This window comes from Streptomyces sp. NPDC059534 (assembly GCF_042743475.1).
Classification (GTDB): domain Bacteria; phylum Actinomycetota; class Actinomycetes; order Streptomycetales; family Streptomycetaceae; genus Streptomyces.
This window is the reverse complement of the sequence record NZ_JBHWAQ010000012.1, coordinates 106,002-160,794: the sequence shown is the minus strand read 5'-3', so window position 1 is coordinate 160,794 and position 54,793 is coordinate 106,002. Positions and strand designations below refer to the sequence as shown.

Annotated in this window: 57 protein-coding genes and 1 pseudogene (2 of these 58 only partly in view); 19 read left to right on the top strand and 39 right to left on the bottom strand. The window is 72.3% G+C overall.

Features of this window, described 5'->3' with window-relative positions; genetic code table 11:
* Positions 1–23, top strand: the end of a protein-coding gene (locus tag ACFVZH_RS17165) for an NACHT domain-containing protein (RefSeq protein ID WP_384898017.1). 2,998 nt of this gene lie to the left of the window's left edge; 23 of the gene's 3,021 nt are visible here — the last part of the coding sequence; the start codon falls outside the window, past its left edge; its stop codon occupies positions 21–23.
* Positions 24–116: 93 nt separating this feature from the next.
* On the opposite strand, the gene ACFVZH_RS17160 is transcribed toward ACFVZH_RS17165, so the two are convergent.
* Positions 117–2,639, bottom strand: coding sequence for an ATP-dependent Clp protease ATP-binding subunit (locus ACFVZH_RS17160; RefSeq protein WP_384898015.1), 2,523 nt, complete (start codon positions 2,637–2,639; stop codon positions 117–119).
* Between the two features lie 461 nt (positions 2,640–3,100).
* On the opposite strand from ACFVZH_RS17160, the gene ACFVZH_RS17155 reads away from it, so the two are divergent.
* Positions 3,101–3,691 (top strand): SCO3374 family protein, encoded by a 591-nt coding sequence (locus ACFVZH_RS17155; protein ID WP_384898013.1) that lies wholly within the window; start codon positions 3,101–3,103, stop codon positions 3,689–3,691.
* Here the strand turns inward: ACFVZH_RS17155 and ACFVZH_RS17150 are convergent.
* From ACFVZH_RS17150 to ACFVZH_RS17100, 11 genes are all read right to left on the bottom strand, one after another.
* Positions 3,670–4,002 carry an Lsr2 family protein gene (locus ACFVZH_RS17150; protein WP_017240029.1) on the bottom strand — a complete coding sequence of 111 codons (333 nt, stop codon included), beginning with the start codon at positions 4,000–4,002 and terminating at the stop codon, positions 3,670–3,672. The genes ACFVZH_RS17155 and ACFVZH_RS17150 overlap by 22 nt on opposite strands.
* A 125-nt stretch (positions 4,003–4,127) precedes the next feature.
* Positions 4,128–4,673 carry an amino-acid N-acetyltransferase gene (locus ACFVZH_RS17145; protein ID WP_384898011.1) on the bottom strand — a complete coding sequence of 182 codons (546 nt, stop codon included), beginning with the start codon at positions 4,671–4,673 and terminating at the stop codon, positions 4,128–4,130.
* A 9-nt stretch (positions 4,674–4,682) separates the two neighbouring features.
* Positions 4,683–5,102, bottom strand: coding sequence for a BlaI/MecI/CopY family transcriptional regulator (locus ACFVZH_RS17140; RefSeq protein ID WP_384898008.1), 420 nt, complete (start codon positions 5,100–5,102; stop codon positions 4,683–4,685).
* A gap of 130 nt (positions 5,103–5,232) precedes the next feature.
* Positions 5,233–5,412 carry a hypothetical protein gene (locus tag ACFVZH_RS17135; protein ID WP_384898006.1) on the bottom strand — a complete coding sequence of 60 codons (180 nt, stop codon included), beginning with the start codon at positions 5,410–5,412 and terminating at the stop codon, positions 5,233–5,235.
* A gap of 14 nt (positions 5,413–5,426) precedes the next feature.
* Entirely contained in the window at positions 5,427–5,999 is a 573-nt protein-coding gene (locus tag ACFVZH_RS17130) for a hypothetical protein (protein ID WP_384898084.1), read from the bottom strand.
* A gap of 120 nt (positions 6,000–6,119) precedes the next feature.
* Positions 6,120–6,239, bottom strand: a complete 120-nt coding sequence (locus tag ACFVZH_RS17125) for an MYXO-CTERM sorting domain-containing protein (protein WP_384898004.1) — start codon at positions 6,237–6,239, stop codon at positions 6,120–6,122.
* A gap of 194 nt (positions 6,240–6,433) precedes the next feature.
* Entirely contained in the window at positions 6,434–7,240 is an 807-nt protein-coding gene (locus tag ACFVZH_RS17120; protein WP_384898002.1) for a type III pantothenate kinase, read from the bottom strand.
* Complete coding sequence (nadC, locus tag ACFVZH_RS17115) at positions 7,240–8,259, bottom strand: carboxylating nicotinate-nucleotide diphosphorylase (protein WP_384898000.1); 1,020 nt, start codon at positions 8,257–8,259, stop codon at positions 7,240–7,242. Before nadC ends, ACFVZH_RS17120 begins: the two co-directional genes overlap by 1 nt.
* Positions 8,260–9,954: an L-aspartate oxidase gene (locus ACFVZH_RS17110; RefSeq protein ID WP_384897998.1), complete on the bottom strand. Its 1,695-nt coding sequence runs from the start codon at positions 9,952–9,954 to the stop codon at positions 8,260–8,262.
* On the bottom strand, positions 9,951–11,024 hold the full coding sequence (panC, locus tag ACFVZH_RS17105) for a pantoate--beta-alanine ligase (RefSeq protein ID WP_384897997.1): 1,074 nt from the start codon (positions 11,022–11,024) through the stop codon (positions 9,951–9,953). The genes ACFVZH_RS17110 and panC overlap by 4 nt, the downstream gene beginning before the upstream one ends.
* Entirely contained in the window at positions 11,021–11,938 is a 918-nt protein-coding gene (locus ACFVZH_RS17100; protein ID WP_384897995.1) for a Rossmann-like and DUF2520 domain-containing protein, read from the bottom strand. Before ACFVZH_RS17100 ends, panC begins: the two co-directional genes overlap by 4 nt.
* A 125-nt stretch (positions 11,939–12,063) precedes the next feature.
* Between ACFVZH_RS17100 and ACFVZH_RS17095 the strand changes: the two genes are divergently transcribed.
* Positions 12,064–13,233: a threonine aldolase family protein gene (locus tag ACFVZH_RS17095; protein ID WP_384897993.1), complete on the top strand. Its 1,170-nt coding sequence runs from the start codon at positions 12,064–12,066 to the stop codon at positions 13,231–13,233.
* A gap of 135 nt (positions 13,234–13,368) precedes the next feature.
* Here ACFVZH_RS17095 and ACFVZH_RS17090 read toward each other — a convergent pair whose 3' ends face one another.
* Positions 13,369–13,587, bottom strand: a complete 219-nt coding sequence (locus ACFVZH_RS17090) for a hypothetical protein (protein WP_384897991.1) — start codon at positions 13,585–13,587, stop codon at positions 13,369–13,371.
* A gap of 100 nt (positions 13,588–13,687) precedes the next feature.
* Between ACFVZH_RS17090 and ACFVZH_RS17085 the strand changes: the two genes are divergently transcribed.
* Positions 13,688–14,776, top strand: a complete 1,089-nt coding sequence (locus ACFVZH_RS17085) for a DUF5937 family protein (protein ID WP_384897989.1) — start codon at positions 13,688–13,690, stop codon at positions 14,774–14,776.
* Between the two features lie 39 nt (positions 14,777–14,815).
* Here ACFVZH_RS17085 and ACFVZH_RS17080 read toward each other — a convergent pair whose 3' ends face one another.
* Both ACFVZH_RS17080 and ACFVZH_RS17075 read right to left on the bottom strand, forming a co-directional pair.
* The gene (locus tag ACFVZH_RS17080) at positions 14,816–15,496 is read right to left on the bottom strand and encodes a response regulator (RefSeq protein ID WP_384897987.1); all 681 of its coding nucleotides are present in this window, start codon (positions 15,494–15,496) and stop codon (positions 14,816–14,818) included.
* Positions 15,497–15,532: 36 nt separating this feature from the next.
* Positions 15,533–16,735 carry a histidine kinase gene (locus tag ACFVZH_RS17075; protein ID WP_384897985.1) on the bottom strand — a complete coding sequence of 401 codons (1,203 nt, stop codon included), beginning with the start codon at positions 16,733–16,735 and terminating at the stop codon, positions 15,533–15,535.
* A gap of 100 nt (positions 16,736–16,835) precedes the next feature.
* Between ACFVZH_RS17075 and ACFVZH_RS17070 the strand changes: the two genes are divergently transcribed.
* Both ACFVZH_RS17070 and ACFVZH_RS17065 read left to right on the top strand, forming a co-directional pair.
* Positions 16,836–17,816 (top strand): SAM-dependent methyltransferase, encoded by a 981-nt coding sequence (locus ACFVZH_RS17070; RefSeq protein ID WP_384898082.1) that lies wholly within the window; start codon positions 16,836–16,838, stop codon positions 17,814–17,816.
* 44 nt (positions 17,817–17,860) lie between these two features.
* Positions 17,861–19,003, top strand: coding sequence for an NADH-quinone oxidoreductase subunit D (locus ACFVZH_RS17065; protein ID WP_384897983.1), 1,143 nt, complete (start codon positions 17,861–17,863; stop codon positions 19,001–19,003).
* Positions 19,004–19,136: 133 nt separating this feature from the next.
* Here the strand turns inward: ACFVZH_RS17065 and ACFVZH_RS17060 are convergent, their stop codons facing one another.
* The 4 genes from ACFVZH_RS17060 to ACFVZH_RS17045 all read right to left on the bottom strand — a co-directional run bounded on the left by ACFVZH_RS17060 (position 19,137) and on the right by ACFVZH_RS17045 (position 22,774).
* Positions 19,137–20,225, bottom strand: coding sequence for a hypothetical protein (locus tag ACFVZH_RS17060; RefSeq protein WP_384897981.1), 1,089 nt, complete (start codon positions 20,223–20,225; stop codon positions 19,137–19,139).
* Positions 20,226–20,355: 130 nt separating this feature from the next.
* Positions 20,356–21,342, bottom strand: a complete 987-nt coding sequence (locus tag ACFVZH_RS17055) for an ABC transporter substrate-binding protein (protein ID WP_384897979.1) — start codon at positions 21,340–21,342, stop codon at positions 20,356–20,358.
* A gap of 6 nt (positions 21,343–21,348) precedes the next feature.
* Positions 21,349–22,086, bottom strand: a complete 738-nt coding sequence (locus ACFVZH_RS17050; protein ID WP_384897977.1) for an ABC transporter permease — start codon at positions 22,084–22,086, stop codon at positions 21,349–21,351.
* Position 22,087: 1 nt separating this feature from the next.
* Positions 22,088–22,774, bottom strand: coding sequence for an ABC transporter permease (locus tag ACFVZH_RS17045; RefSeq protein ID WP_384897975.1), 687 nt, complete (start codon positions 22,772–22,774; stop codon positions 22,088–22,090).
* 142 nt (positions 22,775–22,916) lie between these two features.
* On the opposite strand from ACFVZH_RS17045, the gene ACFVZH_RS17040 reads away from it, so the two are divergent.
* Positions 22,917–23,888 carry an ABC transporter ATP-binding protein gene (locus ACFVZH_RS17040; protein ID WP_384897973.1) on the top strand — a complete coding sequence of 324 codons (972 nt, stop codon included), beginning with the start codon at positions 22,917–22,919 and terminating at the stop codon, positions 23,886–23,888.
* 57 nt (positions 23,889–23,945) lie between these two features.
* Here the strand turns inward: ACFVZH_RS17040 and ACFVZH_RS17035 are convergent, their stop codons facing one another.
* Positions 23,946–25,058, bottom strand: coding sequence for an alpha/beta hydrolase (locus ACFVZH_RS17035; protein WP_384897971.1), 1,113 nt, complete (start codon positions 25,056–25,058; stop codon positions 23,946–23,948).
* 185 nt (positions 25,059–25,243) lie between these two features.
* On the opposite strand from ACFVZH_RS17035, the gene ACFVZH_RS17030 reads away from it, so the two are divergent.
* From ACFVZH_RS17030 to ACFVZH_RS17005, 6 genes are all read left to right on the top strand, one after another.
* Complete coding sequence (locus tag ACFVZH_RS17030) at positions 25,244–27,085, top strand: phosphatidylglycerol lysyltransferase domain-containing protein (protein WP_384897969.1); 1,842 nt, start codon at positions 25,244–25,246, stop codon at positions 27,083–27,085.
* A gap of 28 nt (positions 27,086–27,113) precedes the next feature.
* A complete protein-coding gene (folP, locus tag ACFVZH_RS17025; protein WP_384897967.1) occupies positions 27,114–27,974 on the top strand; it encodes a dihydropteroate synthase in 861 nt (286 codons plus the stop codon).
* Positions 27,975–28,039: 65 nt separating this feature from the next.
* Positions 28,040–28,459 carry a nuclear transport factor 2 family protein gene (locus tag ACFVZH_RS17020; RefSeq protein WP_384898080.1) on the top strand — a complete coding sequence of 140 codons (420 nt, stop codon included), beginning with the start codon at positions 28,040–28,042 and terminating at the stop codon, positions 28,457–28,459.
* A gap of 121 nt (positions 28,460–28,580) precedes the next feature.
* Positions 28,581–28,940, top strand: a complete 360-nt coding sequence (gene folB / locus ACFVZH_RS17015; RefSeq protein WP_017240053.1) for a dihydroneopterin aldolase — start codon at positions 28,581–28,583, stop codon at positions 28,938–28,940.
* Positions 28,937–29,536, top strand: coding sequence for a 2-amino-4-hydroxy-6-hydroxymethyldihydropteridine diphosphokinase (folK, locus tag ACFVZH_RS17010; RefSeq protein ID WP_384897965.1), 600 nt, complete (start codon positions 28,937–28,939; stop codon positions 29,534–29,536). The genes folB and folK overlap by 4 nt, the downstream gene beginning before the upstream one ends.
* Positions 29,537–29,582: 46 nt before the next feature.
* Complete coding sequence (locus tag ACFVZH_RS17005) at positions 29,583–30,068, top strand: DUF3180 domain-containing protein (protein ID WP_384897963.1); 486 nt, start codon at positions 29,583–29,585, stop codon at positions 30,066–30,068.
* A 68-nt stretch (positions 30,069–30,136) separates the two neighbouring features.
* On the opposite strand, the gene ACFVZH_RS17000 is transcribed toward ACFVZH_RS17005, so the two are convergent.
* The 7 genes from ACFVZH_RS17000 to dacB form a co-directional block, all read right to left on the bottom strand.
* Positions 30,137–30,700, bottom strand: a complete 564-nt coding sequence (locus tag ACFVZH_RS17000; RefSeq protein ID WP_384897961.1) for a hypothetical protein — start codon at positions 30,698–30,700, stop codon at positions 30,137–30,139.
* Between the two features lie 72 nt (positions 30,701–30,772).
* Positions 30,773–31,378: a GTP cyclohydrolase I FolE gene (folE, locus tag ACFVZH_RS16995; RefSeq protein ID WP_384897959.1), complete on the bottom strand. Its 606-nt coding sequence runs from the start codon at positions 31,376–31,378 to the stop codon at positions 30,773–30,775.
* Between the two features lie 97 nt (positions 31,379–31,475).
* On the bottom strand, positions 31,476–33,494 hold the full coding sequence (gene ftsH / locus ACFVZH_RS16990) for an ATP-dependent zinc metalloprotease FtsH (RefSeq protein ID WP_384897957.1): 2,019 nt from the start codon (positions 33,492–33,494) through the stop codon (positions 31,476–31,478).
* 171 nt (positions 33,495–33,665) lie between these two features.
* Positions 33,666–34,205, bottom strand: a complete 540-nt coding sequence (hpt, locus tag ACFVZH_RS16985; protein ID WP_043226634.1) for a hypoxanthine phosphoribosyltransferase — start codon at positions 34,203–34,205, stop codon at positions 33,666–33,668.
* Positions 34,206–34,246: 41 nt separating this feature from the next.
* Positions 34,247–35,266 carry a tRNA lysidine(34) synthetase TilS gene (gene tilS, locus ACFVZH_RS16980; protein ID WP_384897955.1) on the bottom strand — a complete coding sequence of 340 codons (1,020 nt, stop codon included), beginning with the start codon at positions 35,264–35,266 and terminating at the stop codon, positions 34,247–34,249.
* A gap of 207 nt (positions 35,267–35,473) precedes the next feature.
* Positions 35,474–36,613 carry a zinc-dependent metalloprotease gene (locus ACFVZH_RS16975; protein ID WP_384897953.1) on the bottom strand — a complete coding sequence of 380 codons (1,140 nt, stop codon included), beginning with the start codon at positions 36,611–36,613 and terminating at the stop codon, positions 35,474–35,476.
* A gap of 83 nt (positions 36,614–36,696) precedes the next feature.
* Positions 36,697–38,094: a D-alanyl-D-alanine carboxypeptidase/D-alanyl-D-alanine-endopeptidase gene (gene dacB / locus ACFVZH_RS16970; RefSeq protein WP_384897951.1), complete on the bottom strand. Its 1,398-nt coding sequence runs from the start codon at positions 38,092–38,094 to the stop codon at positions 36,697–36,699.
* 103 nt (positions 38,095–38,197) lie between these two features.
* Between dacB and ACFVZH_RS16965 the strand changes: the two genes are divergently transcribed.
* The gene (locus ACFVZH_RS16965) at positions 38,198–38,689 is read left to right on the top strand and encodes an inorganic diphosphatase (RefSeq protein WP_015034462.1); all 492 of its coding nucleotides are present in this window, start codon (positions 38,198–38,200) and stop codon (positions 38,687–38,689) included.
* A 116-nt stretch (positions 38,690–38,805) separates the two neighbouring features.
* Positions 38,806–40,464 (top strand): threonine/serine exporter family protein, encoded by a 1,659-nt coding sequence (locus ACFVZH_RS16960; protein WP_384897949.1) that lies wholly within the window; start codon positions 38,806–38,808, stop codon positions 40,462–40,464.
* A gap of 34 nt (positions 40,465–40,498) precedes the next feature.
* Here ACFVZH_RS16960 and ACFVZH_RS16955 read toward each other — a convergent pair whose 3' ends face one another.
* Positions 40,499–41,200: a DedA family protein gene (locus ACFVZH_RS16955; protein ID WP_384897947.1), complete on the bottom strand. Its 702-nt coding sequence runs from the start codon at positions 41,198–41,200 to the stop codon at positions 40,499–40,501.
* A 150-nt stretch (positions 41,201–41,350) separates the two neighbouring features.
* Here ACFVZH_RS16955 and ACFVZH_RS16950 point away from each other — a divergent pair, with 150 nt between their 5' ends.
* Complete coding sequence (locus ACFVZH_RS16950) at positions 41,351–41,719, top strand: YbjQ family protein (protein WP_384898078.1); 369 nt, start codon at positions 41,351–41,353, stop codon at positions 41,717–41,719.
* A 35-nt stretch (positions 41,720–41,754) separates the two neighbouring features.
* Here the strand turns inward: ACFVZH_RS16950 and ACFVZH_RS16945 are convergent, their stop codons facing one another.
* On the bottom strand, positions 41,755–42,516 hold the full coding sequence (locus ACFVZH_RS16945; protein ID WP_384897945.1) for a MerR family transcriptional regulator: 762 nt from the start codon (positions 42,514–42,516) through the stop codon (positions 41,755–41,757).
* A 127-nt stretch (positions 42,517–42,643) separates the two neighbouring features.
* Between ACFVZH_RS16945 and ACFVZH_RS16940 the strand changes: the two genes are divergently transcribed.
* Both ACFVZH_RS16940 and ACFVZH_RS16935 read left to right on the top strand, forming a co-directional pair.
* Positions 42,644–43,933: an ion channel protein gene (locus tag ACFVZH_RS16940; protein ID WP_384897943.1), complete on the top strand. Its 1,290-nt coding sequence runs from the start codon at positions 42,644–42,646 to the stop codon at positions 43,931–43,933.
* A gap of 72 nt (positions 43,934–44,005) precedes the next feature.
* Entirely contained in the window at positions 44,006–45,418 is a 1,413-nt protein-coding gene (locus ACFVZH_RS16935) for a glutamate decarboxylase (RefSeq protein ID WP_384897941.1), read from the top strand.
* Between the two features lie 48 nt (positions 45,419–45,466).
* Here ACFVZH_RS16935 and ACFVZH_RS16930 read toward each other — a convergent pair whose 3' ends face one another.
* The 5 genes from ACFVZH_RS16930 to ACFVZH_RS16910 all read right to left on the bottom strand — a co-directional run bounded on the left by ACFVZH_RS16930 (position 45,467) and on the right by ACFVZH_RS16910 (position 50,561).
* Complete coding sequence (locus ACFVZH_RS16930; RefSeq protein ID WP_384897938.1) at positions 45,467–46,441, bottom strand: WD40/YVTN/BNR-like repeat-containing protein; 975 nt, start codon at positions 46,439–46,441, stop codon at positions 45,467–45,469.
* Between the two features lie 401 nt (positions 46,442–46,842).
* Positions 46,843–47,457: a PadR family transcriptional regulator gene (locus tag ACFVZH_RS16925; RefSeq protein ID WP_384898076.1), complete on the bottom strand. Its 615-nt coding sequence runs from the start codon at positions 47,455–47,457 to the stop codon at positions 46,843–46,845.
* Between the two features lie 45 nt (positions 47,458–47,502).
* On the bottom strand, positions 47,503–48,042 hold the full coding sequence (locus ACFVZH_RS16920) for a DinB family protein (protein ID WP_384897936.1): 540 nt from the start codon (positions 48,040–48,042) through the stop codon (positions 47,503–47,505).
* A gap of 126 nt (positions 48,043–48,168) precedes the next feature.
* Entirely contained in the window at positions 48,169–49,626 is a 1,458-nt protein-coding gene (locus ACFVZH_RS16915) for an aldehyde dehydrogenase family protein (protein WP_384897934.1), read from the bottom strand.
* Between the two features lie 62 nt (positions 49,627–49,688).
* Positions 49,689–50,561: a helix-turn-helix domain-containing protein gene (locus ACFVZH_RS16910; protein WP_384897932.1), complete on the bottom strand. Its 873-nt coding sequence runs from the start codon at positions 50,559–50,561 to the stop codon at positions 49,689–49,691.
* Between the two features lie 329 nt (positions 50,562–50,890).
* Between ACFVZH_RS16910 and ACFVZH_RS16905 the strand changes: the two genes are divergently transcribed.
* On the top strand, positions 50,891–51,388 hold the full coding sequence (locus tag ACFVZH_RS16905; RefSeq protein WP_384897930.1) for an ATP-binding protein: 498 nt from the start codon (positions 50,891–50,893) through the stop codon (positions 51,386–51,388).
* Positions 51,389–51,551: 163 nt separating this feature from the next.
* On the opposite strand, the gene ACFVZH_RS16900 is transcribed toward ACFVZH_RS16905, so the two are convergent.
* The 5 genes and pseudogenes from ACFVZH_RS16900 to ACFVZH_RS16880 form a co-directional block, all read right to left on the bottom strand.
* On the bottom strand, positions 51,552–51,764 hold the full coding sequence (locus ACFVZH_RS16900) for a DUF397 domain-containing protein (RefSeq protein ID WP_173861569.1): 213 nt from the start codon (positions 51,762–51,764) through the stop codon (positions 51,552–51,554).
* Between the two features lie 376 nt (positions 51,765–52,140).
* Positions 52,141–52,218, bottom strand: a pseudogene (locus tag ACFVZH_RS16895) (50S ribosomal protein L31); the annotation flags it as partial.
* A gap of 7 nt (positions 52,219–52,225) precedes the next feature.
* On the bottom strand, positions 52,226–52,390 hold the full coding sequence (gene rpmG, locus ACFVZH_RS16890) for a 50S ribosomal protein L33 (RefSeq protein ID WP_384897928.1): 165 nt from the start codon (positions 52,388–52,390) through the stop codon (positions 52,226–52,228).
* A gap of 78 nt (positions 52,391–52,468) precedes the next feature.
* Positions 52,469–54,598, bottom strand: a complete 2,130-nt coding sequence (locus ACFVZH_RS16885; RefSeq protein WP_384897926.1) for an FUSC family protein — start codon at positions 54,596–54,598, stop codon at positions 52,469–52,471.
* Between the two features lie 75 nt (positions 54,599–54,673).
* A protein-coding gene (locus ACFVZH_RS16880) for a DUF2786 domain-containing protein (protein ID WP_384897924.1) crosses the window boundary here: on the bottom strand, positions 54,674–54,793 show its 3' end. 1,011 nt of this gene lie beyond the right edge of the window; the window shows 120 of its 1,131 coding nt (coding positions 1,012–1,131); its start codon lies off the right edge, out of view; it ends in the stop codon at positions 54,674–54,676.

Genomic DNA, 54,793 nt, shown 5'->3' with positions numbered 1-54,793 from the left:
AGGTACGCGTCACCACCTCGTGAACCGGGCCGTGCCGGCCGTCGCACGGCGAAGGGGCGGCCCCGGAACCCGCTGGTTCCGGGGCCGCCCCTTCAGCGCTACGGGCTAGTGCGCTGTCACGCGTCCTTCGAGAGGTTCGGGCCCGCGCCGCCCGAGGTCTCGATCGGCGGGGCGTCCGGCAGAGCCGTCTTCTCCTCGCCGCGGAAGGTGAACTTGCGCTCCTCGCCGTCGCCCTCCGTGTCCACGACCACGATGTGACCGGGGCGCAGCTCGCCGAAGAGGATCTTCTCCGACAGCGTGTCCTCGATCTCGCGCTGGATCGTCCGGCGCAGCGGCCGGGCGCCCATCACCGGGTCGTAACCCTTCTTGGCGAGCAGCTCCTTCGCGGACTGGGAGAGCTCGATGCCCATGTCCCGGTCCTTGAGGCGCTCGTCGACGCGGCCGACCATCAGGTCGACGATCTGGAGGATGTCCTCCTGCGTCAGCTGCGGGAAGACGATGATGTCGTCCACACGGTTGAGGAACTCCGGGCGGAAGTGCTGCTTCAGCTCGTCGCTGACCTTGGCCTTCATCCGCTCGTAGTTGGACTTCGTGTCGCCCTGGGCGGCGAAGCCCAGGTTGAAGCCCTTCGAGATGTCCCGGGTCCCGAGGTTGGTCGTCATGATGATGACCGTGTTCTTGAAGTCCACGACCCGGCCCTGGGAGTCGGTCAGGCGACCGTCCTCCAGGATCTGGAGAAGGGAATTGAAGATATCGGGGTGGGCCTTCTCGACCTCGTCGAAGAGGACGACGGAGAACGGCTTGCGGCGCACCTTCTCGGTGAGCTGGCCGCCCTCTTCGTAGCCGACGTATCCGGGCGGCGAACCGAAGAGACGGGAAACCGTGTGCTTCTCGCTGAACTCCGACATGTCGAGGGAGATCATCGCGTCCTCGTCGCCGAAGAGGAATTCGGCGAGGGCCTTCGAAAGCTCGGTCTTACCGACACCGGACGGACCGGCGAAGATGAACGAGCCGCCGGGGCGCTTCGGGTCCTTCAGACCGGCCCGGGTGCGGCGGATGGCCCGCGAGAGACCCTTGACCGCGTCCTTCTGGCCGATGACGCGCTTGTGGAGCTCGTCCTCCATGCGGAGCAGGCGGCTGGACTCCTCCTCGGTCAGCTTGAAGACCGGGATGCCCGTGGCGGTCGCGAGGACCTCGGCGATCAGCTCGCCGTCGACCTCGGCGACGACGTCCATGTCGCCGGCCTTCCACTCCTTCTCGCGCTTGGCCTTCGCGGCGAGGAGCTGCTTCTCCTTGTCGCGGAGCGAGGCGGCCTTCTCGAAGTCCTGCGAGTCGATCGCGGACTCCTTGTCGCGGCGGACGCCGGCGATCTTCTCGTCGAACTCGCGGAGGTCCGGCGGCGCGGTCATCCGGCGGATGCGCATCCGGGAGCCGGCCTCGTCGATCAGGTCGATCGCCTTGTCCGGGAGGAAGCGGTCCGAGATGTACCGGTCGGCCAGGGTCGCGGCCTGGACGAGCGCCTCGTCGGTGATGGAGACCCGGTGGTGGGCCTCGTACCGGTCGCGCAGACCCTTGAGGATCTCGATGGTGTGCGGCAGGGACGGCTCGGCGACCTGGATGGGCTGGAAGCGGCGCTCGAGGGCGGCGTCCTTCTCCAGGTACTTGCGGTACTCGTCCAGCGTGGTCGCACCGATGGTCTGGAGCTCACCGCGGGCCAGCATCGGCTTGAGGATGCTGGCGGCGTCGATCGCGCCCTCGGCGGCACCCGCACCCACGAGGGTGTGGAGCTCGTCGATGAACAGGATGATGTCGCCGCGGGTGCGGATCTCCTTGAGGACCTTCTTCAGGCGCTCCTCGAAGTCACCGCGGTAGCGGGAGCCGGCGACCAGCGCGCCGAGGTCCAGGGTGTAGAGGTGCTTGTCCTTGAGGGTCTCGGGCACCTCGCCCTTGACGATGGCCTGCGCCAGGCCCTCGACGACGGCGGTCTTGCCGACGCCGGGCTCGCCGATGAGGACCGGGTTGTTCTTGGTGCGGCGGGACAGCACCTGCATGACCCGCTCGATCTCCTTCTCGCGCCCGATGACCGGGTCGAGCTTGGATTCGCGGGCCGCCTGGGTGAGGTTGCGGCCGAACTGGTCGAGGACCAGGGACGTCGAGGGCGTGCCCTCGGCAGGGCCGCCGGCCGTGGCGGCTTCCTTGCCCTGGTAGCCGGAGAGCAGCTGGATGACCTGCTGTCGCACCCGGTTGAGGTCGGCGCCCAGCTTCACGAGGACCTGGGCGGCGACGCCCTCGCCCTCGCGGATCAGGCCGAGCAGGATGTGCTCGGTGCCGATGTAGTTGTGGCCGAGCTGGAGGGCCTCGCGGAGCGAGAGCTCCAGGACCTTCTTGGCACGAGGAGTGAAGGGGATGTGCCCGGACGGGGCCTGCTGCCCCTGCCCGATGATCTCCTCCACCTGCTGGCGGACCGCCTCGAGCGAAATCCCGAGGCTCTCCAGGGCCTTAGCGGCGACACCCTCACCCTCATGGATAAGGCCCAGAAGGATGTGCTCGGTGCCGATGTAGTTGTGGTTGAGCATCCGGGCTTCTTCCTGAGCCAGGACGACAACCCGCCGCGCGCGGTCGGTGAACCTCTCGAACATCGTTAATCGCTCCTCAGAGCGGTCAGTCAGTTAGGGGTCGATCCCCTCCCTGTCCTTCCGCAGCTTAGTCCCGCAAGCGGGGACCGCTCATTCCAACTGCCGACATCCGTCCGGATCACCCCCTCTTCCGCGGGGAGACCTGCTGCCGAACAGCCGACAAATGCTCCAACCCGATGGTGCGAGACGATGTTCCCGCAGGCCAAGTAGTTACCCGCGCCATCAGTACGCCGATGGCGAACGTGAGACGCCGAAGCCTGCGAGTCGCCCCTCTCCACTAGGAATGTCTTACCCGTAAGGACGGACACTCCATGCGGCGCACCCCGGTTCCCTCCGCTACCAGCGAACACCCTTGCGCGGTCGAATGCACTCGTACGCCCCATCCCGGACACCTTGCGCGACCGGAGAGGGACGCTGTGTCACGTCGGGCGTAACCAACAGACCCCCGCGGGAGTTCCCCGGGCATGGCCCTCACCGTCCCGCCGCCCCGCTCGCCGATCGACGGCGGCACCGCGCGGTGGTACGAGGACGAGCTCGGCTGGGCGACGGTGGCGGGTCCGCCGGTGCAGCTGGTCACGGGGCTGCGGTTCGACGTCCTGGAGCTGCCCGCCCCGGCCGGCCGGGAGGTCCTGCGCCGGTCGGGCGCGGCGACGGGTCCGGTGGCCGTGATGGGGCGCCGGATGCGGCTGCTCGTGGCCGCGGGGAGCGCCGAGGAGCTCCCGGGACTGCTCGACTGGCTGGAGTGGGGCGGGATCTCACTGGATCTCGCCGCACTGGGCGCCGACGGCCGGATGACCGCGCCCCTCCCCCCGGGGCGGGGCGGTTCCGGCACGCCGGGCGCCGCGGTGTGGCTGCGACCCCCCGTACCGGGGCGCGAGGTGGAGTCCTCGCTGCCGGCCCTGCGCTCCGCGCCGTGGGGCGGTGCGGATGCCCCCTGCCTGGTGCGCCTCGTGGCCTGCGCGGCCGCGGAGTGCCACCGGGTGCGGCTGCTGAGTGCCCGGGCCCGTGGGCCGGCGGCTCAGCAGCTGTCGCCTCAGCGGTTCGCGTCCTCGTAGGCCGCCTTGACGGTGGCCGGCACGCGGCCGCGGTCGTTCACGTCGTAGCCGTTCTCCTTGGCCCACGCGCGGATCTTGGCGGTGTCGGGGCTGCCGGCCGCGACACGACCCTTGCCACGCCCGCCGGTGGTGCGGCCACCGGTACGGCGGCCACCCGCGGTGTACGGCTCCAGCAGGCCACGGAGCTTTTCGGCGTTGGCGGTGGTGAGGTCGATCTCGTAGGTCTTCCCGTCCAGCGCGAACGTCACCGTCTCGTCCGCTTCGACGCCGTCGAGGTCGTCGACAAGAAGGACCTGAACCTTCTGTGCCACCGGATTTCCTTTCATCGAAAATGCAGTACGCGGAAAGGAAACCGCTTTTCCCGGAAAAACACAAACCCCTGGCAGAGGTTCAGAACCCCGGGAACGCGGGAAACGTGCGCGATTCGGACATAGGGTTACAGGTGCAGAAGCATCCGGCTGTTGCCCAAGGTGTTCGGCTTCACTCGTTCGAGACCGAGGAACTCGGCGACTCCCTCGTCATAGGAACGCAGGAGCTCGCTGTAGACATCTCCGTCGACGGGGGTCTCGCCGATCTCGACGAAGCCGCGCTTCGCGAAGAAGTCGACTTCGAAGGTCAGGCAGAATACCCGCCGCACCCCGAGCCATCGGGCGGTGTGCAACAACTTGTCCAGCACCTGATGTCCGATGCCGGCTCCCTTGAACTCGGGATCGACGGCGAGAGTGCGGACTTCGGCGAGGTCTTCCCACATGACGTGGAGGGCGCCGCAGCCGACGACGGTGGCGTCCTCGTCGCGTTCCGCCACCCAGAACTCCTGGATGGACTCGTAAAGGGTCACGGTCGCCTTGTCGAGCAGGATGCCGCGCTGCACGAAAGGATCGACGAGACGGCGGACCGCGGCGACATCACTGGTGCGGGCCCTGCGAACGGTGACGGCTTTGGCGGAGGCCGCGGAAGCGGCCGGGGAAGCAGACGGCGACATGGGGGGACGCTATCGCTCCTGGCCCCCGGTTCCGTCGGCGCCCTCCTCGGGCGTCGCGGGCAGCGGGTTGTCCCGCTGGACGATTCGGATGGCGTCGTTCAGGGCTTCGCGCTGGTCCTGCGACATCATCCCGAAGAAGGCGACGAGGGCGGCGGCCGGGTTGTCGCTCTGGGCCCATGCCTCGTTCATCAGCGCGGCGGAGTAGGCGGCCCGGGTGGAGACCGCGGTATATCGATAGGCGCGGCCTTCGACTTCCCGGCGCACCCAGCCCTTCTGATGGAGATTGTCCATGACGGTCATGACGGTCGTGTAGGCGATGGACCGTTCCTGCTGGAGGTCCTCCAGAACTTCCCGGACGGTCACCGGGCGGTTCCATTGCCAGACGCGCGTCATGACGGCGTCTTCGAGCTCTCCCAAAGGACGGGGCACACCGTCACCTTAGTGCGCAAAAGACCAATGAGCGGTCATTGACGGAAGGAGCGCGACAAAAAGGACGCACGACCTCGAAAGGTCGCACGTCCCGGTGGTGCGGTGACCGCCGCGCGGGGCGGCGGGGGCCTCAGGAGGCGGTGCCGCCGTCCGCCTGACGGGCGGCCTCGGCGCGGGCGAGGGCGGCGTCCACGACCGCGTCCTCCTTGGCCTTGTTCGGGCCGCCCTGGCTCTTCACGATCACGACGACGAGGGCGGTGAAGAACGCGGCCATCACGACGGGGGGCAGGAGCGCGGAAACGTAGTCCATGGCGTCCAGAGTAGCTATCCGGCCACCCGTTCCTCGGGTGGGGGCGGCGGTACGGGCCGGCGGCGCGGCGGGAACGCCTCGGACGGCTTGGGCACCGGGCGCTCGGTCGGCACCGGCGGGGTCGGCTTCGGCTCGTCGGCCGCCGCGCGTCCGCCGGGCAGGGCGAGCAGGCGGGCCCGGGGGGCGCCCGCCGCGGTGGCGGCGGTGGCCTGGGAGACCCGGGCCAGGCGCGCGCGCACGGAACGCTCGGCGAGGATCCGGCAGCGGGCGAGCAGCTCGGCGGCGGCCGCGTTGCTCCGCAGCGCGCGCAGGGCGGCGAGGTCGTCCGCCCCCGGGTCGTATCCGGCGACCAGCGCGTCCCGGAGGAGCTCCAGGTAGCCGCCGAGCGAGCCCGGCAGCGCCTCGCGGTAACGGGCCAGGTCGTCCAGGAGGAAGGCGCGCAGCCGGCCGGCTTCGCGCACGGCCTCGTCCACGGATGCGGCCAGGCACAGGCAGTCCTGGACGTCCTCGTCCTGGAGGGGGGCAGGGTGGAGGGCGGTGGCAAGGGCGCGACGGAGGACACGCAGCTCGTCCGCGCTGAACGCCATGCCGCCGCGGGATCCGTATGGCGTGGGCATGGGCCGACACTACGCGCTAATCGGACAATTTTCCCTTAGCGATCATTCCGGCGCGCCGAAGGGGCCCCGGAGGGCCCCCTCCGTCCGAGGTCAGGCAGTACGTCGCCGCCGGACCACCAGCAGCGCCCCGGCCGAGGCGAGCAGCGCCGCTCCGCCGGTGATCTCCAGCTTGACCGGAGCGGTGTCGTTCGACGGGTCGGCGTCGGTCACCCCGGCGTCGTGGAGAAGGGTGACGGTGCCCTCGGCCCCCTCGGCCTTCCTGTCGATGCCGCGCCCAGGCCCAGCAGAGCCGTGGCCGCGGTCAGGGCGGACAGCAGAGCCGCTCCGCGTCTCATGGACGTACCTCGTCTCCGTAGCGGAAGTCCTACGGCACCAGGACCTCCGGGGCGGGGCGAGGGTTGTGCCTACATCCGGGAGACGTTCCGCTCGTACACCAGACGCAGGCCGATCAGGGTCAGCCAGGGCTCGTGCTCGTCGATCTCGGCCGACTCGCCCAGGACCATCGGGGCGAGACCGCCCGTGGCGATGACGGTCACGTCGGACGGGTCGCCGGTCGGGCCGACGAGCTCGCGCTTCATCCGGGCGACGACACCGTCGACCTGGCCCGCGTAGCCGTAGATGATGCCGGACTGCATCGCCTCGACGGTGTTCTTGCCGATGACGTTGCGCGGGCGGGCCAGCTCGATCTTGCGGAGCATGGCGCCCTTCACGCCCAGCGCCTCGACGGAGATCTCGATGCCGGGCGCGATCGCCCCGCCCGCGTACTCCCCGCGCGCGGTGACCGCGTCGTACGTCGTCGCCGTGCCGAAGTCCACGACGATCGCGGGACCGCCGTACAGCTCGACCGCCGCGGCCGCGTTGACGATGCGGTCCGCGCCGACCTCCTTCGGGTTGTCGGTGATGACCGGGACGCCCGTCTTCACGCCCGGTTCCACCAGCACGGCCGGGACGTCGCCGTAGTAGCGGCGGGTCACCTCGCGCAGCTCGTGCAGCACCGAGGGGACCGTCGCGCAGATGGCGATCCCCTCGATGCCGTCGCCCAGCTCGACGCCGAGCAGCGGGTGCATGCCCATGAGGCCCTGGAGCAGGACCGCCATCTCGTCGGCGGTCCGGCGCGGGTCCGTGGAGATCCGCCAGTGCTCGACGATCTCCTCGCCGTCGAAGAGGCCGAGGACCGTGTGCGTGTTGCCGACGTCGATGGTGAGCAGCATCAGGCCCGCACCTCGCGCAGGTCCAGGCCGATGTCGAGGATCGGGGAGGAGTGGGTGAGCCCGCCGACCGCCAGGTAGTCCACGCCGGTCGCCGCGTACGCCGCCGCGTTCTCCAGGGTCAGCCGGCCCGAGGACTCCAGGACGGCGCGGCCCGCGACCAGGGCGACGGCCTCCTCGGTCTCGCCCGGGGTGAAGTTGTCGAGCAGGATCAGGTCGGCGCCCGCGTCCAGGACCTCGCGGACCTGGTGCATCGTGTCGACCTCGACCTCGATCGGCAGCTCGGGGAACAGCTCGCGGACGGCCTTGAACGCCTGGGCGACGCCGCCGGCGGCCACCACGTGGTTGTCCTTCACCAGGGCCGCGTCGGAGAGCGACATGCGGTGGTTGACGCCGCCGCCGCAGCGGACCGCGTACTTCTCCAGGGCGCGCAGCCCCGGAGTGGTCTTGCGGGTGTCGCGGACCTTGGCCTTCGTGCCCTCCAGGGCGTCCGCCCACGCGCGCGTGGCGGTGGCGATGCCGGAGAGGCGGCACAGGATGTTGAGCGCGCTGCGCTCGCCGGTGAGCAGGTCGCGGGTGCGGGCGGTGACGCTGAGGAGGGTCTCCCCGGCGTCGACGCGCGCGCCGTCCTCGACGTGCCGCTCCACCTCGAACTCGTCGGCGCAGACGATCGACAGGACGGCCTCGGCCACCCGCAGACCGGCCACCACGCCGGCCTCGCGGGCGGTGAAGTCGGCGGTGGCGACGGCGTCCTCGGGGACGGTCGCCACGGTCGTCACGTCGACGCCGCCGTCGAGGTCCTCGGCGATCGCCAGGTGGGCGATGTCCTCGACCTGGACGGGGTCGAGACCGGCCTCGGCGAGCAGCTCGGCCAGCGCGGGGTCGAGCCCGCACTCGAACTCCTCGCCACCGCAGGCGCAGTCGTCGCCGCAGCCGCCGGCCTCCTCGGAGGCGGGGACCGAGGTGATCTGGATGAGAGGGACGTCCACGGGCTCGGGACGGGCTTCCTCGGGCGTGCTCACTTACGGCTCCCTGGGGGCGTCGAGGGTGGGGGGAAAGTCGAAGCTGTCGGTGGTGCGGACGTCGAGGGTCCGCTCCGGGGTGAGGCGTACGACGAGGTGCCGGCGCCAGTCCGTGTCCTCGCGGTCGGGACGGTCCTCGCGCCAGTGGCAGCCGCGGGTCTCCTCGCGGCGGCGGGCCGCGGCGACCAGGACCCGGGCGACGCACAGCAGGTTGGTGGTCTCCCACGACTCCACGCCCGGCTCGGCGGCCTTGGTGTCGTCGGTGCCGCCCGCCACGGCGTCGCTGTGCAGGGCGTCGAGGGCCTCCGCGGCCGTGCGCAGGCTGGCCTCCGAGCGGAGCACGCCCGCGCCGGCCGTCATCACCCGCTGGAGGCGGGTCCGGGCGCCCGCCACGGGCAGCGGCAGCGTCACCGGCGCCGGGTGCGGCACCGGGGCGCCGGGCACGCGCGGCGCGGCGGCCGTGATCTCCTCGGCGATCCGCTCGGCGAAGACCAGGCCCTCCAGGAGCGAGTTCGAGGCGAGCCGGTTGGCGCCGTGGACGCCCGTACAGGCCACCTCCCCGCACGCGTACAGGCCGGGGACCGTGGTCCGGCCGCGCAGGTCGGTGCGCACGCCGCCGGAGGCGTAGTGGGCGGCGGGGGCGACGGGGATCGGCTCGGTCACCGGGTCGATGTCGTGCGAGCGGCAGGCGGCCAGGATCGTCGGGAAGCGCTGCTCCCACATCTCGGCGCCGAAGTGCCGGGCGTCGAGGTACATCTGCTCGGTGCCCTGCTCCAGCATCCGGCGCGTGATCGCCTTGGCGACGATGTCCCGGGGCGCGAGCTCGGCCAGCTCGTGCTGCCCGACCATGAAGCGGACCCCGTCGGCGTCGACGAGGTGGGCGCCCTCGCCCCGTACCGCCTCGGAGACCAGCGGCTGCTGCCCCTCGGAGCCGGCGCCGAGGAACAGCACCGTGGGGTGGAACTGGACGAACTCCAGGTCGGAGACCTCGGCGCCGGCCCGCAGGGCGAGCGCGACGCCGTCACCGGTGGAGACGGCGGGGTTGGTGGTGGCGGAGAAGACCTGGCCCATGCCGCCGGTGGCCAGGACCACCGCGGGGGCGTGGACGGCGCCGACGCCGTCGTGCTGCCCCTCGCCCATGACGTGCAGGGTGACGCCCGCGGTGCGCCCCTCTGCGTCCGTCAGGAGGTCCAGGACGAGGGCGTGCTCGATGGTGCGCACGCCCCGGTCCCGTATCGCCTCGACCAGGGCGCGGGAGATCTCGGCGCCGGTCGCGTCGCCGCCGGCGTGCGCGATGCGGCGGCGGTGGTGGCCGCCCTCGCGGGTCAGCGCGATCTCGCCGTCGGCGGTCTTGTCGAAGTCGGCGCCGGTCGCGATCAGCCGGCGGACGGCGTCGGGGCCCTCGGTGACCAGCGCGCGCACGGCCCGCTCGTCGCAGAGGCCGGCGCCGGCGACGAGCGTGTCGTCGAGGTGCTGTTCGGGGGTGTCGCCCTCGCCGAGCGCGGCGGCGATGCCGCCCTGGGCCCAGCGGGTGGAGCCGTCGTCGAGCCGGGCCTTGGTGACGACGACCGTACGGAGTCCGGCGGCGGTGCACCGCAGGGCGGCGGTGAGACCGGCGACACCGGAGCCGACCACGACGACGTCGGCGTCGATGGCCCAGCCGGGCGCGGGGGCGTGCAGCCGTATTCCGGTCACTTGGCGGCTCCGAGCGAGGTGGTTCCGGACACGGGGGTTCCGGACAGGGTGGTTCCGAACAGGAGAGGGACGTTGTCGATCAGCCGTGTGGCGCCCACGCGCGCGGCGACCGCGAGGATCGCCTCCCCGTCGTGGTCGTCGGCGACCTCGGTGAAGTCGGCCGGGTCGACGAGGGCCAGGTAGTCGAGGGTGAGCGGCGGCTCGGCACCGGCCGCCTCGTCGAGTACGGAGCGGGCCGCGGCCCGGACGGCTTCGGCGCCCCCGCGCTCGGCGGCCTGCGCGACCGCGTGGGCGTCGGCGGCGGCCCGGGCCTCGCCGAGCCGGGACAGCGCCTCGGCGCGGTTCTCGGCGCGGCCGTGGGCACCGGGCAGGGAGGCGGCACGCGCGCGCAGCGCCTCCTGGGCGGCGAGCCGGTCGCCGGCGGCGAACAGGGCGCGGGACAGCGCGAGCGCGGTACGGCGCTCCTCGGCCGACAGGTAACGGTTGCGGCTGGACAGGGCGAGGCCGTCGGTCTCCCGGACGGTCGCCACGCCGACGATCTCGACGGGGAAGTTCAGGTCCCGGACCATCCGGCGGATCAGGGCCAGCTGCTGCGCGTCCTTCTGGCCGAAGAAGGCCAGGTCGGGGGTGGTGAGGTGGAGCAGCTTGGCGACGACGGTCAGCATGCCGTCGAAGTGGCCGGGCCGGGAGGCGCCTTCGAGGCGCTCGCCCATGGGGCCCGCGGTGATCCGGACCTGGGGCTCCCCGCCGGGGTAGACCTCGTCGACGGTGGGCGCGAAGACGGCGCTCGCGCCCGCCTCCACGGCCAGGGCCAGGTCGGCGTCGAGGGTGCGCGGATAGCGGTCGAGGTCCTCGCCCGCGCCGAACTGGAGCGGGTTGACGAAGACCGTGACGACGACGAAGCCCCGCTCCCCCACGCGCTCGCGTGCGGCGCGGATCAGGGTGGCGTGGCCCTCGTGGAGGGCGCCCATGGTCATGACCACGGCCCGGGGGGCGCCGCCGCTGCCCAGGGCGTGCAGCTCCCGCGCCGTGCGGACGGGCGCGAGGGGGGTGGCGGGCGTGGTGTTCATCGGGGCTCCCCCTCGGCGAGTACGCCCAGCAGGTCCTCGGCCAGCTCGGGCTTGAGCAGACCGTGCGCGAGCGCCCGGTCCGCGGTGGTGCGGGCCATCGCCAGGTAGCCGGCGACGGTGCCGGGCGCGTGCTTGCGCAGCTCGGCGACGTGGGCGGCGACGGTGCCGGCGTCACCGCGCGCGACGGGGCCGGTGAGGGCCGCGTCGCCGGACCGCAGGGCGTTGTCGAGGGCGGCGCCGAGGAGCGGGCCGAGCATGCGGTCGGGGGCGGCGACACCCGCCTTGTGGAGCAGTTCCATCGACTGGGCCACCAAGGTGACCAGGTGGTTCGCGCCGAGGGCCAGGGCTGCGTGGTAGAGCGGGCGGGCCTCCTCGGCGATCCACTCGGGCTCGCCGCCCATCTCGATCACCAGGGCCTCGGCGGCCAGCCGCAGCTCCTCGGGCGCGGTCACCCCGAAGGAGCAGCCGGCGAGCCGCTGGACGTCGACCGGGGTGCCGGTGAAGGTCATGGCGGGGTGCAGGGCGAGCGGCAGGGCGCCGGCCCGGCGGGCGGGGTCGAGGACCCGTGCCCCGTACCGCCCGGAGGTGTGGACGATCAGCTGGCCGGGCCGGACGGCTCCGGTGTCGGCGAGGCCCTCGACCAGGCCCGGCAGCGCGTCGTCCGGGACGGTCAGCAGGACCAGGTCGGCGAGGGCGAGGACGCGGGCGGGCTCGACGACCGGGACGTCGGGCAGGAGCTCCGCGGCGCGGCGCCGGGAGGTGTCGGAGACCGCCGAGACGGCGACGGGGCGGTGCCCGGCGAGCCGGAGCGAGGCGGCGAGGGCGGGGCCCACGCGGCCGGCACCGACGACTCCGACAGTGAGCCGGGCGGGTCGGTCCTCGGCTCGGGGCTCTGGCGCTGCTGGTGCGTTCACGGTGGGGACGGCCTTCCGTTCCAGTCCTCGGCGGGTACCGGACGATTTCTGGTCATGCTACGCCAGCGGTCGGGACTGCTCCGTGGCTGTCCACAGGGTGTGGGCGGTGGTGTGATGATCGGCCCATGAATCCTGTGAGTGGTGGGAGTCCTGTGGACGAGGAAGCGGCCCGGCTGCACCGGGCGAAGGTCTGGGGCGGCGCCGAGCGCAAGCTGTGGGACACCTCGGTGGACGGCACCGTCGGGGCCCGGCTGCGCGAACTGGCCGACTGGACGGAGGCCGCCGGTCACGGCGAGGCCCCGCTCGACACGTACGGCAACGGGCTCGTGGAGGAGCTGGAGCGGCGCGTCGCCGAGGAGCTCGGCATGCCCGCCGCCGTGTTCTTCCCGACCGGCACCATGGCCCAGCAGGTGGCGCTGCGCTGCTGGGCCGGGCGCACGGGCAACCCGGTCGTCGCGCTCCACCCGCTCGCCCACCCCGAGGTCCACGAGGGCGGCGCGCTCGGGGCCGTGTCCGGGCTCCGTACCGTCCACCCGACCGACGCCCCTCGGCTGCCCACCGCCGAGGAGGTGCGGGACCACCCGGAGCCCTTCGGGACGCTGATGCTGGAGCTGCCGCTGCGGGACGCGGGCTTCGTGCTGCCGTCCTGGGACGAGCTGACCGACGTGGTGGAGGCGGCCCGGGAGCGGGACGCGGTGGTCCACTTCGACGGGGCCCGCCTGTGGGAGTGCCCGACGCCTTTCGGCCGTCCGCTCGCGGAGATCGCGGGGCTCGCCGACAGCGTGTACGTGTCGTTCTACAAGTCCCTCGGCGGCCTGTCCGGGGCCGCGCTCGCCGGCCCCGAGGACGTCATGGAGGAGGCCCGGGTCTGGCGGCACCGCTACGGCGGCCTCCTCTTCCAGCAGTACCCGGCGGCGCTCGCCGCGCTCCGCGGCCTCGACGTCGAGCTGCCCCGGCTGCCCTCGTACGTGGCACACGCGCGCGTGGTGGCCGAGGCGCTCCGGGAGGAGCTGGCGGAGGCGGGCGTGGGCTGGTTCCGGGTCCACCCGGAGACCCCGCACACCCACCAGTTCCAGGTCTGGCTGCCGTACGCCGCCGACGTCCTCACGGCGGCGGCCCTCGCCCAGACGGAGGCCACCGGCACCGCCCTCTTCCGCCGCTGGTTCGCCCCGGGCGCGGGCGGCCCGCCGGGGGTGGCCCTGACCGAGCTGACGGTGACCGGGCCCGGCCTCGCGTGGACGGCGGCGGACGTGAAGGAGGCGGTACGGGACTTCCTGTCCCGGATCGACGCCTGACCGGGCTGTCCCGGATCGGCGTTTGACCGCGCTGTCCCGGATCGGCGCCCGAGCGCGGCCGTCGGCGGGGCGGCGCCTGACCGCGATCGTCGGCGGGCGGCGCAGGGCCGCGGCCGTTCAGCGGGGCGGCGGCTGTCAGCGGGGCGGCGGGAAGCCGAGGCGGCGCAGGGCCGCGCGGAGGCGGAGGCGCGCTCCGCCGCCGGCCCTGCGGCCCGCCAGGACCCGTTCGAGGCGGCGGCGGTCGCGCACGGCCCTCAGCAGGGCGAGGTCGCCGGTGCCGGGCGCCGGCGGAGCCGGCTCCCCGAGCCGTTCGGCGCGGTAGCTGTCGAAGAGGTACTGGTGCAGCGCGTTCATGCCCTCACCGTGCGCCGCACCGGTGCGGCCCCGCCCGTCGATTGACGGCCCCCGTCAAACGGGACGACAGGACCCCCGCCCCACCCCGCACCATGGACGGGTGAGCGTGACCATCGACATCACCGGACTGCCGCACGAGCGGATCACCTTCTGCCCCTCGCCGCTGGCCGAGCTGGGCGCCGCCCTGCACGCGCTGGCCGAGCCGGGGCACCACGCACGGCTCCATGCCTGGACCACCACGACGACGGCGGCGCTGAAGCCGGAGCTCGCCGACCGGCTCCACGAGGCCGACTTCATGTGGAACGCCACCCGCTCGGACATCCTGCTGCCGGCGCGGCCCCGGGAGACCCTCGCGGAGGAGCTGGACGACCTCGACCGCATGGACGACGAGAAGTTCGTGGGTTCCGCCCTGGAGATCTCCTGCAACAGCTCGTACACCCACAAGTCCCGCTCGCCGCTCGTCGACGGGCGGACGCGCCGCCGGGCCCTCGACCTGGCGGCCGCGCGCGGGCCCCGGCAGGCCGCCTTCGTGGAGCGGATGCTGGCCGATCCGCCCGGCACGCGCGCGTGGATACGGCGGCTCCTGGAGGACTGCGACGAGGCGTTCTTCGCCGACACCTGGCGGCGCGTGCGGGTCCAGCTGGCCGCCGACGCCCGCCACAAGACCGAGCTGATGCGCCGCAAGGGGCTGGCCGAGGCCGTCGCCGACGCCTCCCCCGCGATGATCCTGGAGGAGGACGCGCAGGGCTCCCGGATCGTCGTCGACAAGCTGGTCCAGGGCCGGACGAGCGCCGAGGGCTCCGCGGTGACGTTCCTGCCGACGGCCTTCGGCTGGCCGCACCTCTTCGCCCTCTACGCGCCCGGCTGGCAGCCCGTCGTCCAGTACCCGATCCCCGCCCGCGACCTGGGCGGCGGGGTCTCCGTCGAGGAGGTCAAGCTCCGTGTGGAGGCCGTCGCGCACCCCATGCGGATGCGGCTCTGCCGCAGTCTGGCCCGCGGCGCGCTGACGACGAGCGAGCTGGCCGACGCGTACGGCATCACCGCGCCCGAGGTCTCCCGGCACCTCGCGGTCATGAAGAAGGCCGGTCTGCTCACGACCCAGCGGCGCGGCCGGTACGTCCTGCACCAGCTGGACGTCTCGGTCATCGCCCGGCTCGGCAGCGACTTCCTGGAGTCGGTGCTGCGGTAGGCGGTGTCCTGTCGGCCGGGCTCCTGGGCCGCCGGTGCGTCAGGCCGTGCCGCCGCCCGCCCGGACCAGGCCCGACTCGTAGGCGAGGACGACGACCTGGACCCGGTCGCGCAGGCCCAGCTTGGTGAGGATGCGGCCCACGTGGGTCTTCACCGTGGCCTCGGAGAGGACCAGGCGGGCGGCGATCTCGCCGTTCGACAGGCCCTGCGCGACCAGCATCATCACCTCGCGCTCCCGGTCCGTCAGCCGCGCCAGGGCGCCGTCGACGGCGCGCGTCTCCTTGCCCGTCGACGGGAGCATCGGCGAGAAGCGGTCCAGGAGCCGGCGGGTGGTGGAGGGCGCGACCACCGCGTCCCCGCTGTGCACCGAGCGGATCGCGCCGAGCAGCTCGGCCGGCGGCACGTCCTTCAGCATGAAGCCGCTGGCGCCCGCCTTGAGCCCGGAGAACGCGTACTCGTCGAGGTCGAAGGTGGTCAGGATCAGCACCTTCGGCGCGTCCGGCTGGGAGCAGATCCGCCGGGTCGTCTCCACGCCGTCCAGCTTGGGCATCCGCACGTCCATCAGCACGACGTCGACCGCCGTGGACCGCAGCACCTCAAGGGCCTCGACCCCGTCGCCCGCCTCCGCCACGACCTCCATGTCCGGCTGGGCGGCGAGCACCATGCGGAAACCGGTGCGCAGCAGCACCTGGTCGTCGACGAGCATCACACGGATGGACATGTCAGGAAGTCCTCTTCTGGTGGGCGGGGCGATGTCCTAGTGGGCGGGCTTGAGGGGGAGGAGGGCGCTGATCCGGAAACCGCCGCCCGGGCGCGGTCCCGCGTCCAGCGTGCCGCCGACCATGCCGACCCGTTCCCGCATGCCGATCAGACCATGCCCACGGCCGTCGGCACCCCCGTCCTCGTACATCTCCTGCGGCGCTCCGCGGCCGTCGTCCTCGACGAGCAGCCCGAGGCCGTCGTCGAAGTAGACCAGCCGGACGCTGGCGCCGACGTCCGGCCCGCCGTGCTTGCGGGTGTTGGTCAGGGCTTCCTGCACGATCCGGTACGCGGTCAGCTCGACGCCGCTCGGCAGCGGGCGGGGGCTGCCCTCGATCGCGAAGTCGACGGTGAGACCGGCGCTGCGGACCTGCTCGACGAGGTCCTCGATCTGCCGCACGTCGGGCTGGGGCACGTACTCCCCGGCCTCCTGGTGCTCCCCGGTCCGCAGGATGCCGAGCAGCCGGCGCATCTCGGCGAGGGCCTGCCGGCCGGTGGTGGAGATCGTGTCCAGGGCCTGCCGGGCGGTCTCCGGGGAGGACTCCATGACGTAGGCGGCGCCGTCGGCCTGGACCACCATCACCGACACGTTGTGCGCGACGACGTCGTGCAGCTCGCGGGCGATCCGGGCCCGCTCGGCGGCGACCGCGACCTTGGCCTGGGCCTCGCGCTCCTTCTCCAGGCGGGAGGCCCTCTCCTCCAGCTGCGCGAAGTAGGCGCGGCGGGTGCGGAGCGAGTCGCCGAGGACCCAGGCGAGCGCGAACGGCACGGTCATGATCACGGTGAAGAAGATCTTGGCGGCGCCGGATTCGGTGCCCTCTATCGGCCATCTCAGCTGGGAGAGCGTGGAGGCGCAGAGGCCGCCGGCGAGCGCGAGCCGGGACGCCCAGCGGGGTCCGTCGTGCGCCGCGACGGTGAAGATGATCACGAGCATGGCGAAGTCGGCCAGGAACGGCCGCAGGCCGAAGACGAGCTGGGCGACGCCCAGGGCGACCGCGAGCAGCAGCATCTTCTCGGGCGCGCGCCGGCGCAGGGCCACGGCCAGGGAGAAGAGCGCGGCGACGGCGCCGTACGCGACGGGGTGGCCGACCGCCGGGTAGGTCGTCCCCACCCACAGCAGGGAGAACCCGAGGAGGACGACGGCCCAGAAGGTGTCGACGCCCGTCGGGTGTCTGCGGATGAAGTCGTAGAGGCGCTGCACGTCACCCAGAGTAGGGACAGAGAGATGGTGCAGGGATCAACCGTGGGGTCGATCCTTGGCGGGGGGCCCGTACTCCCCGAGGTGGAGACTGGGGCCCGTGATGGATGAGACGTGTCAGTGGCAGGGGTGGCGGGCGGCCGCGGAGCGGGCGCTGTACGGCCCCGGGGGCTTCTATCTGCGACCCGAGGGTCCTGCGGGGCACTTCCGCACCTCGGTGCACGCCTCCCCCCTCTTCGCGGCGGCCGTGGCCCGGCTGCTCGGAGAGGTCGCGGAGGAGCTCGGGTCGGCCCGGGTGGACCTGGTGGACGTGGGCGCGGGCCGCGGCGAGCTGCTCACCGGGGTGCTCGCGGCGACCGCCGGAAGCGGCCTCGCCGTCCGGGCGGTCGCGGTGGAGCGCGCCGCCCGGCCGGCCGGGCTCGACCCCCGGATCGAGTGGACGGACCGGGTGCCGGAGGGCGTGCGCGGGCTGCTCTTCGCGAACGAGTGGCTCGACAACGTGCCGGCGGACGTCGCCGAGGTCGACGAGGCGGGCGCCGCCCGGTACGTGGAGGTCCGCCCGGACGGCACGGAACGGCTCGGCCCGCCCGTCTCCGGCCCCGACGCGGAGTGGCTGGCCCGCTGGTGGCCGCCGGCCGGTCCCGGCACCCGGGCCGAGATCGGGCGCCCCCGCGACGAGGCGTGGGCCACGGCGGTCGGCCGCCTCGCGGCGGGCCGCGCGGTGGCCGTCGACTACGCCCACGTACGGGCCGCCCGGCCGCCCTTCGGCTCCCTCACCGGCTTCCGCGCGGGCCGCGAGGTGACGCCCGTCCCCGACGGCACCTGCGACCTGACCGCCCACGTGGCACTGGACGCGTGCGGCACCGCGGCGGCCGGGCTCCCGGCGGCCGAGCTGGTCACCCAGCGGGAGGCGCTGCGGCGGCTCGGGGTGTCCGGGGGACGGCCGCCGCTCTCCCTGGCCTCCTCCGACCCCGCCGGCTACGTGCGCGCGCTGGCCTCGGCCGGCGAGGCGGCCGAGCTCACCGCACGCGGCGGGCTCGGCGACTTCCTGTGGCTGGTCCAGCGGGTCCCGGCCGGCAGGTGAACGGGGCGGGCGGCGGGCTCGGGGCAAGGGGGATACTGTCCCGCATGACGGAGACGACGGTCGGCATCGGCGGCGCGGCGGAGAGCACCGACATGGTGCTGAACATCGGGCCGCAGCACCCTTCGACCCACGGTGTGCTCCGGCTCCGGCTCGTGCTCGACGGCGAGGTCGTCCGGCAGGCCGAGCCGGTGATCGGCTACATGCACCGCGGCGCCGAGAAGCTCTTCGAGGCGCGGGACTACCGGCAGATCATCATGCTGGCCAACCGACACGACTGGCTCTCCGCGTTCTCCAACGAGCTCGGCGTGGTGATGGCCGTCGAGCGGATGCTGGGCATGGAGGTCCCCGAGCGGGCCGTGTGGACCCGGACCCTCCTCGCCGAGCTGAACCGCGTCCTCAACCACCTGATGTTCCTCGGCTCGTACCCCCTGGAACTCGGCGGGATCACCCCGGTCTTCCACGCCTTCCGGGAGCGCGAGGAGCTCCAGGCGGTGATGGAGGAGGTGTCCGGCGGCCGGATGCACTACATGTTCAACCGGGTCGGCGGCCTCAAGGAGGACCTGCCGGCCGGGTGGCTGGGACGGGCGCGGCAGGCGGTCGCGGACGTGCGGTCGCGGATGGACGTGTACGACAAGCTGGTCCTCGGCAACGAGATCTTCCGGGGCCGTACCCGCGGGGTCGGTGTCCTGTCGCCGGCCGCGGTCCACGCGTACGGGGTGTCGGGGCCCATCGCCCGCGCCTCGGGCGTCGACTTCGACCTGCGCCGCGACGAGCCGTACCTCGCCTACGGGGAGCTTCAGGACACCCTGCGGGTCGTGGTGCGCGAGGAGGGCGACTGCCTCGCCCGGTTCGAGTGCCTGCTGGACCAGACCCACAACTCCCTGGACCTGGCGGACGCCTGCCTGGACCGGATGGCGGAGCTGCCCCAGGGGCCGATCAACCAGCGGCTGCCGAAGGTGCTCAAGGCCCCGGAGGGCCACACGTACGCGTGGACCGAGAACCCGCTCGGCATCAACGGCTACTACCTGGTGTCGAAGGGCGAGAAGACCCCGTACCGGCTGAAGCTGCGCTCGGCGTCGTTCAACAACATCCAGGCCCTGGTCGAGCTGCTGCCGGGGACGCTCGTCGCCGACATGGTCGCGATCCTCGGCTCGCTGTTCTTCGTCGTCGGCGACATCGACAAGTAGGCGACGGGCCGGGACGGGCCGGCCGTCGCCGCGCCCTGGCACGACGAAGCCCCGCCGTTTCGCGGCGGGGCTTCGTCGTGCCGGGGGCGGGGCTTCGTCGTGCCGGGGCCGTCCGGGCCCGGACGGCGGTGCGTCAGGAGCTGACGGCGCCGCGCAGTTCGGCCACGTCGATCTGCTCGGTCTCGTCGTGCGCGGTCAGGTCGATGACCTGGCCGATCGCGCGCGGCGGGGCCGCCACGCGCGGCACGGTCACTGCGGCGGCGGTGGGGTTGCCGACCGGGGTGAGGAACGGGGCACCGGCCGAGGTCTCGGCGGCGAGGACCTCCTCGAGGACCTCCTCGCCCACGACGTCGGCGAGGTCGGTGTGCTGGACGGCCTCGATGGCCGCCGCCGCCTTCTGCATACCGAAGAAGTCGAAGCCGCCCTCGGGGCGCGGGACGGGCCTGCGGGCCGCGTACGGGACGATCGCGCTCGCGGTCGGCACCGCGGGCAGGGCGGTGGGGGCGGACACGGCCGGCGGGAGGGCGAGAGCGGCGGCGGCCGGACGGGCGTGCTCGGTTCCGGCGGCCGCCGCGTGCTTCCCCTGCGGTTCCTCCGTCTCACGGGCCCGCTCGGCGAGGTCACGGGCGCGGGCCGCCTCGGTGGTGCGGCGGGCCTGCTGCGCGGCGGCGTTGCGCGGGAGGTCGCGCAGCGCCTGGGCGGCGCGGCGGTATGCCTCGGGGGTGGGTGTGGCCCCGGCGGCCGGCAGCGCCTTGGCCCCGGTGGCGGTGGTCTCCAGGGCGAGGACGCGGCGGCCCTCCAGGGCACTGGCCCGCTCGGTCTCGGCCGTGGCGTACCGGCGCAGGAGGTCGGCGTGCTCACCGCGCAGCGCGGCGAGCTCCACGCGCTTGGCGCGGAGCTTGGCGTCGAGCTTGGCGCGCAGGGCGCGGGACTCGTCCAGGTCGGACTCCAGCTCGGCGGTCCGCTCCTCGGACTTCCACTGGTCGGCGGTACGCGCCCGGTCGAGCTCGGCGACCCGCAGTCCGGCGCTCCGGTCCCAGCTGCGCATGAGGACGGCACCGGTGACGGCGGCCGCCGCCGCGGCGGCGGCGAGCAGCCGGACGACCACCAGGTCGCCGGGCAGCCAGGCGGCCGCGGCGCACACGACCGCGGCGCCGGCGACCGCGGAGGGCGGCAGCAGCTTGTGCAGAGGCGGGGAATGGCGGTGGCGTCCACGTGGCATGGCCTGAAATTTACCGTGCGTAGGCACTGTGTGGGGTGTCGGCCCGGCAATCTCTTGGCCACTTCTCGCCACAGGAAGTGGATACCAACCGTTCCGGTTCCGTTTCGGGCCGACTCCCCTCACCCGGGGACTACTTGTCGACCAGCCCCTTCTCCACCAGATAGGTCTTGGCGACGTCCTCCGGCTTCGCCCGCTCGGCGTCCACCTTGCGGTTGAGTTCGGCGAGATCCGCTGTGGTCAGCACCTGGGTGAGCCGGTCGAGCGCGGCGGCTATCTCGGGAGAACCGGCGTCCTTGGCGTTGACCACGGGCAGCACGTTGTCGGCGTTCTGCAGCTTCTTGTCATCGGTGAGGAAGACCAGGCCGTAGCCGTCGATCGTGGCGTCCGTGGTGGTGGTCAGGACCAGCTGGTCCACACCGTCCTTGACCGCCTGCTTCGCCTGCGGGGTGCCGACGCCCTTGGGGTCGATCCCGGTCACGTCGATCCCGTACGTCTTCTTCAGACCGGGCGCGCAGAACGGCCGTACCGCGCATTCGTCACCGGCCGCGATCTTCACCTTCAGCTTGGAACGGCCGAGATCGGAAAGGGTCGTCAGCTTGTTCTTCGCGGCGAATTCCTTCGTCACCGCGAAGGCGTTCTGATCGACGGCCGCACCGACCGCGAGCACCTTCAGACCGCGCGGTTCCGCGAGCTTCCGCAGCGCCTCCACCGTCGCCGTCGCGTCACCCGAGGCGACCGGCTTCTCCTCGGGCGCCTTCGGCCCGTTCACCTTCGCGTTGAGGAATTCCGCGATCGTCGCCGCGTATTCCGGTACGACGTCGATCTCGCCCTTCTCCAAGGACGGCTCGTACAGCTCGCGATTCTTCACGGTGGTGATCGACACGGAGTATCCGGCGTCCCCCAGCACCTGGGCGTACAGCTCGGCGAGGACCTTGGCCTCGGTGAAGGCCGCGGCGCCCACCACCAGCGAGCCCTTCTTCGCGCTCCCGGTGCCCCCGGAGCTCTTCTTGCCCTCCTCCAGGCTGTCACCGCCGCACGCGGCGAGCCCGACGGTCAGCGCCGCCGTACCCAGTACCGCGCCCGCGATACGCGAGACCCTGTTCACGAGATCACCCATCCCCAGTCAGCGTTCAGTAAGTCGTTCGAAGCGCGCGCGTCGCGCGCGTCCTGCGCGTCCTTCGACGCGTGCGAGTCCGTCGAAGCGTGCGAGCTGGCCGAAGAGGCGCTCCGCGCCCACCAGCGCGCCCTCCACCAGGAGGGCCAGCAGGGCCACGAGCACCGCACCGGCGACGACCTGCGCGGTGTCGTACGTGGCGAAGCCCGCGGTGATGATCCGGCCCAGGCCGCCCTGGCCGACCATCGCCGCGACCGTCGCCGTGGCCACCACCTGCACCGCCGCCGACCGCACCCCGGTCATCACCACCGGCCGGGCCAGCGGGAGTTCGACCTTGCGGAAGAGCTGGCCACCCGTCATCCCCATGCCCCGCGCGGCCCGCACGGCGGCCCGGTCCACCTCCCGCACCCCCACGTACGCGTTGGTGAGGAGCGGGGGTATCGCGAAGAGCACCAGGGCCACGACGGTCGGCACGTACCCGGCGTTCCGCAGGGGCGACACCATGAACAGGGCGAGGACCGCGAAGACGGGGATCGCCCGCCCCACGTTCGACACGTTCACCGCGAGCGCCCCGCCCCGGCCGAGGTGGCCGAGCCACAGCCCCAGCGGCAGCGCGAGCGCCCCGGCGATCAGCAGCGCCGCCCCGCTCACGTACACGTGCTCGGCGAGCCGCTGCCCGACGCCGTCCTCGCCCGCCCAGTGCGCGCCGGTGGTGAGCCAGGCCCAGGCATCCGTCACGACCCCCATCTCACCCACCCCCCGGCGCGGTCCGTATCCGGGTCCACGGCGTGAGCAGCCGCTGGAGGCCCAGGAGGAGCAGGTCGGCGACGACGGCGAGCAGCACGCACAGCACCGAGGCGGCGAGCATCTGCGCCTTGAAGAAGGTCGGCAGCGCGTCCTCGATGAGGTTGCCGAGTCCGCCGCGGCCGACGACCGAGCCGACCGTGGTCAACGCGATCGTGGAGACCGTCGCCATCCGGACGCCGGCCATCAGCACCGGGAGCGCCAGCGGGAGTTCGACCTGCCACAGCAGCCGCCACGAGCCGTACCCCATGCCCCGCGCGGCCTCCCGTGTCTCGGCCGGCACCGCGGCGAGCCCGGCCAGCGTGTTCCGCACGAGGATCGTCAGGGCGTACAGCACGAGCCCGGTCACCACCAGCGCCGCCGACAGCCCGAAGAAGGGCAGGAGCAGCGAGAACATCGCGAGCGACGGCACCGTGTAGAGCAGGGTGGTGAGGCCGAGGACCGGACCGGCGAACCGGGGCCTGGCCCGCACGAGGAGCGCGAGGGGCACCGAGACGGCGAGGGCGATCAGCACGGACGCGACCGTGATTCCCACATGCTGGAGCAGCGCGTCCGTCAACTCCCGGCTGCGCGTACGCAGATACTCCCCGCAGATCCAGTCGTTCGCGACCAGACAGTTCGGCGCGCTCATCGTCCCTCCCCCCGGGGCTCCACCCTCCCGAACGCTTGTCTGACGACCCTAACCCCCGCCACCGACAATCCCCGGAACTCGCCACAATGCGGCAACACGCCCTTCACACACCCCCGGCACCCAGGGGCCAGAATGGGGAACCATGATCCGGTTCGAGCACGTGACCAAGCGGTACGCCGACGGCACCACCGCCGTCGACGACCTCTCCTTCGAGGTCGCCGAGGGCGAACTCGTCACCCTGGTCGGGCCGTCCGGCTGCGGCAAGACGACCACGATGATGATGGTGAACCGGCTCGTCGAGCCGACCTCGGGCCGCGTCCTCGTCGACGGCGAGGACATCTCCGGCGTCGACCCGGTCGCCCTGCGCCGCAAGATCGGCTACGTCATCCAGCAGGTCGGGCTCTTCCCCCACCGGACCGTCCTCGACAACACGGCGACCGTCCCCGCCCTCCTCGGCTGGAAGAAGGCCGCCGCACGCGCGCGTGCCGCCGAACTCCTCGACCTCGTCGGCCTCGACCCGGCCACCTACGGCCCGCGCTACCCCGCCCAGCTCTCCGGCGGACAGCGCCAGCGCGTCGGCGTCGCCCGCGCCCTCGCCGCCGACCCGCCCGTCCTGCTCATGGACGAGCCCTTCGGCGCCGTCGACCCCGTCGTCCGCGAACGCCTCCAGAACGAGTTCCTCGCCCTCCAGGCCACCGTCCGCAAGACGGTCCTCCTCGTCACCCACGACATCGAGGAAGCCGTCCGCATGGGCGACCGCATGGCCGTCTACGGGCAGGGCCGCATCGAGCAGTTCGACGCCCCGGCCACCGTCCTCGCCTCCCCCGCCACCCCCTACGTCGCGGACTTCGTCGGCAGCGACCGCGGCCTCAAACGGCTCGCCGTCACCCCGGTCACCAAGGCCGACCTCGACCCGTGGGCGAAGGACGCCGGGACCCCGGAGGACGGCGCCCCCGCCCCCGTACCCCTCGGGACCTCCCTGAAGGACGCCCTCGCCGTACTCCTCCAGCACGACACCGGCCGCCTCACGGTCACCGGCGCCGACGGCGACCCGCTCGGCGTCCTCACCCCGGCCGGCGTCCACCGCGCCCTGCGCCGGGCCACCCAGGAGTGACCGGGGCCGGTGCGCGCACCGGCCGGGCGGCGGCGGAGCCGGGCGGCGACACCCGGATCAGGTGGCGCTGAGCTTTCCGCCCATCCAGACAAGACCCGCCGGGATCTCCCGGTTCCACGTGTTGAAGTTGTGGCCGCCGCTCTCCAGCGTGATCGACGAGACCTCCGCCGGACTCTTCACCTTCCGGACGAACTCCCGCGTGCCCTTCAGGTTGTCCTCGCCCCGCTTCGACGTCGTCACCAGGAACGACGAGTTCCCCTGCGGCAGGTGGTCCAGGCTCCACAGCAGGTCGGACCGCTTGCGCAGCCGGTCGTCGCCATGGAAGAGATCACCCGTCGTGACGTCCTCCGCGGCCCGGTAGTACGCCGAGAACCCCGCCCCCGCCGCGAACCGGTCCGGATGGTGCAGCGCGATCTTCAGCGCGCAGTACGCCCCCGTGGAGTTCCCCATGAACCCCCAGTTCCGGGGCTTCGTCCCCACCCGGTACGTCTCCGAGACAGCCCTCGGCAGATCCTCCGCGAAGAAGGTCTCCGTCTGCGGACCCCCGGGGACGTCCACGCACTCGGTGTCCCGCGGCGGTGCCACCGTCGGACGCAGCATCACCAGGATCATCGGCTGCATCCGCCCCTCCCTCGCCTGGACGTACGCCGTCTTGGGGTACTTCAGCCCCTTGATCAGGTTCTCCGCCATGCCCGGATATCCGGTGAGCACCACCGCCGCCGGGAACGTCCGCTTCGCGTACCGCGCCTGGAAGTACTCCGGAGGGAGGTACACGTACGCCGGCGAGACGATCCCGGACCGGTCCCCCGCTATGACGACCTTCTGTATCTGACCGCCGATCGCGGGACGCCCGGCGCCCGGCACGTCGAGCGTCCGCGTCCCCACCACCCGGACGTCCTTCGAACCCGCCGCGTGGTCGACGACCACCCCCATGCCCTGCTCCCGGCCGAAGAGGTCGGCCCACGAACCGTAGAAGAGGAACGACCGGTTCGCCGCCAGTCCCACCGCCGCGAACAGCGCCACCTGGGTCACGAGCAGCAGCCCCACCCGCCCCACGACGCGACGCCACCCGCTCCGCGCGAGCCGCGGCCACAGCAGCACCGTGGCCACGAACAGCAGCACGGCCAGCGCCACTGCCGACCAGAGCACCTTGTCGCTGGTGAGTCCCATGAGACGACCGAGCCTTCTTTCCGAGAATTTCCTGTGAACCGATGAACCCGACACCGCACGGCTCCGTCCTAGAAGGCGCACCAGCCGGAACGGCCCGCCGAACGCGCAGCGAGGCCCGACCGGAGTCGAGAGCCCTCGCAGGACCCCTCGCGGGACCACGGGAACCACGGGAAGCACGGGAAGCCATGTCTGTCACGGTAGATGGGGACAAATCAGGATTGGTTCCGGTTCGGGTACGCCGGATTCTCCGCGGCCCCCGGCCCGAGAAGGTCCCCGCCCTCGTCGGCACGGCCTGCACCCTCATCGGACTCATCGACATCGCCGCCGGAGTCTTCCCCCGATTCCGCGCCAGCCGCATGCACGCCGTCGCCGAAGTCCTCCCCGGCACCCTCGGCCCCCTCTCCGCCGCCCTCTCCCTGAGCGCCGGCGTCCTCCTCCTGCTCCTCGCCCACGGCCTCAAACGCCACAAACGCCGCGCCTGGCGTGCCGCCGTCGTCCTGCTCCCCCTCGGCGGCCTGGCCCAGTTCGTCTGGCGCCACTCCGTCCTCGGCGCCCTCCTCTCCCTCGCCCTCCTCGCCCTGCTGCTGCGCCACCGGAGCGAATTCGCCGCACTGCCCGACCCCCGCAGCCGCTGGCGCGCCCTCGCCAACTTCGTCGTCATGGGGGCCGGATCCATCGCCCTCGGCCTCGTCATCGTCAGCGCCCACCCCCGCCGCGTCATCGGCAGCCCCAGCCTCGCCGACCGCCTCGAACACGTCCTGTACGGACTCTTCGGCGTCGAAGGCCCCGTCGGCTACACCAAGGGCGTCGACTGGACCGTCGGCTACTCCCTCGGCGCCCTCGGCATGCTCACCGCCCTCACCACCATCTACCTCGCGTTCCGCCCCGAACACCCCGCCGCCCGCCTCACCGACGACGACGAGACCCGCCTGCGCGCCCTCCTCGACCAGCACGGCGGCCGCGACTCCCTCGGCCACTTCGCACTCCGCAGCGACAAGGGCGTCGTCTTCTCCCCCAGCGGCAAGGCCGCCGTCTGCTACCGCGTCGTCTCCGGCGTCATGCTCGCCAGCGGCGACCCCATCGGCGACGTCGAAGCCTGGCCCGGCGCCATCGAACGCTTCATGGACGAAGCCAAGGCCCACTCCTGGACCCCCGCCGTCATGGGCTGCTCCGAGACCGGCGGCCAGGTCTGGACCCGCGAGACCGGCCTCGACGCCCTCGAACTCGGCGACGAAGCCGTCGTCGACGTCGCGGACTTCTCCCTCGCCGGCCGCGCCATGCGCAACGTCCGCCAGATGGTGAAACGCATCGAACGCAACGGCTACACCACCCGGGTCCGCCGCGTCCGCGACCTCGACGAAGACGAACTCGCCCACGTCCGCCGCGCCGCCGCCGCCTGGCGCGGCACCGACACCGAGCGCGGCTTCTCCATGGCCCTCGGCCGCATCGGCGCCCCCGGCGACGGCGACGCCGTCATAGCGACCGCCCACAAGCACGACGACGACAACACCGCATCCCCCTACGGCGACCTCAAGGCGATCATCCACTTCGTCCCCTGGGGCCCCGACGGCATGTCCCTCGAACTCATGCGCCGCGACCGCTCCGCCGACCCCGGCATGAACGAACTCCTGATCGTCGCCGCCCTCCAGGCCGCGCCCGACCTCGGCATCGAACGCGTCTCGCTCAACTTCGCCATGTTCCGGTCCGCCCTCGCCCGCGGCGAGAAGATCGGCGCCGGCCCCGTGCTCCGCGTCTGGCGCGGCCTGCTCGTCTTCCTCTCCCGCTGGTTCCAGATCGAGTCGCTCTACAAGTTCAACGCCAAGTTCCGGCCACGCTGGGAACCCCGCTTCGTCGTCTACCGCGCCAGCCGCGACCTCCCCCGCATCGGCTTCGCCGCCATGCAGGCCGAAGGCTTCGTCAACCTCTCCCTGCCCCGCCCCTTCACCCGCCGACGCCCCGCACCGACCCCCCGGCCCTGCGCCCACATCGTCCCGGCCACCGCCGAGCGCGAGGTCCGCGCGGCCTGATCTCGCCCCAGGGCCCTACGCTGGACACATGAGTACGACGATCGACCGGGGCACCGCCCGGGGCCTGCCGGAGTGGGACCGCTGCGCGGTCATGGGCGTGGTCAACGTGACCCCCGACTCCTTCTCCGACGGCGGCCGCTGGTTCGACACCACGGCCGCCGTCAAACACGGCCTCGAACTCGTCGCCGAAGGCGCCGACCTCGTCGACGTCGGCGGCGAATCCACCCGACCGGGCGCCACCCGCGTCGACGAGGAAGAAGAACTCCGCCGCGTCGTCCCCGTGGTCCGCGGCCTCGCCGCCGAAGGCGTCACCGTCTCCGTCGACACCATGCGCGCCCGGGTCGCCGCCCGCGCCGTCGACGCCGGCGCCGTCCTCGTCAACGACGTCAGCGGCGGCCTCGCCGACCCGGCCATGGTCCCCGCCGTCGCCGCCGCCGAGGTCCCCTTCGTCGTCATGCACTGGCGCGGCTTCAGCCAGGACATGAACAGCCTCGCCGTCTACGACGACGTCGTCGGCGAGGTCGTCGGCGAACTCCGCACCCGCCTGGAAGCCGTCGTCGCCGGCGGCGTCCACCCCGAACGCATCGTCGTCGACCCCGGCCTCGGCTTCGCCAAGCTCGCCCCCCACGACCTCGCCCTCGTCGCCCATCTCCCCGAGCTCCGCGCCCTCGGCCGGCCCCTCCTGGTCGCCGCCTCCCGCAAACGCTTCCTCGGCCACGTCCTCACCCGCGAGGGCGCCGCCCCGCCGCCCGCCCGCGAACGCGACGCCGCCACCGCCGCCGTCTCCGCCCTCGCCGCCCACGCGGGCGCGTGGGCCGTCCGCGTCCACGAGGTCAGGGCCACCGCCGACGCCGTACGAGTCGCCCGAGCCGTCGAGGGAGCCGCGTGAGCCGCACGGGCCGCAGCACCGACGAAGCGGCCGTCGAAGCCGCCAACACCGCCTTCTACGAGGCGATGGAGACCGGCGACTTCGAAGGCGTCTCCGCCCTCTGGCTCGACGACGGCGCGACCCCCATCACCTGCGTCCACCCCGGCTGGCCCGTCCTCACCGGCCGCGGCGACGTCCTCCGCTCGTACGCCCTGATCATGGCGAACACCGAGTACATCCAGTTCTTCCTCACCGACCTGGAGATCTCCCTCGCCGACGGCACCGCCGTGGTCACCTGCACCGAGAACATCCTCAGCGGAGGTCCCGCCGAGGACGGCGCCGAGCTCGGCCCCCTCGTCGGCCAGCTCGTGGTCGCCACCAACGTGTTCCGCCGCACCCCCGACGGCTGGAAGATCTGGTCCCACCACGCCTCCCCCGTCCTCACCGACAACGACGAAGAGGACACCGAACGGCCCGGCGTCGACGGCACCGAACCCCCCGCCTGACCCGCCCACGCCCCCCAAGGGCAAGCGCTGTCGGTCCCCGCAGGTAGATTCGACAGTGGACACCCGGCCGTCCGCACCCGGCTGCGTGGCCACCCGAACTACGACAGCAGGAGTGATTCGCGTGGATCGTGTCGCGCTGCGCGGCCTCAAGGCCCGAGGCCACCACGGCGTCTTCCCCAAGGAGCGCGAGGAGGGCCAGACCTTCATCGTGGACCTGGTCCTCGGCCTGGACACCCGCCCCGCGGCGGCCGACGACGACCTGGCGAAGACCGTGCACTACGGCATCGTCGCCGAAGAGGTCGTCGACGTCGTCCAGGGCGAACCCGTCGACCTCATCGAAACCCTCGCCGAGCGCATCGCCCAGCAATGCCTCAGCCACGCCGGGGTCCAGGAGGTGGAAGTCGTCGTCCACAAGCCGGACGCACCCATCACCGTGCCCTTCGACGACGTCACCATCACGATCACCCGGAGCCGACGATGAAGCCGACGCAGAGCGACCCCACCGTCCAGCCCGTACCGGCCTCCGTCGTCGCGACCGTCGACGCCGCCGACACCACCCTCTCCAACCCCCGCTGGGCCGTCCTCGCCCTCGGCGCCAACCTCGGCAACCGCCTGGAGACCCTCCAGGGGGCCGTCGACGCCCTGGCGGACACCCCGGGCCTCCGGGTCAAGGCCGTCTCCCCCGTCTACGAGACGGAGCCCTGGGGCGTCGAGCCCGGCAGCCAGCCCTCCTACCTGAACGCCGTCGCCCTGGTCAGGACGACGCTGCCGCCCTCCTCCCTGCTGGAGCGCGCCCAGGCCGTCGAGGAGGCGTTCCACCGCGTCCGCGAGGAGCGCTGGGGCGCCCGCACCCTGGACGTCGACATCATCACGTACGCGGACGTCGTCTCCGAGGACCCCGTCCTCACCCTCCCGCACCCCCGCGCCCACCAGCGCGCCTTCGTCCTCGCCCCCTGGCAGGACATCGACCCCGAGGCCCAGCTCCCCGGCCACGGCACCGTCGCCGCGCTCCTCGCCGCCCTCGGCCGCGACGACGTCACTCCCCGTGTCGACCTGGAACTCCGTCTGCCCGAGTAGTCGTTAGGCTCGTGGCAACCGCCCGCGACCACATGAAGGACACCCGGTGAAACAACTGCGGCTGAAGGTGCTCGCCGGACTGTTCCTCGTGGCCGGCATCCTCTCCTGGGGTGCCGCCCGCCTCTGGGACTCGGTCGGCACCCTCCCCAGCGTGCCGATCGCCGCACCCATCGTCCTCGCCGTGATCGCCGTCGTCCTCACCGCGACCGCCCTCTCGATCCGGGTCCGCCTCAAGGCCCAGCGCGAGCGCCGCCCCGGCGCCAAGGGCGTCGAACCCCTCATGGCGGCCCGCGCCGTGGTCTTCGGCCAGGCCAGCGCCCTGGTCGCCTCCCTCGTCGCCGGCATGTACGGCGGCACCGGCGTCTTCCTGCTCGGATCCCTCGACGTCCCCGCCCGCCGCGACCAGGCCCTCTACGCCGCCCTCGCCGTCGCCGCGGGCATCGCCGTCATCGCCGCCGCCCTCTTCCTGGAACGCGTCTGCAAGCTCCCCGACGACGACGAGAACGGCAAGGGCCACGCCCCCGTCTCCTGAAACCCCGAAGCACACCCCTTCCCTGCTCTGCCCCGCCTCCTACCAGGGCTCCCGCACGAGGTGCCCGTTCACCAGTGCCGCATCGCGTCGGACAGGTACGAGGAGACGACCCGCACCCGGAAGCCCGGCAGGTCGCGCTTCAGATAGCCGGAGGGCCGGCTCACCGCTTCCAGACGGGCGGGCAAGCCGGTGCAGGTGGTCAGCGCAGCCGCGTATCGGGAGGCGAAGCCCTCCTCGTTCACGACCAGCGACACGTAGTTCCTGCCGACCGTACCGTCGGCGCAGGTGGCCCCGACGAAGTAGCCGAACTCGTACCCCGGCCTGATCGTCAGCCGTTCCCGGCACAGCTTCCGTGCATGCGTCCAGGCGATCGTCGTCCCCGCAGCGCCCGCCGCGCGTGCCCACCCGTCCGGCGTGGCAAGGAGCAGGTCCGGGCTGGCGGTGAAGGTCATGTGGTCGGTAACCACATCGACGGCAGCACGCGCCTTCGCCGCCCTCACGTCCACGACCGTGGTCTGCACCGTCCGGTCGCCGTCCAGCGTCCACATCGCACTGCCCGGAGCGACGTTCTTTGCCTGGACACAGCCGTCCACGAGGTTCACCAGCATCTTGCTGGTGGGCCCGTACCCCATACCGATCCCCCCTTGATCAGCGATCAACTCCACTGATCAAGGACGGTAGGGAGCAAGACGGACAGCCCGCCACTAACGGGCCATTATCAGGGACATAGCCTCGGCGCGTGTAGTAGCGTCACGAAGTTGCCCACGTACCGCCGAGGTCGTCGTCTTCGCGCCCGGTTTACGGACACCGCGCAGAGCCATGCACATGTGCTCCGCCTCGATGACGACGATCGCACCACGGGCATCGAGGATGCGCATCAGCGAGTCGGCGATCTGCGTCGTCAGGCGCTCCTGGACCTGCGGGCGGCGCGCGAAGACTTCGACGAGACGAGCCAGCTTGGACAGGCCGGTGATCTTGCCCGATTCAGCCGGAATGTAACCAATGTGAGCTACGCCATGGAATGGCAGCAAATGATGTTCACACTGACTTGTCAGTTCGATGTCCTTCACGAGGACCATCTCGTCGTGTCCGAGGTCGAACGTCGTCGTCAGAACGTCCTCGGGCTTCTGCCACAGCCCCGCGAACAGCTCCTTGTACGCCCGCGCCACCCGCGCCGGTGTCTCGCGCAGGCCCTCGCGGTCGGGGTCCTCGCCGACGGCGATGAGGAGTTCGCGGACGGCGGCCTCGGCGCGCTTCTCGTCGAACTCGCCGATCGTGCCCTCGCCGTCCAGGGTCACCGGGTCGGTCATCTCTGTGCCTCGTTCCGTCTGACTGATGTGCGCGAAAAGCCGCGCCCCCACAGGCTAAAACCTGTGGGGGCGCGGCAGCCATTCCGGGGTGGGACGGTCAGTCCTCGGGGGTGTCGACCGGGGCGATGTCGATGCCCTTGGTGGTGTCGACCACCGGGGCCGCCGTGCCGTTGGCGCTGTTCGTCAGGGCGAGCTCCTTGGGGGAGAGCACCGGCGGACGCGTCGAGGGCGTGCGGCGGGAGGAGCCGGTCCAGGCCGGGCGGGCCGGACGCTTGACGATGGGGGCGAAGATCTCGGCGATCTCCTCCTTGCCCAGCGTCTCCTTCTCCAGCAGGGCGAGGACCAGGTTGTCGAGAAGGTCACGGTTCTCGACGAGGATCTCCCATGCCTCGTTGTGCGCGGTCTCGATGAGCTTCTTGACCTCTTCGTCGACCAGCGCCGCGACCTCTTCCGAGTAGTCGCGCTGGTGCGCCATCTCGCGGCCGAGGAACGGCTCCGTGTTGTCGCCGCCGAACTTGATGGCGCCGAGCCGCTCGGTCATGCCGTACTGGGTGACCATCGCGCGGGCCGTGGTGGTGGCCTTCTCGATGTCGTTCGCCGCGCCCGTGGTCGGGTCGTGGAAGACGAGCTCCTCGGCCGCGCGGCCGCCCAGCATGTAGGCGAGCTGGTCGAGCATCTCGTTGCGGGTGGTCGAGTACTTGTCCTCGTCCGGGAGGACCATCGTGTAGCCCAGGGCGCGGCCGCGGGACAGGATGGTGATCTTGTGGACGGGGTCGGAGTTCGGCGAGGCCGCCGCGACGAGGGCGTGGCCGCCCTCGTGGTACGCGGTGATCTTCTTCTCCTTGTCCGACATGATCCGGGTCCGCTTCTGCGGGCCCGCGACCACACGGTCGATGGCCTCGTCGAGCGCGTGGTTGTCGATCAGCTTCTGATCGCCGCGCGCGGTGAGGAGCGCCGCCTCGTTGAGGACGTTGGAGAGGTCGGCACCGGTGAAGCCGGGGGTGCGTCGGGCGACGGCGCCGAGGTCGACGTCCGGGGCGACCGGCTTGCCCTTCTGGTGGACCTTGAGGATCTCCAGACGGCCCTGCATGTCCGGGCGGTCGACGGCGATCTGCCGGTCGAATCGGCCGGGGCGCAGGAGGGCCGGGTCGAGGATGTCGGGCCGGTTCGTGGCGGCGATCAGGATGACGCCGCCCTTCACGTCGAAGCCGTCCATCTCGACGAGGAGCTGGTTGAGCGTCTGCTCGCGCTCGTCGTGGCCGCCGCCGAGGCCGGCGCCGCGGTGGCGTCCGACGGCGTCGATCTCGTCGACGAAGACGATGGCCGGGGCGTTGGCCTTGGCCTGCTCGAAGAGGTCGCGGACGCGGGAGGCGCCGACACCCACGAACATCTCGACGAAGTCGGAGCCGGAGATCGAGTAGAAGGGAACCCCGGCCTCGCCGGCGACGGCGCGCGCGAGGAGCGTCTTGCCGGTTCCGGGCGGGCCGTAGAGCAGGACGCCCTTGGGGATCTTGGCGCCGACGGCCTGGAACTTCGCGGGCTCCTGGAGGAATTCCTTGATCTCGTGGAGTTCCTCGACGGCCTCGTCCGCGCCGGCGACGTCGGCGAAGGTGGTCTTCGGCGTGTCCTTGGTGATGAGCTTCGCCTTGGACTTGCCGAACTGCATGACGCGGGAGCCGCCGCCCTGCATCTGGTTCATCAGGAAGAGGAAGACGACGACGATCAGGACGAAGGGGAGGAGGGAGAGCAGGATCGAGACGAAGGGCGACTGCTTCGTCGGGGAGACGGTGTAGCCCTTCTCGATCTGCCCGGCCTCGAACTTCTCCTGGAGCTTGTCGGCGATGTCCACGCCCTGGCTGCCGATGTAGCTGGCCTGGACCTTGCTGCTCTTGTCGATCTTCTGACCGTCGACGAGTTCGATCTTGATGATCTGCTCGTCACCGGTGGTGACCTTTGCCTGCTTGACCTGGTTCTTGTCGATCGCCTGGACGACCTTGCCGGTGTCCACCGTCTTGTAGCCCTCGGACGAGCCGACGACCTGCATCAGCACGACCACGGCGAGGACGGCCAGCACGATCCACATGACCGGCCCACGGAAGTATCGCTTCACGTCCATCCATACGGAGCGAGTACGCCCCGTCCCTCCTGCCCGTAGGAAAATGCTGCTGTGAGAGCTGCTGTGTGAAAAAGCTGTTCTTCGGACGGTACCTCAGCATCGTCGCCCGCGACCGCCTTCCCGTGGTTCAACGGAGGGGAGGCGGTGCGGGTTCCCCGTGCTGCCGGGTGTTCAGCCGCCGTAGACGTGCGGGGCGAGCGTGCCGACGAACGGAAGGTTCCGGTACTTCTCGGCGTAGTCGAGGCCGTAGCCGACGACGAACTCGTTGGGGATGTCGAAGCCGATCCACTTGACGTCGATGGCGACCTTGGCGGCCTCGGGCTTGCGCAGCAGGGTGCACACCTCGAGGGAGGCGGGCTCGCGCGAGCCGAGGTTCGACAGCAGCCAGGACAGGGTCAGGCCGGAGTCGATGATGTCCTCGACGATCAGGACGTGCTTGCCCTTGATGTCGGTGTCCAGGTCCTTGAGGATCCTGACGACGCCCGAGGACTGGGTGCCGGCGCCGTAGGAGGAGACGGCCATCCAGTCCATGGTGACGGGGGTGGAAAGGGCGCGAGCCAGATCCGCCATCACCATCACGGCGCCCTTGAGGACACCGACGATGAGCAGGTCCTTGCCCGCGTATTCCGCGTCGATCTTCGCGGCCAGCTCTGCCAGCTTGGCGTCGATCTCTTGCTTGGTGATGAGCACCGACTGGAGGTCGGTGCCCATGTCCTTCTCGTTCACCCGGGTCACTTTCGTTGCAGCGTGCGTCAGCCTTGCCGGATGACCAGTCTGCCACCCTGGCGGCGGGCTTCGACGCGGCCGGGCAGGTTGATGGCCCCCTGGCCGCGCCAGCCGGTGATGAGTCGGTCGACTTCCTCGATGTGGCGGGCGAAGAGGGAGCCGGCGGGGGCGCCCTCCGCGATGACCGCGCGGCGCAGGACCCGGCGGCGTACGGCGGGGGGCAGCCCGGAGAGCTTGGCGCATTCGAGGGCGCCTGCCTCGTCGCGTACGGAGGTCTCGGCGTCGGCGGCCCAGGTGTCGAGGGCGTCCGCGTCGTCTCGGGAGAGCTGGGCCGTTCGGGCGAGGGCTTCGACGACGCCCTTGCCGAGGGCCTTCTCGAGGGCGGGGAGTCCCTCGTGGCGGAGCCGGGAGCGGGTGTAGGCGGGGTCGCTGTTGTGGGGGTCGTCCCAGACGGCGAGTTCCTGCGCGATGCATGCCTTGCGGACGGTCTGGCGGTCGAGGTGGAGGAAGGGGCGCCGGTAGCGGCGGGCGGCGCCGGAGACGGCGGCCATGCCGGAGAGGGAGCGGATGCCGGAGCCTCGGGCGAGGCCGAGCAGGACGGTTTCCGCCTGGTCGTCCCGGGTGTGGCCGAGGAGGATCGCGGCGGCTCCGTGGCGTGCGGCGGCGGCGTCGAGTGCGGCGTAGCGCGCGTCGCGGGCGGCGGCCTCGGGTCCTCCTTCGCGGCCGACGGTGACGGTGACGGCCTCGGCGGGGGTGAGGCCGAGGGTGGTCATGCGTCCGGAGACCTCGGTGGCGCGGCTGTCGGAGCCGTCCTGGAGGCCGTGGTCGACGGTGATGCCGCCGGCCCGCACGGGGAGCTTGCGGGCTTCGAAGGCGAGGGCGGAGGCGAGCGCCATGGAGTCGGCGCCTCCGGAGCACGCGACGAGCACCAGGGGTTCGGGTGCGTCGGGTGCGGTGGTGGGGTCGGTCTGGTGCTCGGTGAGAACGTCGTGGAGTACGCGGCGGACCGCCAGGCGTATCGCCGCGACCGCAGGATGGGGACCCATGTCCGGTGCCCTTCGTGATGGGGTGGGGTGCCTCGGTCGGAGTCTTAACGGTCGGAAAGGGGGGTTCGGTCACTCAGAGTGCGTCGATGGTGACAGAAACCCGGCCGTTACCCGAGCATTGCACGCCTCACCCCATGCCCAGGGTCCCTCGGATGGGTGATTGGTGGGGTGTTCTCACGTGTTCCTATGCCGTCTGCCGCACCTGTCTCACGAGTCTGCCTTACGGTGCACCCTCGCGATCCAGTCGGCGGGGGCGGCGATCTCGGTCTTGGTGGGGAGCGTGTTGGGAGAGGTCCACACGCGGTTGAATCCGTCCATGCCGACCTGGTCGACGACGGCGCGGACGAAGCGTTCCCCGTCGCGGTACTGGCGGAGCTTGGCGTCGAGGCCGAGGAGCTTGCGCAGGGCGAGGTCGAGGCGGGAGGCGCCGCGGGCCCGGCGCTGCTGGAACTTCTCGCGGATCTCGGCGACGGAGGGCACGACCTGGGGTCCCACGCCGTCCATGACGTAGTCGGCGTGGCCTTCGAGGAGGGACATGACGGCGGTGAGCCGGCCGAGGATCTCGCGCTGTTCGGGGGTCTGGACGAGTTCGACGAGGGAGGGTGCGGGTTCGCCCTCCTCGCCTTCGGGGCGGCCGCCGGCGAGGGTCTGGGCCGCTTCGCGGAGACGCTCGACGACGGTGCCCGGGTCGACGTCGGTGGCGGTGAGGAACGACTGGATTTCGCCCTGGAGGTGGTCGCGGAGCCAGGGGACGGCGGTGAACTGGGTGCGGTGGGTCTCCTCGTGGAGGCAGACCCAGAGCCGGAAGTCGTGTGGGGAGACCTCGAGTTCGCGTTCGACGTGGACGATGTTGGGCGCCACGAGGAGGAGGCGGCCGCCGCCGTTGGTCCCGGCGGGGAGGTCGCGGGTGGCGGGGGCGAAGGTCTCGTACTGGCCGAGGATGCGGGAGGCGAGGAAGGACAGCAGCATGCCGAGCTCGACGCCGGTGACCTTGCCGCCGACGGCGCCGAGGACGGCGTTGCCGGCGGTGCCGGAGCGGCGTTCCTGCATCTTGCCGAGGAGCGGGGTGAGGAGTTCGCGGAAGCCGGCGACGTTGGCCTTGATCCAGCCGGCGCGGTCGACGACGAGGACGGGCGTGTCGTGCGGTTCCGCGCCCTCGGGGATCATGCGGGTGTAGGCGCGGACGTGTTCCTCGGATGCCTTGGCGTGCTTGCGGAGTTCGGCGACGACCTCGCGGGCCTCGTCGCGGCTGACTTCGGGTCCGGGCCGCACGAGGCGGGTCGCGGTCGCGACCGCGAGGTTCCAGTCGACCATCCCGGATGTGCCTGCGCCACCGATGCTCGTCATGCGTCAACCGTACGGTCTCGGCGCCTGATCGGGGTGGGTTCGGTGCGGGTTCGCCGCGGGTCGGCGGTGGCCGGGGGCCGGGGTCAGCGGCTGCCGGTCAGGGCGGCGGAGAGGCGGTCGAGGGCGGGCTGGGCCTCGTACGGCGAGAGGGTGCGGCCGGCGAGGAAGGCGAAGGCGAGGAGGCGTCCGTCGGGGGTGACGACGGTTCCGGCGAGCGTGTTGACGCCGGTGAGGGTTCCGGTCTTGGCGCGGACGAGTCCGGCGCCCGCCGGGGCGGTGTCGTAGCGGCCGGCGAGGGTGCCGGTGAAGCCGCCGACGGGAAGGCCGGTGAGGAGGGGGCGCAGGGCGGGGCGGGCGGGGTCGGCCGCGCGGGTGAGGAGTCCGGTGAGGAGGGCGGCGGAGACGCGGTCGCGGCGGTCGAGTCCGCTGCCGTCGGCGAAGCGGGCGCCGGCGAGGGGGAGGCCGAGCCGGGCGAGTTCGTCCCGTACGGCCCGCTCGGCGCCCTGGAAGCTGGCGGGGCGTCGGTGGGCGAGGGCGGTCTGCCGGGCGAGGGCTTCGGCGAGGTCGTTGTCGCTGTGGGTGAGGGTGCGCTCGGCGAGGTCGGCGAGGGGTGCGGAGTACGTACGGGCGAGGGGGGCGGTTTTCGGGGTGGGGCCGGGGGCGGGGTCGCCGGTGACCTTGATCCCGGCGCCGGCGAGGTGGCCGGCGAAGGCGCGGGCGGTGTCGCCGGCCGGGTCGGCGGTGCGGGGCGCGGGGCCGCTGCGGCTGCCGTCGAGGCGGCCCTCCTCGGTCATGAGGGCGACCACGGGGGCGATGTTCTCGTTGGGGCCGATGGGGTGGAGCGCGGGGCCGCGGTAGAGGCCCGTGTCGTACGCGAGGCGTACGGAGGTATGGCCCCGCTTCCGGAGGGCGCGGGCGGTGTCGGCGGCGAGGGCCTTCAGGCGGGCCGCGTCGAGGGTGGGATCGCCGCCGCCGGTGAGGGTGAGGGTGCGGCCGTCCGGGGCGGCGGTGACGGTGGTCGCGATGCGGTGGTCGGGGCCGAGGGCGGAGAGTGCGGCCGCGACGGTGGCGATCTTGACCGTGGAGGCGGGGGTCATCGGGGTGCGGGCGCCTTCGCCGTACAGCTGCTCGCCCGTCGCGGTGTCGACGACGGAGGCGGTGCGGAGCGGGCCGAGCCCGGGGTCGGCGAGGAGCGGGACGAGGACGGCCGCGAGGTCGGCGGGGCGTCCGGCGGGGGCCGGGGCGTGCAGGGCGGCGAGGACGCCGGGGGCGCTGGGTGCGGGGGCCGGGCGGCGGGGCGGGGCGGGGGCCGGGGCGGGGGCGTGACGTGTGCCACCCGCCGCGGGGGCGGCGGCACGGGCCCGCTCGGCCGTACGCTGGCCTCCGTCCCACGGCCCGGCCGCGGTCACCGCGGCGGCGGCCAGGACGAGTCCGAGGGCGGCGGAGCCCGCCGTGAGCTGCCACATCCTCGGCTCCGGCATCTGCTGACCAGCCCCTTTCGCGATCACACACGTGCGTGAGGGACACTTAATCACCGCGCGTCGTCGCGAGCATTCACTTGTGTTGATTCAGGAGGAGCCACCCGTGGAGTTCGACGTTCTCATCGAGATCCCGAAGGGGTCGAGGAACAAGTACGAGGTCGACCACGAGACGGGTCGCATCCGCCTGGACCGTCGCCTGTTCACGTCGACGGCCTACCCGACCGATTACGGCTATGTCGAGAACACCCTCGGTGAGGACGGCGACCCGCTGGACGCGCTCGTGATCCTCGACGAGCCGACCTTCCCGGGCTGCCTCATCAAGTGCCGCGCGATCGGCATGTTCCGGATGACCGACGAGGCGGGCGGCGACGACAAGCTGCTCTGCGTCCCGGCCACGGACCCGCGCATGGAGCACCTGCGGGACATCCACCACGTCGCGGAGTTCGACCGCCTGGAGATCCAGCACTTCTTCGAGGTCTACAAGGACCTGGAGCCGGGCAAGTCGGTCGAGGGTGCCGACTGGGTCGGTCGCGCCGAGGCCGAGGCCGAGATCGAGAAGTCGTACGCGCGCGCCAAGGAGCAGGGCGGTCACTGAGCCCCCGCTGTCGTGATCGTGTGAAGGCGGTGCACCTCTCCGGGTGCACCGCCTTTCGCACGTCCGTCGCACCTCCATACTGGAATCCACGATTCCCTGGGGATGAGGCGGAGAGAGTGGTGGCGGAGCCGGAGGGCGCCGAGGCGGATCCGGAGGACCGGAAGCCGCAGTCGGACGAGGCGCGGAGCGCGTTCGTCCCGCCGGCGGGGGTGGAGCAGCCCGCGCCGCCCGAGGAGGAGCATCCGACCTCCGAGTTCGCCCTGCCGCCCGGTCTGACCACGGAGCCGCCGCCGGAGCAGGAGAAGTCGGCGTTCGCGACGCCGGCCACGTATTCGGCGAAGGACTCGCCGCCGGTGTTCACCCCGGCGTACGGCGTGCCGCTGGTGCGGCTCGCCCAGGACGCGCCGTGGCAGGACCGGATGCGGACCATGCTGCGGCTGCCGGTGCACGAGCGGCCGGTGCCCGAGTCCTCGCGCAAGGAGGACGAGTCCGGGCCGTCGGTGCCGCGTGTGCTCGACCTGGCCCTGCGCATCGGCGAGCTGCTGCTCGCGGGCGGGGAGGGCGCGGAGGACGTCGAGGCGGCGATGTTCGCGATCTGCCGCTCGTACGGTCTGGACCGGGTCGAGCCGACGGTCACGTTCACCCTGCTGTCGGTCACCTACCAGCCGTCGCTGGTGGACGATCCGATCACGGCGAACCGGACGGTGCGGCGCCGGGGGACGGACTACACGCGGCTCGCGGCGGTGTACCAGCTGATCGCGGACATCAACGCGCGGTCGCACGAGGTGTCGCCCGAGGAGGCGTACCGGCGGCTCGCGGAGATACGGCGGAACCGGCATCCGTATCCGGGGTGGGTGCTGACGGCGGCGGCGGGCGTCCTCGCCGGCGCGGCCTCGGTGCTGCTCGGCGGTGGTCCGACGGTCTTCCTGGTGGCGGCGCTGGGCGCGGTGCTCGGCGACCGGCTGGCGTGGCTGTGCGCGGGGCGGGGGCTGCCGGAGTTCTACCAGTTCCTGGTGGCGGCGATGCCCCCGGCGGCGATGGGGGTGCTCCTGACGCTGCTGCACGCCGACCTGCGGCCGTCTGCGGTGATCACCGGTGGCCTGTTCGCGCTGATTCCCGGGCGGGCGCTGGTGGCGGCCGTTCAGGACGGTCTGACGGGTTTCTACATCACCGCGTCGGCCCGGCTCCTGGAGGTCGCGTACTTCTTCGTCGCGATCGTGGTGGGCGTGCTGTCGGTGCTCTACATCGCGGTGCAGTTCGACGCGCAGCTGAACCCGGAGGGGGTGCTGCGGCCGGTGGAACGGCCGGTGACGCAGATCCTGGCGTCGATGGTGCTGTGCGCGACCTTCGCGGTCCTGCTGCAGCAGTCGCGGTCGACGGTGCTGTTCGCGACGCTGAACGGCGGGGTGGCGTGGGTGATCTACGCGTCGATCGCGGTGACCGCCCAGGGTTCGACGGTGATGGCGACGGCCGTGGCGGCCGGTCTGGTGGGGCTCTTCGGGCAGTTGATCGCCCGCTACCACCACACCTCGTCGCTGCCGTACGTGACGGCGGCGATCGGCCCGCTGCTGCCGGGTTCGGCGACGTACTTCGGGGTGCTCGCGATCGCCCAGAACAATCTGGACCAGGGCTTCGCCTCGCTGGCGAAGGCGGCGGCCCTGGCCCTGGCGATCGCGATCGGGGTGAACCTGGGAAGCGAGCTGGCCCGGCTCTTCATGCGGGCGCCCGGCGCGGCTGCGGCGCGCCGGGCGGCGAAGCGGACCCGGGGCTTCTAGGCCCCCTCCCCCCCGGGGGGAGCCGGTGGGGGCGTTACCGCTTGGCGTGGCGGCCGCGGGGGCCCTGGGGGTTGGGGGTGCCGGGGGCGTCGTGGTCGCCCCGGCTCTGGGCCTTCTTGGACTGCGAGCGGGCCCGGAGGAACTCGATCGCGATCGGGACCACGGAGATCAGGACGATGCCGACGAGGATCATCTCGATGTGCCGGTGCACGAATTCGATCTTGCCGAGGGAGGCGCCGAGCAGGGTCACGCCGGCGCCCCACAGGACACCGCCGATGACGTTGAACGTGATGAACGAGCGGTAGTTCATCCGGCTGACACCGGCGATGATCGGGGTGAACGTCCGCACGATGGGGACGAAGCGGGCCAGGATCAGCGACTTCGGGCCGTGCTTCTCGAAGAACTCGTGCGCCTTCTCGACGTTCTCCTGCTTGAAGAGCTTGGAGTCGGGGCGCCTGAAGAGGGACGGCCCGACCTTGCGGCCGAAGAGGTAGCCCACCTGGTCGCCGAGGATCGCGGCCGCCACCACCAGGGTGCACACCAGCCACAACGGCGTGTCGAGCTTTCCGGTGGTGACGAGGAGGCCGGTGGTGAAGAGCAGCGAGTCGCCGGGCAGGAAGAACCCGATGAGGAGGCCGGACTCGGCGAAGACGATGACCAGGACACCGATCAGACCAAAGGTCCCGATCAGATAGTCGGGGTCCAACCAGCTCGGTCCGAGGGCAAGCGTGTTCACGGGTTCCGGGCTCCTGCGGTCGGTGGGGGCTTGGGGACGGCTGGCCCCAAGCTATCAACGCGGGCCGGTCGCCCCCGGTTCCACCCGGCTCCCACGGGATGCGGACCCGGCCCCCGCCCCTGAGGGTGGGGGTTCAGGAGGTGCATGCCGATGGGCATCGAGGAGTACGGAGGCGGCCAGGAGCCGCACCCCGACGTGCTGGTCGTGACCACGAACGACGTGCCGGGGTTCGAGGTCCGGCAGGTGATCGGTGAGGTCTTCGGGCTCACCGTGCGCTCGCGCCATCTGGGCAGCCAGATCGGCGCGGGGCTGAAGTCGATGATCGGCGGGGAGCTGAAGGGCCTGACGAAGACCCTGGTGCAGACCCGCAACCAGGCGATGGAACGCCTGGTGGAGCAGGCTCAGGCCCGCGGCGCGAACGCCGTGCTGATGTTCCGCTTCGACGTGACGGAAGCGGCGGACGTGGGCACGGAGGTGTGCGCGTACGGCACGGCGGTGGTGATCGCGCCGCGCGCCTGAGCGGGACCGGCCCCGCGCGGGTCGGTCCGCGCGGGTCAGTCCGCGCGGCGCGCCGCGTTCGCCCGGACGGCTCCGAGCAGGTGCTCGGGGAGGCCGGGGCGGATCGACTCGTAGAAGGCGTGGAAGTTCTCGTCGGCGACGTACATCTCGGCGAGCCCCTCGTGGGTCTTCGGGTGGCACTCGAAGAACCAGGTGGTGATGTGGCGGCGGTGGGCCTCGGCGAGGTCCATCGCCTCCTCGGACGCGGGGCCGTGGCCCTCGTCCATCACGGCGCCGTAGGCGGCGCCCCAGGCGTCCACCTCGTCCTTCATCCGCTGCCAGTCCTCCTTGTCGTACGTGGCGGCGCGGGCCTGCGCCAGCTCGTGGGAGTGGGTGCCGCCCCAGCGGCGGGTGGACTCCTCCGCGTACCGCTCGGGGTCCTTGTCCCCGAACACCTCGAACTTCTCCTCGGGGGTGAGGTTGATGCCCATCCTCTTCGCCTCCATGGCGTGCTCGACGGCCGCCGCCATCCTCTGGAGCTCGCCGATCCGCGCGGTCAGCAGGGTGTGCTGGCGCCGCAGGTGCTCCTGCGGGTCGGCGTGCGGGTCGTCGAGGAGGACGGCGACCTCTTCGAGGGGGAAGCCGAGTTCCCGGTAGAACAGGATCTGCTGGAGCCGGTCGAGGTCCGCGTCGTCGTAGCGGCGGTGCCCCGCCGTGCTGCGGCCGCCCGGTGAGAGCAGCCCGATCGCGTCGTAGTGGTGCAGGGTGCGCACCGTGACCCCGGCGAGGCCGGCGACCCGTCCCACGGAGTAGTCCATCGGTCTTCCGCCCTTCTCTCTTTTGGGTACGCAGTTCAGCCTCGGGCCTGACGCGACGTGAGGTGCAAGTCCGTTCGACGCGCAATCTCGGGATGTTATGCGGCTTTTGCTCACTTATGGTGGGTCGGTGGCCACCGATCACGCTCCGCCCGCGCCGTCGCCCGGCGCCGCCGAGCCCCCCCTGCGGGTCCTGCTGCCGCAAGTGCTGCCCGCACTCCTGGTCGGGGTGGTGGCGAGCCTGCTGTACCTGGGGATCAGCGCCCTCGCGGAGGAGTTCCAGGACGTGCTCTGGGACGACCTGCCGGACGCCCTCGGCATCGGCGGCTACTCCTCCGTCTGGATGATCTCCATGCTCACGGCGACCGGCATCGCCGTGGGACTCGTGGTCTGGAAGGTGCCCGGACACGCCGGACCCGACCCGGCCTCCGTGGGACTCGGCGGAGCTCCGCTCGCCATCGGCGTGGTGCCGGGCCTCCTCCTCGCCAGCACCCTCGCGCTCGCCGGCGGCGTCAGCCTCGGCCCCGAGAACCCGATCATCGCGAGCAACATCGCCCTCATCTACTGGTGCGGTCACAAGATCTCCCCCTCGGTGCCGGCCGCCGCCTGGGTCGTCCTGGCCTCGGCCGCCACCATCGGCGCCCTCTTCGGGACCCCCGTCGCGGCCGCCCTCATCCTCTCGGAGGCCCTGGCGAGCCGGCCCGGCAGCGGCTCCCTCTGGGACCGGCTGTTCGCCCCGCTCGTCGCCGCCGGCGCCGGCGCGCTGACCACGCAGCTGCTGGCCGAGCCCACCTTCGACATGGGGCTCCCGCCCCTGGACGACCCCGGATTCGGCGACCTGCTCGCCGCCCTGGTCATCACCTCCGCCGCGGCCGTCTTCGGCCTCGCCTCCTGCTACCTCTTCCCCTACGCCCACGTCGCCTTCCGACGCCTGCGCCACCCCATGCTGATGCTGCCCCTCGGCGGCCTCGCGCTCGGCCTGCTGGGCGCCGTCGGCGGGCACCTGACCCTCTTCAAGGGCCTGGAGGAGGTCAAGGAGCTGACCGCCTCGATCGGCAGCTGGTCCTCGGGAGAACTCGCCCGGATGGCCGTGGTCAAACTCGTCGCCCTGCTCGTCGCCGCCTCCTGCGGCTTCCGGGGCGGCCGGATCTTCCCCGCCGTCTTCATCGGATCCGCCTTCGGGCTGCTCGCCCAGGCCCTCGTCCCCGAGGTCCACCCGGCGGTCGCCGTCTCCTCCGGCGTCCTCGGCGTCCTGCTCGCCACCACCCGGCAGGGCTGGCTCAGCCTCTTCACCGGCGCGGTCCTCGCCGCCTCCCCCGCGATGCTCGCCGTGCTCTGCGTGGCCACCCTCCCCGCCTGGCTGATCGTCACCGGCCGCCCCCAGCTCGAACTCGACAAAGCCGGCAACGCCCTGCGCTGACCCCCGGCTCCCCCGCCGCCCCGGCACCCCCGCCGCCAGGCGGCCCGCCCCACCCGACAGAAGGAGTCCCCCATGGCGCTGCACCAAGGCCCCCACCCCTCCCCGGCCGAGCGCCGGCTCGCGCTCAATCCCTTCTTCGGGGAGGCCAACCCGGTCGGCGGCATGACCGAGGCGCCACCCCACCACCGCCTGCCCGACGGACCGCTGCCGCCGATGAGCGCCTACCAGCTCGTCCACGACGAGCTGATGCTCGACGGCAACTCCCGGCTCAACCTCGCCACCTTCGTCACCACCTGGATGGAGCCCCAGGCCGGTGTCCTCATGGCCGAGTGCCGCGACAAGAACATGATCGACAAGGACGAGTACCCGCGCACCGCCGAACTGGAGCGCCGCTGCGTCGCCATGCTCGCCGACCTGTGGAACGCCCCGGACCCGTCCACCGCCGTCGGCTGCTCCACCACCGGCTCCAGCGAGGCGTGCATGCTCGCGGGACTCGCCCTCAAGCGCCGCTGGGCGACACGGAACGCCGACCGCTACCCGGGCAGCGCCCGCCCCAACCTGGTGATGGGCGTCAACGTCCAGGTCTGCTGGGAGAAGTTCTGCAACTTCTGGGAGGTCGAGGCCCGGCTCGTCCCCATGGACGGCGACCGCTTCCACCTCGACGCCGAGTCCGCCGCCGCGCTCTGCGACGAGAACACCATCGGCGTCGTCGCCATCCTCGGCTCCACTTTCGACGGCTCCTACGAGCCGGTCGCCGAGATCTGCGCCGCCCTGGACGCCCTCCAGGAACGCACCGGCCTCGACATCCCCGTCCACGTCGACGGCGCCTCGGGCGCCATGGTCGCCCCCTTCCTCGACGAGGACCTGGTCTGGGACTTCCGCCTCCCCCGCGTCTCCTCGATCAACACCTCCGGCCACAAGTACGGCCTCGTCTACCCGGGCGTCGGCTGGGCGCTGTGGCGCTCACCCGTCGAACTCCCCGAGGAGCTCGTCTTCCGCGTCAACTACCTGGGCGGCGACATGCCCACCTTCGCCCTCAACTTCTCCCGCCCCGGCGCCCAGGTCGTCGCGCAGTACTACACCTTCCTCAGGCTGGGCCGGGAGGGCTACCGGGCGGTGCAGCAGACCGCCCGCGACGTGGCCCGGGGCCTCGCCGAACGCATCGAGGCCATGGGCGACTTCCGCCTCCTCACCCGCGGGAACGAGCTGCCCGTCTTCGCCTTCACCACGTCCTCCGACGTCACCTCCTTCAATGTCTTCGACGTCTCCCGGCGGCTGCGCGAACGGGGCTGGCTGGTCCCCGCCTACACCTTCCCGGCCCACCGCGAGGACCTGTCCGTCCTGCGCGTGGTCTGCCGCAACGGCTTCTCCGCCGACCTGGCCGATCTGCTCATCGAGGACCTCCGGCAGCTGCTCCCCGAACTCCGCAGCCAGTCGCAGCCGTTCACCCAGGACGCGGCCGCGGCCACCTCCTTCCACCACTGACCCGCCGCCGGGCCGGGTCCGTCCCCCGGCCCCGCGGCGGGCCGGGGCTCAGGAGAGCTCGTCCTCGCACCCGAGCCGCAACTCCGACCACCGCACCCCGTCCGCCGTCAGCGCGTACTGACAGCCGGGTCCCTCGCGCAGCAGACCGAGCGGGGTGCGGCGGACGTAGTGCGTGCCGTCGTCGAGCGGGGTGAACGTACGGCCGCCGTCCACGCTCCCGTACCCGGACAGCTCCCCGCCGATCTCCACCCGGCCGCCCGGGCCCGGCACCGGCACGCCCATCAGCGTGCGCGGCTCCCCGGTCGGGCCGGTGGTCCACACCCGCTCCCAGGTCCGGCCCCCGTCGAGCGATCGGTGCAGCGCCCGCAGCGGGTTCTTGACGGGCTCACCACCCGTCAACTCGCCCCGGTCCGCCGCGTACACCGCGTCCGGTCCGACCGCGACCACGATCCGCGATCCCGGCCGGCCCGTCGGGCCCGGCAGCCGGCTCACGGTCCAGCCGCGCCCGGCGTCCCGGGAGAAGGCGACCACCGCCCGCCCGGACAGCGGATCCGTCCCCGAGACCCACCAGGACCCGTCGGGCTCGGGCTGCGCCGCGGGCAGCGGGTGCGCTCCGAGGAGCGGCGCCCCGGTCAGCGCCCGCCGCCGGCCGTCCTGCGGCGACACCACGACCAGCCGCTCGCGCAGGCAGGCGTCGGGCAGCGCCCCGGCCGGTGCGGCGCAGTCGGTGGTGAGCACGGCGCCGTCGGGTATCCCCGGGACCGTGCCGACCGTCCGCCGGTCCACGGCGCGCCAGCTCCGCCCCCCGTCCCCGGTGAACCAGGTCCGCTCCGGCCGGTCGCCGCCGCCGTCCTCGATCAGCGCCCGGCCGGGCCCGAGGGCCAGCAGGTTCGCCGAGACGCCCTGCGTCACCGGTATCTCGGGCAGCGGAGACCGCCGCATCACCCACGCGTCCGCCCCCGCGTCCCGCACGGCCACCTGCTGCCGGCAGAAGCCGGCCCCCGGCGCAGCCTGGGCGCTCACGCACCCGACGATCAGCGCGAACCCGCTGCCGTCCCGCGCGAACCCCAGGCCGTGCGCCCAGCCGGGCAGCCCCTCACCGGACGGTATGCGGGGCGGCGCACCGAACACCCCCGCCGGCACCGGGGTGCCGGGAGAACCGGAGGCACGGGAATCCGACGCCCCCGACCCCGCCCTCGACGCCGACCCCGACCGCGTCTCCGACGCCGTATCCGTACACGCCGTCAGTGCGAGTACGAGTACGGCCAACACCGGCGCCACGACGGCGCCGACCGTTCCCACGGACCTGCGCATCGCACGATCCCCCTTGCCCCTCGGGCGGTTCGCGGTGAACCACTGCTTTGAATACACCGCTCGACGCCTTCGGGTTCCCACTCTCGGAGGACGAATCCGGGGATCACCGGTCAGCCCGCGTACGGGTTCTCCTCACCCTCGGCGAGCACGCCCACGAAGGGGTCGCCCTCCCCCGCGAACACGTACGCCCCGCCCTCGATCCGCTCGATCAGGCCGAGCGTCCACGCCTTGCCCGCGTCCGCCGAGTGGAGCCACAGGTGCATGATCTCGCCGATGTGCCCGAGCTGCTCCGGGCCGCCCTCCGGCGTGTAGTACTCGGTGACCGTCGCCCGCCACTCGTCGATGGCGCGGACCCGGCGGCGCAACAGCTCCGCCGCCTCCTCGCGGGGGAGGTCGACGATGAATCCGATGCCCGCCGACAGGACGTCCGTCTTCTGGTCGTACGTGGTCAGCGCCTCGCGCAGCAGCGCGAAGTACTCCTCGGTGCCGCGCTCGGTCAGCTCGTACTCGACGCGCGGCGGGCCGCCCGCGGCGCTCGGCGCGATCTCGTGGGCGTGCAGGAGTCCCTGCTTCGCCATCTGCTTCAGCGCGTGGTAGATCGAGCCGGGCTTGGCGTGGGACCACTCGTGGGCGCCCCAGTATTCGAGGTCGTTGCGCACCTGGTAGCCGTGGGCGCGGCCGTGCTGTCTCACCGCGCCCAGGACGAGCAGCCGGATCGCCGACATCCCGCGTACCTCCCTGGTCAACTTTGACCAGGGTACGCGCGGGGGTCACGCCTCTCGTTCGGCCGCGATCAGTTCGAAGGAGGTCTTGCCGTCCAGGGACTCGCGGATGATGTCCGCGTGCCCGGCGTGCCGGCCCGTCTCCTGGACGAGGTGGAGCAGCATCCAGCGGATCGACACCTTGCCGTCGGCGGGGAACCAGGGCGCCACCGGCAGCGGGAAGGTCTCGTCCAGGCTCGGCACGGAGCGGACGAAGTCCTCGGTCTCCTTCGCGACGCCCGCCCAGAACGCGACGACCTCCGGGATCGTCTCGTCCCCGACGAGCCGGAAGCCCTCCCCCCAGGTCTCCTCGGTGCGCTGGCGCTCGTTCGGCCGCTGCTGCGCGAGGCGGAGCCAGTTGAGCTCGACCTCGGCGACGTGCTTGAGCAGGCCGGAGAGGGTGAGCTCGCTGGCGCTGGGACGGCCGGCCGCCTGCTCCTCGGTGAGTCCGAGGAGGGAGCGGCGGATCGCGGCGCGCTGCTCCTCGACGAAGTTGAGGAGCGCACCGCGCTCGTCGCCCTGGGCCTCCGAGGGAACGAGAGCAACCATGATGTCCGCCTTCCGTACGCCTACGCGTCTACGCCGATGGGTGCCGGGGGGCTTGGGGCCTTCCCGACACCCACCAAACTACGGACCAATGCGGACAGCTGCTGTCCTCATTGGAAGGGAATCGCGTCAGAAGGGGAAACGGCTCCGGCCGTGCTGGATCGAGATCCACTTCTGGGTGGTGAACGAGTCCACCATCGCGTCGCCGTTGAGGCGCCCGACGCCCGAGTGCTTCTCGCCGCCGAAGGGCACGATCGGCTCGTCGTGCACGGTGCCGTCGTTGATGTGGATCATGCCGGTGTGGATGCGCTTGGCGACCCGCACACCCCGCTCGACGTCTCCGGTGTGGACGGCTCCGCTGAGCCCGTACGGGGTGTCGTTGGCGATCCGCACGGCCTCCTCCTCGCCGTCGAAGGGGACGACGAGGGCGACCGGGCCGAAGATCTCCTGGCTCAGGATCGGGGAGTCGGCGGCGAGGCCGGTGAGGACGGACGGGGAGACGAGGTTGCCGTCGACCGTGCCGTGCAGCAGGGCCGTGGCGCCGGCCGCGACCGTCTGGTCGACGAGCGAGGAGACGGACTCGGCCTGCTGGGAGTTGATGAGCGGGCCGATGTGGGTGGCGGGGTCGGCGGGGTCGCCGACGCGCAGGGTCTTCACCTTCGCCACGAACTTCTCGGTGAACTCCTCCTCCAGCGTGCGGTCCACCAGGATGCGGTTGGCGGCCATGCAGACCTGGCCCTGGTGCACGAAGCGGCTGAAGACGGCCGCGTCGACCGCGTAGTCGACGTCGGCGTCGTCGAGGACGATCAGGGCGCTGTTGCCGCCGAGTTCGAGGACGGCGTGCTTGAAGTTCTGGGCGCAGACCGTGGCGACGTGGCGGCCGACCTTGTCGGAGCCGGTGAAGGAGATGACCTTCGGGACCGGGTGGGTCAGCAGCGCGTCGCCGATCTCGGCGATGTCGGTGACGACGACGTTCAGCAGACCGGCGGGGAGACCCGCCTCCTCCAGGACCTTGGCGACGAGGGTGCCGCCGCAGATCGGGGTGTTCTGGTGCGGCTTGAGGACGACCGCGTTGCCGAGGGCGAGCGCGGGCGCGACCGACTTGATCGAGAGGAGGAAAGGGAAGTTGAAGGGCGAGATGACGCCGACGACGCCGACCGGGACGCGGTAGACGCGGTTCTCCTTGCCGTCGACCGGCGAGGGCAGGATGCGGCCCTCGGGACGCAGCGCCAGCTGGACCGCCTCGCGCAGGAACTCCTTGGCGAGGTGGAGCTCGAAGGCCGCCTTGAGGCGGGTGCCGCCGAGCTCGGCGACGATCGTCTCGGCGATCTCCTCCTCGCGGTCCTCCACGATCCGCAGCGCGCGCTCGAAGACGAGCCGGCGCGTGTACGGGTTGGTCTCGGCCCACGCGGCCTGGGCGCGCTCGGCGGCCCGGTAGGCGCGGTCGACCTCGTCGGCGGTGGCGACCGTGATCGACGCGAGCTTCTCCCCGGTGTACGGGTTGAAGTCGATGATGTCCCACGAGCCGCTGCCCGGCTTCCACTCGCCGTCTATGTACTGGTGGGCCAGGTCGGTGAAGTGCGACATGGTGGAGACCCCTCTACCCGCTACCTGCAGTGCGACTGATGTGGCGTCATCGTACTGATGTATCAGGAGAGTTGGAGGAGACCTCGGAGAAGGTCCCGGCTTTCGGCCGGATCCGGACCGTCCTTCTGGAGCCTCTCCATCACCCGCTGGTACTGGGCGACCTCCTCGCGCTTGTCGAGGTAGAGGGCGCTGGTGAGCTGCTCCAGGTAGACGATGTCGGAGAGGTCGGACTCGGGGAAGCTCAGCATCGTGAAGGCGCCGCTCTCGCCGGCGTGGCCGCCGAAGCTGAAGGGCATGACCTGGAGCGTGACGCCGGGGTGCTCGGAGATCTCGATGAGGTGCCTCAGCTGCCCCTGCATGACGGACCGGTCGCCGTAGGGGCGGCGCAGCGCGGCCTCGTCGAGGACGGCGTGGAACTGCGGGGCGCGCTCGGAGACGAGGACCTTCTGGCGCTCCAGGCGGAGGGCGACCCGGCGGTCGATCTCGGCGCGCGGGGCGTCGGGCATGCCCCGGGTGACGACCGCCTGGGCGTACGCCTCGGTCTGCAACAGGCCGTGGACGAACTGGACTTCGTAGACGCGGATGTGGGAGGCGGCGCCTTCGAGACCGATGTACGTCTGGAACCAGCCCGGCAGGACGTCGCCGAAACTGTGCCACCACCCGGCGACGTTGGCCTCGCGGGCGAGGCCGAGGAGCGAGCCGCGTTCGGCCTCGTCCCCGACTCCGTACAGCGTGAGCAGATCCTCGACGTCCCTGGCCTTGAAGCTCACCCGCCCCAACTCCATACGGCTGATCTTGGATTCGGATGCCCGGATCGAATAGCCGGCCGCCTCGCGGGTGATCCCGCGCGACTCGCGCAACCGCCTCAGCTGGGAGCCCAGCAGGATGCGCCGCACCACGCTCCCGTTAGCTCCGCTCGATTCGCCTGCGGTCACGGCTCCCAGCCTCCCCTTTACGGTGTCGAGCCCCCGTCGAGCCCCGGATTCTGCCACCAAACGCTTCAGCGCGTACACATTCGATTACGGAATGGCGGCGAGATCCGGGCAGTCGCGGCCGCACCACGCGCACATCGTGGAAAGTTCGCCTCAACGAGTGGACGACTTATGCACAGATTCGGCACGGGGACGGACAGGTCCGGCGCGTGCACGTGCATCTGCCCTTGCATCCAGTGGGCGCATTCGGAACCATGGACCCCGCGCAGCCGCGTACTCGTTCGTGTTGTCGTGTTGTCGCACCACAGTCGCGATTCCCGGGAGTGCCTCGCATGGGGACGAATGGATCGACCGTGCTCGAGCCTTTACGGCAGGGCCTACCGCCGCTCGATCCCGGCGCCGTCTCCACCTCCGCGTCCTGCGCCCTGCCCGCCCGGTACGAAGCCGTGCGCGGGGCCCGGAAGTTCACCAGTGCGACGCTCGACCGCTGGGAGCTGACCGAACGCTTCGACGATGTGGCACTGGTCGTCTCCGAGCTCGTCACCAACGCGCTGCGCCACGCGGTGCCGTCCGACGCGCCCCAGGAAGAAGGCCAGAACCCGCCGGTCCGGCTGCACCTCATGCGCTGGGCCTCGCGCCTGGTGTGCGCCGTGCGCGACCCCAGCGGGGAGAGCCCGGAGGCGCGCGGCGGCGAGGAGGACTTCTCCGCCGAGTCGGGGCGCGGACTGTTCCTGGTGGACTCGTTCAGCGACAGCTGGGGCTGGCACCCGCTCGCCGGCGCGCTCCAGGGCAAGGTGGTGTGGGCGCTGTTCCGGGTGGGCCCGGAGTAGCACGCCCCACCGAGCGGGACACGAGGCGGAAGGGCCCCGGCGCACGCCGCCGGGGCCCTTCGTCGTGTCATCGGACGGACCCGGGTCGCCCTCGGGGAACCGGGCCACCGCCCTCGGGTGAGCCGGGCGGCCGTCATCGACTGAGCCGGGCGGGCTCCACCGGTCAGACCAGGTGGTCGAACTCCCCGTCCTTGACGCCCAGCAGGAGTGCCTCTATCTCCGCGGGCGTGTAGACGAGCGCGGGCCCTTCGGGGTGCCGCGAGTTGCGCACGGCAACGTTTCCCCCGGGCAGTTTGGCGAACTCCACGCACGATCCCTGGGAGTTGCTGTGCCTGCTCTTCTGCCACACGACACCGCGCAGCTCCGTGGCCGCCATGCCGTTGTACGCGTGATGCGCATGGTGCACTGGTAGCTCCCCGAGTTGCTTGGTGCAGGTGTCAACTTCCTCGGATCATAGCTGTGTTCACATGCAGCTGCATGAGCAGATGCACGTGCACGCGGGGTGGCGTAGCGACTACGCGACTCAGCGTGCTACCGCCGCGTTCGGCGCAAGTCCCGTCGTCAGGACGCTCTTGACGCACCGTGCGGTTCCGCGTGCGCACTCCGTTCGATCCTACGACTCCTGATCTTGGATCCCACCGGGAGCCGGCCCGCGGCAGCACGGCCCTCTCCGGAGGGGAGTCCTCCGGAGAGGGCGACGGGAATCGTCAGCGGGCTGCCCCGGGGTCGTCGGCGCGCCTTCCGTACCGCTTCCGACCGAGGAAGGCGAAGCCGCCCGCCTCGTCGCGGAAGACGACGGGCCCGCACGGGGGGTGGATTGCGGGCTTCACGGGTGGATCAGCGCTCCTCTCGGAAGTCGACGTGACGGCCGGCGACCGGATCGAACTTGCGCAGGGAGAGGCGGTCGGGGTCGTTGCGGCGGTTCTTGCGGGTGACGTAGGTGAATCCGGTGCCCGCGGTGGACCGGAGCCTGACCACGGGACGGAGTTCGTTGCGTGCCATGATGCGAGAGTAAATGAAAATGGTTCCCATTTCCAATATCTGTACGGAGAGGTACGTCACCCCGTGCGCGGAGCCTTCCTAACGCACGCGCGTGGAGCCCGTCAGGGCCACCGTGACCTCGTCCAGGGCTTCGAGGAGGAGGTCGGCGCCCTTGTGCAGGAGGAAGTGGTCCGGCGGGTCGGCGGACCAGGCGGCGGCCGTGTCGCGGAGGTCGTCCCACTCCGGGACCCGGCGCTCCCGGACCTCCTTCGCGCCCCGCTCGGTCGCCCGGTGCAGGGACTCCGCGAGGGTCGCGGCGGCGGGCACGGCCGGAGCCCCGCGTTCCGGCAGGTGCGCCTCCAGGAGCATCGCCACCCGGCCGAACTCGGCGAGGGCGTGCTCGGCCTGCTCCGCGGCCGCGTGCGACAGGCCCCGGTGGCGCACCGGCTCGTGGGTGGCCCGGGCGAGGGCCTCCTGCCAGGCGACCCGGGCCGCGCGGGTGTTCAGGAGGGCCTCCCGGACGTCGGGGCTGGCGGGGCCGGCCGGATCGGCGTACCGCGCGGTGACGGCCGCCGCGTACCGGCCCACCGCCGCCACCCAGTCCGCGAGCCGCCCCCGCAGCCGGGGCGTCTCCCACGCCGGGTAGACGGCGTACGCCAGCATCGCGAGGAGCCCGCCGAGGAGGGTCAGCAGCACCCTGTCCCGTACGGTCTGCGTCAAACCCGCGCCTTCCATGTCCAGCAGGAAGACGACGTACGCGGAGACGAAGACCTGGCCGGCCGCGTACCCCGTCCGCACCAGCAGGAACATCCCGAAGGCGCACAGCACCGCCAGCCCGGCGGACAGGTACACGCCCGGGTGGGCCGACTGCACCACCGCCGTCGCCAGCGCCACCCCGACGAGCGTGCCGCCGAACCGGGCCACCGAGCGGGCGTACGTCTGCGAGAAGTCCGGCCGCATCACCATGACCGACGCCATCGGCGCCCAGTAGCCGTGGCCGAACGGCAACACCGCCCCCAGGAGGTAGCCGGTGGCCGTGACGGCCGAGACCCGGACCGCGTGGCGCAGCACCGGCGAGTCGGGCCGCAGCTCGGCGCGCATGCTCGCGGCCACGATCGGAGCGAGGCGCACCAGGGACGGCCGGGTCCGGCCGGCGGGGGCCCTCCGGGCGGCCGCCGCCGGCCCCGCCCCGGCCGCGGCCCCGCGCGACGACGCCTCCGCGCTCCGGCGCGCGGACGTCTCCGTACGCGGTTCCGCCGTCTCCACGACGTCGCCCAGCAGCGCGGCGAGCCGGAGGGCCGCGCGGCGGGACGGGCCGGACAGGATGGAACCGGTGTCGGGGGTGCGGAGCGCGGCGACGGCCGGCGGGGGCAGGGTGACCGGCTCGCCGTGCCGGATCGCGTGGGCCGCGGCGTCCAGGAGCGCGCCCGCCGCGGCGAGCAGCTCCCGGACCCGGTCGCGCTCGGGGCCCTCCTTCGGCACCCCGACGGCGGGATCCGCCAGCGACGCGAGCACCGGGCGGATCCGCTCGGCGATGCCCCGCGCCCCGTGGAGTTCCGCCGGGCGGCGGCGGGCCTGGCGGGGCGTCACGGCGGCGGCGCTGCGGGCCGTCATGAGCGGGACCGGGTCGAAGGGGGCGACCGGGTCGTGGCGGAGGCGGCGGGCGTAGTCCGCCTCCGCGGCCAGCGCGTCCGCGAGGGCGTCGCGCTGGGCACCCCAGCGGCGGACCGGGAGGAGGACGACCAGCGCGGCCTGGACGACACCGCCCACGAAGATCATGGCGGCGTGGCCGGCGGCCTCGGCGACCGAGGTGGGGAGGGTGACCGTGACCAGCATGATCGCCACGTTGGAGGAGGCGATGATGCCGGCGGTCGGGCCGGCGGCCCAGGCCAGCCCCGCGAGGAACGTCCAGCAGAGGAGCAGCGCCAGGAAGAGCGCCTCGTGCGTGCCGGTGAGATAGCCCAGGAACGTGGAGACGGCGAGACTCGCCCCGGAGGCGAGCGCCAGCGTGGGGCGGGGGCGCCAGGACCGCTGGAAGGTGGCGATGGCCGCCTGGAACGCCCCGAAGGCGGACGACACGGCGACGGCGGGGCCGAAGAGGGCGAGCGAGACCCCTATGACCAGGGCCAGTCCCAGCGCCCCGCGCGCCGCGACGGCCGGCTCCAGCCGCCGCCGCTCCATGCTGAGCCCCGAGCGGGAGGTCTCCTTCAGCGCCCGAAGCCAACTCATGCGCCGAGCGTATCCGCGATAGGGCATCAATCGGGCATTTCGCCCCATGTTGCCCAGGCCCTCGCCGGGCGGCCCCTACGGCGTGGGGCGGTCCCGGAGCGAGGGGCGGTGGGGGTGGAGCCCGGCCTGGTCGGCGGCCGAGGCTCCGTGGTTCCAGCCGGCCTCGTCCCAGGCGGCGCGGACACGGGTGGTGCG

Excerpts from the sequence above, each read along its gene's own strand:
- ACFVZH_RS16925 (WP_384898076.1), bottom strand. The coding sequence starts at position 47,457 with ATGTCGGCGATCCGGCTGCTCGTCCTGGGCGCGGTGAGACAGCACGGC.
- ACFVZH_RS16885 (WP_384897926.1), bottom strand. The coding sequence starts at position 54,598 with ATGAGTTGGCTTCGGGCGCTGAAGGAGACCTCCCGCTCGGGGCTCAGC.
- folP (WP_384897967.1), top strand. The coding sequence starts at position 27,114 with ATGAGTACGACGATCGACCGGGGCACCGCCCGGGGCCTGCCGGAGTGG.
- ACFVZH_RS17035 (WP_384897971.1), bottom strand. The coding sequence starts at position 25,058 with ATGGGACTCACCAGCGACAAGGTGCTCTGGTCGGCAGTGGCGCTGGCC.
- ACFVZH_RS17080 (WP_384897987.1), bottom strand. The coding sequence starts at position 15,496 with ATGTCCATCCGTGTGATGCTCGTCGACGACCAGGTGCTGCTGCGCACC.
- ACFVZH_RS17130 (WP_384898084.1), bottom strand. The coding sequence starts at position 5,999 with ATGGCGTTCAGCGCGGACGAGCTGCGTGTCCTCCGTCGCGCCCTTGCC.
- ACFVZH_RS17030 (WP_384897969.1), top strand. The coding sequence starts at position 25,244 with ATGTCTGTCACGGTAGATGGGGACAAATCAGGATTGGTTCCGGTTCGG.
- ACFVZH_RS17020 (WP_384898080.1), top strand. The coding sequence starts at position 28,040 with ATGGAGACCGGCGACTTCGAAGGCGTCTCCGCCCTCTGGCTCGACGAC.
- folE (WP_384897959.1), bottom strand. The coding sequence starts at position 31,378 with ATGACCGACCCGGTGACCCTGGACGGCGAGGGCACGATCGGCGAGTTC.
- ACFVZH_RS17060 (WP_384897981.1), bottom strand. The coding sequence starts at position 20,225 with ATGCCACGTGGACGCCACCGCCATTCCCCGCCTCTGCACAAGCTGCTG.
- ACFVZH_RS17050 (WP_384897977.1), bottom strand. The coding sequence starts at position 22,086 with ATGGGGGTCGTGACGGATGCCTGGGCCTGGCTCACCACCGGCGCGCAC.
- folK (WP_384897965.1), top strand. The coding sequence starts at position 28,937 with ATGAAGCCGACGCAGAGCGACCCCACCGTCCAGCCCGTACCGGCCTCC.
- ACFVZH_RS16920 (WP_384897936.1), bottom strand. The coding sequence starts at position 48,042 with ATGGTTGCTCTCGTTCCCTCGGAGGCCCAGGGCGACGAGCGCGGTGCG.
- ACFVZH_RS16900 (WP_173861569.1), bottom strand. The coding sequence starts at position 51,764 with ATGGCGGCCACGGAGCTGCGCGGTGTCGTGTGGCAGAAGAGCAGGCAC.
- ACFVZH_RS17070 (WP_384898082.1), top strand. The coding sequence starts at position 16,836 with ATGGATGAGACGTGTCAGTGGCAGGGGTGGCGGGCGGCCGCGGAGCGG.
- ACFVZH_RS16935 (WP_384897941.1), top strand. The coding sequence starts at position 44,006 with ATGGCGCTGCACCAAGGCCCCCACCCCTCCCCGGCCGAGCGCCGGCTC.
- ACFVZH_RS17145 (WP_384898011.1), bottom strand. The coding sequence starts at position 4,673 with ATGTCGCCGTCTGCTTCCCCGGCCGCTTCCGCGGCCTCCGCCAAAGCC.
- rpmG (WP_384897928.1), bottom strand. The coding sequence starts at position 52,390 with ATGGCACGCAACGAACTCCGTCCCGTGGTCAGGCTCCGGTCCACCGCG.
- ACFVZH_RS17135 (WP_384898006.1), bottom strand. The coding sequence starts at position 5,412 with ATGGACTACGTTTCCGCGCTCCTGCCCCCCGTCGTGATGGCCGCGTTC.
- panC (WP_384897997.1), bottom strand. The coding sequence starts at position 11,024 with ATGAACACCACGCCCGCCACCCCCCTCGCGCCCGTCCGCACGGCGCGG.
- ACFVZH_RS17000 (WP_384897961.1), bottom strand. The coding sequence starts at position 30,700 with ATGGGGTACGGGCCCACCAGCAAGATGCTGGTGAACCTCGTGGACGGC.
- ACFVZH_RS16950 (WP_384898078.1), top strand. The coding sequence starts at position 41,351 with ATGGGCATCGAGGAGTACGGAGGCGGCCAGGAGCCGCACCCCGACGTG.
- ACFVZH_RS16975 (WP_384897953.1), bottom strand. The coding sequence starts at position 36,613 with ATGACGAGCATCGGTGGCGCAGGCACATCCGGGATGGTCGACTGGAAC.
- ftsH (WP_384897957.1), bottom strand. The coding sequence starts at position 33,494 with ATGGACGTGAAGCGATACTTCCGTGGGCCGGTCATGTGGATCGTGCTG.
- ACFVZH_RS16915 (WP_384897934.1), bottom strand. The coding sequence starts at position 49,626 with ATGTCGCACTTCACCGACCTGGCCCACCAGTACATAGACGGCGAGTGG.
- ACFVZH_RS16945 (WP_384897945.1), bottom strand. The coding sequence starts at position 42,516 with ATGGACTACTCCGTGGGACGGGTCGCCGGCCTCGCCGGGGTCACGGTG.
- ACFVZH_RS17040 (WP_384897973.1), top strand. The coding sequence starts at position 22,917 with ATGATCCGGTTCGAGCACGTGACCAAGCGGTACGCCGACGGCACCACC.
- ACFVZH_RS17120 (WP_384898002.1), bottom strand. The coding sequence starts at position 7,240 with ATGCTGCTCACCATCGACGTCGGCAACACGCACACGGTCCTCGGCCTC.
- ACFVZH_RS17160 (WP_384898015.1), bottom strand. The coding sequence starts at position 2,639 with ATGTTCGAGAGGTTCACCGACCGCGCGCGGCGGGTTGTCGTCCTGGCT.
- ACFVZH_RS17095 (WP_384897993.1), top strand. The coding sequence starts at position 12,064 with ATGAATCCTGTGAGTGGTGGGAGTCCTGTGGACGAGGAAGCGGCCCGG.
- hpt (WP_043226634.1), bottom strand. The coding sequence starts at position 34,205 with ATGGGCACCGACCTCCAGTCGGTGCTCATCACCAAGCAAGAGATCGAC.
- tilS (WP_384897955.1), bottom strand. The coding sequence starts at position 35,266 with ATGGGTCCCCATCCTGCGGTCGCGGCGATACGCCTGGCGGTCCGCCGC.
- ACFVZH_RS17090 (WP_384897991.1), bottom strand. The coding sequence starts at position 13,587 with ATGAACGCGCTGCACCAGTACCTCTTCGACAGCTACCGCGCCGAACGG.
- ACFVZH_RS17045 (WP_384897975.1), bottom strand. The coding sequence starts at position 22,774 with ATGAGCGCGCCGAACTGTCTGGTCGCGAACGACTGGATCTGCGGGGAG.
- ACFVZH_RS17065 (WP_384897983.1), top strand. The coding sequence starts at position 17,861 with ATGACGGAGACGACGGTCGGCATCGGCGGCGCGGCGGAGAGCACCGAC.
- ACFVZH_RS17055 (WP_384897979.1), bottom strand. The coding sequence starts at position 21,342 with ATGGGTGATCTCGTGAACAGGGTCTCGCGTATCGCGGGCGCGGTACTG.
- ACFVZH_RS17155 (WP_384898013.1), top strand. The coding sequence starts at position 3,101 with ATGGCCCTCACCGTCCCGCCGCCCCGCTCGCCGATCGACGGCGGCACC.
- dacB (WP_384897951.1), bottom strand. The coding sequence starts at position 38,094 with ATGCCGGAGCCGAGGATGTGGCAGCTCACGGCGGGCTCCGCCGCCCTC.
- ACFVZH_RS16905 (WP_384897930.1), top strand. The coding sequence starts at position 50,891 with ATGGGGACGAATGGATCGACCGTGCTCGAGCCTTTACGGCAGGGCCTA.